The sequence below is a fragment of the Mycolicibacterium doricum genome, from assembly GCF_010728155.1.
Taxonomy (GTDB): Bacteria; Actinomycetota; Actinomycetes; order Mycobacteriales; family Mycobacteriaceae; genus Mycobacterium; species Mycobacterium doricum.
Genome location: NZ_AP022605.1, coordinates 738025 through 795695, shown reverse-complemented (window position 1 = coordinate 795695; position 57671 = coordinate 738025). Strand labels below are relative to the sequence as shown.

50 protein-coding genes, 5 pseudogenes and 1 riboswitch (2 of these 56 only partly in view) are annotated in these 57671 nt (G+C 68.1%); of the genes and pseudogenes, 26 read left to right on the top strand and 29 right to left on the bottom strand.

The genetic code is table 11. From position 1 onward, the window contains the following. Positions 1-1301 carry the 5' portion of an amino acid permease gene (locus tag G6N07_RS04000; RefSeq protein ID WP_085187127.1) on the bottom strand. 253 nt of this gene lie to the left of the window's left edge, so 1301 of the gene's 1554 nt are visible here — the first part of the coding sequence; its start codon is at positions 1299-1301; its stop codon lies beyond the left edge, outside the window. Between the two features lie 84 nt (positions 1302-1385). On the opposite strand from G6N07_RS04000, the gene G6N07_RS03995 reads away from it, so the two are divergent. Both G6N07_RS03995 and G6N07_RS03990 read left to right on the top strand, forming a co-directional pair. Beyond that, positions 1386-2423: a putative nucleotidyltransferase substrate binding domain-containing protein gene (locus G6N07_RS03995; RefSeq protein WP_085187130.1), complete on the top strand. Its 1038-nt coding sequence runs from the start codon at positions 1386-1388 to the stop codon at positions 2421-2423. 17 nt (positions 2424-2440) lie between these two features. Next, positions 2441-3250 (top strand): Fic/DOC family protein, encoded by an 810-nt coding sequence (locus G6N07_RS03990; RefSeq protein ID WP_085187133.1) that lies wholly within the window; start codon positions 2441-2443, stop codon positions 3248-3250. Here G6N07_RS03990 and yhjD read toward each other — a convergent pair. Continuing rightward, a complete protein-coding gene (gene yhjD / locus G6N07_RS03985) occupies positions 3244-4269 on the bottom strand; it encodes an inner membrane protein YhjD (protein ID WP_085187136.1) in 1026 nt (341 codons plus the stop codon). The genes G6N07_RS03990 and yhjD overlap by 7 nt on opposite strands. A 15-nt stretch (positions 4270-4284) precedes the next feature. Continuing rightward, entirely contained in the window at positions 4285-5319 is a 1035-nt protein-coding gene (gene trpS / locus G6N07_RS03980; protein ID WP_085187139.1) for a tryptophan--tRNA ligase, read from the bottom strand. Positions 5320-5514: 195 nt separating this feature from the next. On the opposite strand from trpS, the gene G6N07_RS03970 reads away from it, so the two are divergent. Further along, positions 5515-6351 carry an epoxide hydrolase EphH gene (locus tag G6N07_RS03970; protein ID WP_085187142.1) on the top strand — a complete coding sequence of 279 codons (837 nt, stop codon included), beginning with the start codon at positions 5515-5517 and terminating at the stop codon, positions 6349-6351. A gap of 6 nt (positions 6352-6357) precedes the next feature. On the opposite strand, the gene G6N07_RS03965 is transcribed toward G6N07_RS03970, so the two are convergent. Beyond that, positions 6358-8628: an NADP-dependent isocitrate dehydrogenase gene (locus G6N07_RS03965; protein WP_085187144.1), complete on the bottom strand. Its 2271-nt coding sequence runs from the start codon at positions 8626-8628 to the stop codon at positions 6358-6360. A 152-nt stretch (positions 8629-8780) separates the two neighbouring features. After that, a riboswitch (SAM riboswitch) is annotated at positions 8781-8899 on the top strand. A 43-nt stretch (positions 8900-8942) separates the two neighbouring features. On the opposite strand from G6N07_RS03965, the gene G6N07_RS03960 reads away from it, so the two are divergent. The 3 genes from G6N07_RS03960 to G6N07_RS03950 are packed head-to-tail and all read left to right on the top strand — an operon-like array spanning position 8943 to position 12156. Beyond that, positions 8943-10283, top strand: coding sequence for a bifunctional o-acetylhomoserine/o-acetylserine sulfhydrylase (locus G6N07_RS03960; RefSeq protein WP_372507578.1), 1341 nt, complete (start codon positions 8943-8945; stop codon positions 10281-10283). Between the two features lie 17 nt (positions 10284-10300). After that, positions 10301-11425 carry a homoserine O-acetyltransferase MetX gene (gene metX, locus G6N07_RS03955; protein ID WP_099050100.1) on the top strand — a complete coding sequence of 375 codons (1125 nt, stop codon included), beginning with the start codon at positions 10301-10303 and terminating at the stop codon, positions 11423-11425. After that, positions 11422-12156: a class I SAM-dependent methyltransferase gene (locus tag G6N07_RS03950; protein ID WP_235849490.1), complete on the top strand. Its 735-nt coding sequence runs from the start codon at positions 11422-11424 to the stop codon at positions 12154-12156. Before metX ends, G6N07_RS03950 begins: the two co-directional genes overlap by 4 nt. A gap of 82 nt (positions 12157-12238) precedes the next feature. Here G6N07_RS03950 and G6N07_RS21160 read toward each other — a convergent pair. Together G6N07_RS21160 and G6N07_RS03940 are read right to left on the bottom strand one after the other, a co-directional pair. After that, positions 12239-13999 (bottom strand): annotated as a pseudogene (locus G6N07_RS21160) (IS1634 family transposase). Between the two features lie 216 nt (positions 14000-14215). After that, positions 14216-15196: an ERCC4 domain-containing protein gene (locus G6N07_RS03940; RefSeq protein WP_085187505.1), complete on the bottom strand. Its 981-nt coding sequence runs from the start codon at positions 15194-15196 to the stop codon at positions 14216-14218. A 212-nt stretch (positions 15197-15408) separates the two neighbouring features. Here G6N07_RS03940 and G6N07_RS03935 point away from each other — a divergent pair, with 212 nt between their 5' ends. The 3 genes from G6N07_RS03935 to G6N07_RS03925 are packed head-to-tail and all read left to right on the top strand — an operon-like array spanning position 15409 to position 17218. After that, positions 15409-15783: an ArsR/SmtB family transcription factor gene (locus tag G6N07_RS03935; protein ID WP_085187508.1), complete on the top strand. Its 375-nt coding sequence runs from the start codon at positions 15409-15411 to the stop codon at positions 15781-15783. Further along, a complete protein-coding gene (locus G6N07_RS03930; RefSeq protein ID WP_085187511.1) occupies positions 15780-16547 on the top strand; it encodes an aquaporin in 768 nt (255 codons plus the stop codon). Before G6N07_RS03935 ends, G6N07_RS03930 begins: the two co-directional genes overlap by 4 nt. Continuing rightward, on the top strand, positions 16544-17218 hold the full coding sequence (locus G6N07_RS03925; RefSeq protein ID WP_085187514.1) for an arsenate reductase ArsC: 675 nt from the start codon (positions 16544-16546) through the stop codon (positions 17216-17218). Before G6N07_RS03930 ends, G6N07_RS03925 begins: the two co-directional genes overlap by 4 nt. Here the strand turns inward: G6N07_RS03925 and G6N07_RS03920 are convergent. Together G6N07_RS03920 and G6N07_RS03915 are read right to left on the bottom strand one after the other, a co-directional pair. Further along, on the bottom strand, positions 17215-17508 hold the full coding sequence (locus G6N07_RS03920; protein WP_085187517.1) for a DUF3017 domain-containing protein: 294 nt from the start codon (positions 17506-17508) through the stop codon (positions 17215-17217). The genes G6N07_RS03925 and G6N07_RS03920 overlap by 4 nt on opposite strands. Further along, entirely contained in the window at positions 17505-18365 is an 861-nt protein-coding gene (locus G6N07_RS03915; protein ID WP_179959946.1) for a bifunctional methylenetetrahydrofolate dehydrogenase/methenyltetrahydrofolate cyclohydrolase, read from the bottom strand. The genes G6N07_RS03920 and G6N07_RS03915 overlap by 4 nt, the downstream gene beginning before the upstream one ends. A gap of 26 nt (positions 18366-18391) precedes the next feature. Here G6N07_RS03915 and G6N07_RS20885 point away from each other — a divergent pair, with 26 nt between their 5' ends. From G6N07_RS20885 to G6N07_RS03895, 6 genes and pseudogenes are all read left to right on the top strand, one after another. Continuing rightward, positions 18392-18694, top strand: a complete 303-nt coding sequence (locus tag G6N07_RS20885) for a hypothetical protein (protein ID WP_085187524.1) — start codon at positions 18392-18394, stop codon at positions 18692-18694. 1 nt (position 18695) lies between these two features. Continuing rightward, positions 18696-19595, top strand: coding sequence for a diphosphate--fructose-6-phosphate 1-phosphotransferase (locus G6N07_RS03905; RefSeq protein ID WP_085187527.1), 900 nt, complete (start codon positions 18696-18698; stop codon positions 19593-19595). Between the two features lie 43 nt (positions 19596-19638). After that, positions 19639-20469: pseudogene (locus tag G6N07_RS21155) on the top strand (FHA domain-containing protein); the annotation flags it as partial. Then, positions 20449-21114, top strand: a pseudogene (locus G6N07_RS21150) (ABC transporter ATP-binding protein); the annotation flags it as partial. The pseudogenes G6N07_RS21155 and G6N07_RS21150, both read left to right, overlap by 21 nt. Before the next feature lie 99 nt (positions 21115-21213). After that, positions 21214-22185 (top strand): ABC transporter permease, encoded by a 972-nt coding sequence (locus tag G6N07_RS21145; RefSeq protein WP_372507529.1) that lies wholly within the window; start codon positions 21214-21216, stop codon positions 22183-22185. Positions 22186-22206: 21 nt separating this feature from the next. Further along, entirely contained in the window at positions 22207-22839 is a 633-nt protein-coding gene (locus G6N07_RS03895) for a rhomboid-like protein (RefSeq protein ID WP_085187533.1), read from the top strand. 3 nt (positions 22840-22842) lie between these two features. Here G6N07_RS03895 and G6N07_RS03890 read toward each other — a convergent pair whose 3' ends face one another. From G6N07_RS03890 to G6N07_RS03860, 7 genes are all read right to left on the bottom strand, one after another. After that, positions 22843-23661 (bottom strand): transglutaminase-like domain-containing protein, encoded by an 819-nt coding sequence (locus G6N07_RS03890; protein ID WP_085187536.1) that lies wholly within the window; start codon positions 23659-23661, stop codon positions 22843-22845. A 147-nt stretch (positions 23662-23808) separates the two neighbouring features. Continuing rightward, entirely contained in the window at positions 23809-24360 is a 552-nt protein-coding gene (locus G6N07_RS03885; RefSeq protein ID WP_085187539.1) for a pentapeptide repeat-containing protein, read from the bottom strand. Position 24361: 1 nt separating this feature from the next. Then, a complete protein-coding gene (locus G6N07_RS03880; RefSeq protein WP_085187542.1) occupies positions 24362-24943 on the bottom strand; it encodes a GTP-binding protein in 582 nt (193 codons plus the stop codon). Continuing rightward, the gene (locus tag G6N07_RS03875; RefSeq protein ID WP_085187544.1) at positions 24924-25289 is read right to left on the bottom strand and encodes a DUF742 domain-containing protein; all 366 of its coding nucleotides are present in this window, start codon (positions 25287-25289) and stop codon (positions 24924-24926) included. Before G6N07_RS03875 ends, G6N07_RS03880 begins: the two co-directional genes overlap by 20 nt. Before the next feature lie 7 nt (positions 25290-25296). Further along, positions 25297-25713: a roadblock/LC7 domain-containing protein gene (locus G6N07_RS03870; RefSeq protein ID WP_085187546.1), complete on the bottom strand. Its 417-nt coding sequence runs from the start codon at positions 25711-25713 to the stop codon at positions 25297-25299. After that, positions 25710-28184, bottom strand: a complete 2475-nt coding sequence (locus G6N07_RS03865; protein WP_085187549.1) for a sensor histidine kinase — start codon at positions 28182-28184, stop codon at positions 25710-25712. Before G6N07_RS03865 ends, G6N07_RS03870 begins: the two co-directional genes overlap by 4 nt. Positions 28185-28412: 228 nt before the next feature. After that, a complete protein-coding gene (locus tag G6N07_RS03860; RefSeq protein WP_085187552.1) occupies positions 28413-29018 on the bottom strand; it encodes a class I SAM-dependent methyltransferase in 606 nt (201 codons plus the stop codon). Between the two features lie 15 nt (positions 29019-29033). Here G6N07_RS03860 and G6N07_RS03855 point away from each other — a divergent pair, with 15 nt between their 5' ends. Further along, on the top strand, positions 29034-29588 hold the full coding sequence (locus tag G6N07_RS03855; RefSeq protein WP_085187555.1) for a tRNA (cytidine(34)-2'-O)-methyltransferase: 555 nt from the start codon (positions 29034-29036) through the stop codon (positions 29586-29588). A gap of 17 nt (positions 29589-29605) precedes the next feature. Here the strand turns inward: G6N07_RS03855 and G6N07_RS03850 are convergent, their stop codons facing one another. The 5 genes from G6N07_RS03850 to G6N07_RS03830 all read right to left on the bottom strand — a co-directional run bounded on the left by G6N07_RS03850 (position 29606) and on the right by G6N07_RS03830 (position 36489). Further along, positions 29606-30247: a nitroreductase family protein gene (locus tag G6N07_RS03850; RefSeq protein ID WP_085187558.1), complete on the bottom strand. Its 642-nt coding sequence runs from the start codon at positions 30245-30247 to the stop codon at positions 29606-29608. A 239-nt stretch (positions 30248-30486) separates the two neighbouring features. Continuing rightward, complete coding sequence (locus G6N07_RS03845) at positions 30487-31590, bottom strand: RNA-guided endonuclease InsQ/TnpB family protein (RefSeq protein WP_244949042.1); 1104 nt, start codon at positions 31588-31590, stop codon at positions 30487-30489. A gap of 4 nt (positions 31591-31594) precedes the next feature. After that, on the bottom strand, positions 31595-31993 hold the full coding sequence (tnpA, locus tag G6N07_RS03840; RefSeq protein WP_163784081.1) for an IS200/IS605 family transposase: 399 nt from the start codon (positions 31991-31993) through the stop codon (positions 31595-31597). A 164-nt stretch (positions 31994-32157) separates the two neighbouring features. Next, positions 32158-35451, bottom strand: coding sequence for an error-prone DNA polymerase (locus G6N07_RS03835; protein WP_085192447.1), 3294 nt, complete (start codon positions 35449-35451; stop codon positions 32158-32160). 153 nt (positions 35452-35604) lie between these two features. Beyond that, the gene (locus G6N07_RS03830) at positions 35605-36489 is read right to left on the bottom strand and encodes a universal stress protein (RefSeq protein ID WP_085192448.1); all 885 of its coding nucleotides are present in this window, start codon (positions 36487-36489) and stop codon (positions 35605-35607) included. A gap of 310 nt (positions 36490-36799) precedes the next feature. Between G6N07_RS03830 and G6N07_RS03825 the strand changes: the two genes are divergently transcribed. Both G6N07_RS03825 and G6N07_RS03820 read left to right on the top strand, forming a co-directional pair. After that, on the top strand, positions 36800-37231 hold the full coding sequence (locus G6N07_RS03825) for a MarR family winged helix-turn-helix transcriptional regulator (RefSeq protein WP_085192317.1): 432 nt from the start codon (positions 36800-36802) through the stop codon (positions 37229-37231). A 99-nt stretch (positions 37232-37330) separates the two neighbouring features. Further along, a complete protein-coding gene (locus G6N07_RS03820) occupies positions 37331-38305 on the top strand; it encodes a nucleoside hydrolase (protein ID WP_235849919.1) in 975 nt (324 codons plus the stop codon). 135 nt (positions 38306-38440) lie between these two features. On the opposite strand, the gene G6N07_RS03815 is transcribed toward G6N07_RS03820, so the two are convergent. Beyond that, on the bottom strand, positions 38441-40033 hold the full coding sequence (locus G6N07_RS03815; protein ID WP_085192319.1) for a DNA polymerase Y family protein: 1593 nt from the start codon (positions 40031-40033) through the stop codon (positions 38441-38443). Then, positions 40017-40715: a DnaE2-dependent mutagenesis accessory factor ImuA' gene (locus G6N07_RS03810; protein WP_085192320.1), complete on the bottom strand. Its 699-nt coding sequence runs from the start codon at positions 40713-40715 to the stop codon at positions 40017-40019. The genes G6N07_RS03815 and G6N07_RS03810 overlap by 17 nt, the downstream gene beginning before the upstream one ends. Positions 40716-41047: 332 nt before the next feature. Between G6N07_RS03810 and G6N07_RS20880 the strand changes: the two are divergent. From G6N07_RS20880 to G6N07_RS03795, 4 genes and pseudogenes are all read left to right on the top strand, one after another. Next, a pseudogene (locus tag G6N07_RS20880) lies at positions 41048-41155 on the top strand (SDR family NAD(P)-dependent oxidoreductase); the annotation flags it as partial. Between the two features lie 30 nt (positions 41156-41185). Next, positions 41186-42106: a reductase gene (locus tag G6N07_RS03805; RefSeq protein ID WP_085192449.1), complete on the top strand. Its 921-nt coding sequence runs from the start codon at positions 41186-41188 to the stop codon at positions 42104-42106. Position 42107: 1 nt separating this feature from the next. After that, positions 42108-43603: pseudogene (locus G6N07_RS03800) on the top strand (flavin-containing monooxygenase). Continuing rightward, positions 43600-44514 carry a MerR family transcriptional regulator gene (locus G6N07_RS03795; RefSeq protein ID WP_085192321.1) on the top strand — a complete coding sequence of 305 codons (915 nt, stop codon included), beginning with the start codon at positions 43600-43602 and terminating at the stop codon, positions 44512-44514. The pseudogene G6N07_RS03800 and the gene G6N07_RS03795 overlap by 4 nt, the downstream one beginning before the upstream one ends. A gap of 21 nt (positions 44515-44535) precedes the next feature. Here G6N07_RS03795 and guaA read toward each other — a convergent pair whose 3' ends face one another. Beyond that, positions 44536-46095 carry a glutamine-hydrolyzing GMP synthase gene (guaA, locus tag G6N07_RS03790; RefSeq protein ID WP_085192322.1) on the bottom strand — a complete coding sequence of 520 codons (1560 nt, stop codon included), beginning with the start codon at positions 46093-46095 and terminating at the stop codon, positions 44536-44538. Positions 46096-46148: 53 nt separating this feature from the next. Here guaA and G6N07_RS03785 point away from each other — a divergent pair, with 53 nt between their 5' ends. Further along, positions 46149-46937 (top strand): beta-phosphoglucomutase family hydrolase, encoded by a 789-nt coding sequence (locus tag G6N07_RS03785; protein ID WP_085192323.1) that lies wholly within the window; start codon positions 46149-46151, stop codon positions 46935-46937. Next, positions 46934-49297 (top strand): glycoside hydrolase family 65 protein, encoded by a 2364-nt coding sequence (locus G6N07_RS03780; RefSeq protein ID WP_085192324.1) that lies wholly within the window; start codon positions 46934-46936, stop codon positions 49295-49297. Before G6N07_RS03785 ends, G6N07_RS03780 begins: the two co-directional genes overlap by 4 nt. A 2-nt stretch (positions 49298-49299) precedes the next feature. On the opposite strand, the gene G6N07_RS03775 is transcribed toward G6N07_RS03780, so the two are convergent. From G6N07_RS03775 to guaB, 3 genes are all read right to left on the bottom strand, one after another. Continuing rightward, positions 49300-51066, bottom strand: coding sequence for a GMC oxidoreductase (locus G6N07_RS03775; protein WP_085192325.1), 1767 nt, complete (start codon positions 51064-51066; stop codon positions 49300-49302). 109 nt (positions 51067-51175) lie between these two features. Further along, positions 51176-52315, bottom strand: a complete 1140-nt coding sequence (locus G6N07_RS03770) for a GuaB3 family IMP dehydrogenase-related protein (protein WP_179959945.1) — start codon at positions 52313-52315, stop codon at positions 51176-51178. 26 nt (positions 52316-52341) lie between these two features. After that, entirely contained in the window at positions 52342-53895 is a 1554-nt protein-coding gene (guaB, locus tag G6N07_RS03765) for an IMP dehydrogenase (protein WP_085192327.1), read from the bottom strand. Between the two features lie 135 nt (positions 53896-54030). On the opposite strand from guaB, the gene G6N07_RS03760 reads away from it, so the two are divergent. Then, positions 54031-54435 carry a DUF5319 domain-containing protein gene (locus tag G6N07_RS03760; RefSeq protein ID WP_085192450.1) on the top strand — a complete coding sequence of 135 codons (405 nt, stop codon included), beginning with the start codon at positions 54031-54033 and terminating at the stop codon, positions 54433-54435. An 8-nt stretch (positions 54436-54443) separates the two neighbouring features. Here G6N07_RS03760 and G6N07_RS03755 read toward each other — a convergent pair whose 3' ends face one another. From G6N07_RS03755 to G6N07_RS03745, 3 genes are all read right to left on the bottom strand, one after another. Next, a complete protein-coding gene (locus tag G6N07_RS03755; protein WP_085192328.1) occupies positions 54444-55616 on the bottom strand; it encodes an anti-sigma-D factor RsdA in 1173 nt (390 codons plus the stop codon). Further along, entirely contained in the window at positions 55609-56187 is a 579-nt protein-coding gene (locus G6N07_RS03750) for a sigma-70 family RNA polymerase sigma factor (protein ID WP_085192329.1), read from the bottom strand. Before G6N07_RS03750 ends, G6N07_RS03755 begins: the two co-directional genes overlap by 8 nt. 87 nt (positions 56188-56274) lie before the next feature. After that, entirely contained in the window at positions 56275-57051 is a 777-nt protein-coding gene (locus G6N07_RS03745; protein WP_085192451.1) for a hypothetical protein, read from the bottom strand. A gap of 407 nt (positions 57052-57458) precedes the next feature. Here G6N07_RS03745 and G6N07_RS03740 point away from each other — a divergent pair, with 407 nt between their 5' ends. Continuing rightward, positions 57459-57671, top strand: partial view of a WhiB family transcriptional regulator gene (locus tag G6N07_RS03740; RefSeq protein ID WP_085192330.1) — the 5' portion only. 78 nt of this gene lie beyond the right edge of the window; 213 of the gene's 291 nt are visible here — the first part of the coding sequence; its start codon is at positions 57459-57461; its stop codon lies off the right edge, out of view.

The following is a 57671-nucleotide window of genomic DNA, read 5'->3' as shown; positions in this document are numbered from 1 at the left end:
TGCGAGAGGCTCGTCCCACGCAGACGGTGGATGAGTGCCGGCACGGTCACCATCAGGTAGGCCAGGTAGACGACCACCACGGAGACCGAGGCGATCGCCGCGAACACGCTTGACTGGCCGAGATTGACCAGCAGGACGAGAATGGCCAGGGTGCTGACCGCGATACCTGTGATCACCGGGGTGCCGGTCCGCTTGTTCACCGTAGCCAGCGTCTTGCCGAACGGCAGCCGGTTGTCACGGGCCATCGAGAACATCACCCGCGACGCCGAGGCCTGGATGGCCAGGGTGGCCGAGAAGATCGCCACGGCGACCAGTGCGAGCAGTGTCTTGCCGAGCCAGGTGTCCAGTTGACTTTCGATAACCCACGCCATACCGCCGCGCGCGAGGTCGTCACCGAGCTCCGGAGCCGACATCAACGCGGCGAGCATCATCAACCCGCCGCCGAAGAACGAGACCAGCAGCGCGTTGACTATCGCCTTCGGGGCCGTCCGTCGGGGGTCGCGGGTCTCCTCGGAAAGTTCTGCTGCGCTGTCGAATCCATACATCACATACGCGGCCATCAGCATCGAGGCGAGGAAGGCCGGCAGATAGTTCAGGCCGGTACCGCGGCCGCCGGTGTCCATCACGGCCTGCGCCGGGCCGCGCTCGGCGGTCAGGAACATCGCGCCGACAATGAGCACGACGCCGATGATCTCCAGTGTCACGCCGGTGACGGTGATGCGAGCCATGAACCGAACACCGGCGGCGCTGATGATCGTGCACAGCACGATCGTGATCGCGCCGAGGATGATCCCGTTGGTGGCGCCGTCGACCGAAAGCGGGTCCATGTCTTCGCCGACGAGCTGAAACCCACTCCAGATCGGGGGAAGCACCGTCTGCATCGCGATGGCGAGCGCCGCCACCGACACGATGTAGCCGATCAACATGAACCATCCCGCGAACCAGCCGACGGCGTTACCCGCCAGCCGCCGGGACCACTGGTAGATGGCGCCGGCGACGGGGAATTTGCCCGACAGTTCGGCGAACACCAGGCACACACAGAACTGGCAGACAAACACCACCGGCCAGGTGAAGAAGAAGGCCGGCCCGCCGAGCGAGAACCCGAGCGGGAAGAAGGCGAATACCGTGGTCAAGATCGACACGAAAGAGAATCCGGCCGCGAAGGACGCATACCCACCGATGCCCCGGTGCAATTCCTGTGTGTAGCCGAGGTCCTCGAGCGTCGCGGCGTCCTCTCTCGAGGAGATCACCGGGTCGAAGGGGCCGGCCGAACGGCCCCCGAGGCCGCCACTGTCTGTCATCTGGCAGAAACTAAGTTAGCCTTGTTTCTTCGGTATTTCATCAATGTCACACGGGTATGACCGGCAGAAGGTGACGATCTGCCCATGTCGTCTGTCCCCCCCTCACGGCCTGACATCGCCGCCCGCATCGCGCGGGTCGATGCCGCGGCCGACGACGAGCAGTTGCGCGCTGCGATCGACCGGGCCCAGGCGGCGATCCTCGCCGAGCGACGGGCCAGTGCAACGGCCCTCGCGACGGCATGGTCCACCGTGCTGCTCCGGGGAGTGGCGGCCGGGGTGCGGTTGGCCGCGGGCGCCGCGGACTGGACGTGGTATGCCTCCGGCAGTGCAGCACGCGGAGAGGCCGTCCCCCGATCCGACGTGGAGACGATGGTCGTCCTCGGCGACACCGTCGGTCCGGATGAGAAATCGAGTTACCTGTCCCGGGCCGCGGACGTGCACAACCTGCTCGAGCGGTGCGGGATCCAGGGCGACGCCAACGGAGTGCTGGCCAGCAGGCCCAGATTCTGCCGTCGCGCGCGCGGCTGGACCCAGGGCATCGAACAGTGGACCGCCGAACCGCAGAAGGATCGTGGTGTCGTCATGACCGGCCTGTTGGCCGATTCCACTGCGCTGCCCGGCCCGCGGGTTCTCCCCGAGGACGCACTACGAGCAAAGGTGGTGACCGCCGCGGTACAGAGCTACCCAGTACGCCAGGCGATGCTCCGAGACGCCACGGCGGTGCGGGCAAGCGTCCCGTCCCCGCTGCGGTTGTTCGCCAGGATGGCCGACACCGTCGACGTCAAACTGGCGGCGATCGATCCTGTCGTGAAAATTGCACGCTGGGCTGCTCTTGCGTCCGGCTCGGACGCGTTGTCGACGCCTGCGCGACTCGACGCCGCGGCGGCCGACGTGCTGGATCCCGACGACGCGTCGAGCCTGCGCGACTGTTTCGAGTGGTTGTTGCGGTTTCGCTGGGGAATACGCCGAGCGGCCGTCGTCGCCGCACGACCGGTCAGCGACGTCATATCGCTCTCCGACCTGGCGCCGCAGGAGAGAGCCGCCCTGCGCAGCGTCGCGCGCGAGGTGTCCCGGATACGTCGCAAGCTCGACTACCTCGCGTCGGCCTCTGCCTTCCGCTGATCTCCGCCGGTAAGCCCATGCCGAACGATCGTCAGGCACACGCGGTTGCCGCCACGCTGGCCGCGCACCGCCTCGAAGGCTGGGCGCCGTCACAGCAGCATGTCGAGGCGTTGGTCGCGCTCGCCGCCGCGGACGTCTCCTACGAGGACTACCTCGCGGCGTTCCGGAGTAGGTACCCTCCGCCACAGCCGCGCCGCCGCCGGCTCCGGCTGCGTCGGGCCACGCCGTACCTCATTCCCGGGACAACGGTTCTCGACAACAGGTTCGGTGCGACCGACCCCCAGGTCCTCGCCGACCTGGAATCTGTAGCGACGGCGGGGCGAATGGTCCGCTGGCTACTCGGCCTGCGACGACCCACCCGCGACGATGCACTGGATGTGCGCGTCATCCACCACCACCTCTTCTCCGACGTCTACGCCTGGGCCGGGATCTACCGCACCACCGAGCTACGGCGCGGGGAACACGGTTTCGCATGGCAGTCGACGATCGCCGCGAGGATGACCCACGTTCACCAGTCGGCGCGGGAAGTGGTGACGGCGTGTGCCGACCATGACCAGGCGCGGCTGGCGTATGAGTTTGCTCGGATCTACGCTGACTACAACCAAATTCACCCGTTCCGGGAAGGTAATGGGCGGGTGGGCGCCCTGCTGCTCTACACCCTGGCGAAGTCGTGCGGCCGCCGCCTCGACCTGACCGGCACCACCCGCAGCCAGTGGTACTCTGCCGCGGCCGACAGCATGCCGTTCCGCCGCGACGGCCAGGCCAGCCACCGGCCGTTCCTGTACCTGCTCGGAACCGCCCTCGACGCGGAGGGGCCAGCTCACTGACGCCGGCGCAACCACGAAATTCCGACAGCCCCAAGGGCTCCCACCGCGGCGGCGGCCACGGCGCCAGGCAGCCCGACACCGTCGCGGACCTGCACGCTGGTCGTGATCTGGGCGGGGCCCGGCGGGTCCACCGGCGCGGCGAGCATGTTGTCCCGCGAAGTGGCCGCCCACGCCGTCGAGAACAGGATCAGCCGCGCGGTGATGTACGCGAACACCATCAGGCCCAGAACGGGCCCGAACGTGGCCCCGGCGGGTCCGTTCACCACCGACTGAAGGTAGAGCGAACCGGCCTGTTTGAAAATCTCGAACGCCACCGCTGCCAGCAGGCCCGCGCGCACCGAACTGCGGAAACTGATCGACTCGCGCGGCAGCCGGGCGATGATCCAGGTGAACAGCAGCCAAGACACCAGCACCGACACCAGCAGTGAGGTGATCCGCAGCCCGAGGCTGAGCCCGGGCAGTTCGGGGACCTGCAGCCAGTCCAGCACACCGCGCATCAACTGCTTGTCGCCCAGCGCGGTGAGGCCGATCGTGACTGCCAACGCCAGGAACGTCGAGACCAGGGCCAGCAGGTCGGACAGTTTCGTGCCGATGAAGCCGGACAGCTCACCACGCTGCTGCCCCCACATTTGGCTCAGCGCCTCGCGCAGGTTGTTCATCCAGCCCAGCCCCGCCCACGTGGCGGTCGCGAGTCCGATCAATCCAACCGAGGTGCGGGACTCGATCGCGGAGTTCATCACCTCGATGACCTGCTGGCCCATGTCACCGGACACCGCGGTGCGGATCCGGCCCTGCAGTCTGGCGAGCAGGTCGGGCCGGTTGGCCAGCACGAAGCCACCGATCGAGAAACCCACCATGGTGAGCGGAAACAGCGCGAAGACCGTGAAGTAGGTGACAGCCGCCGCGAAGAAGTCGCCCTTGCTGTCCCGGTACCGCCCCTGGGCCCGCATGAGGTGGTCGAACCAGGCGTATCGGGCCCGCAGCCGGTCGATCACACCGGGTTTGGCCGGTTGCTCCACACCAGCCTCCAGTCGCTACGCCCGCGCGGGCAGGAACCCCAGCCGGTCGTATACCCGTTGGAGCGTCTTGGCAGTCACGTCCCGCGCGCGCTCGGCGCCGGCGGCGAGCACCGCCTCCAGTTCGGCCGGGTCGGCGAGTAGTTCGTCGACCCGGTTCCTGATGGGCGTGACGAACTCGACCACCGCCTCGGCGGTGTCCTTCTTCAGGTCGCCGTATCCTCGGCCCTCATAGGCCTCGACGAGCGCGTCGACGTCGGTGCCGGTGACCGCCGACTGGATCGTCAGCAGATTGGACACCCCCGCCTTGGCTTCCCGGTCGAAGCGGATTTCGCGCTCGCTGTCGGTGACCGCCGAGCGGATCTTCTTGGCCGTCTTGTTCGGATCGTCCAGGAGGGTGATCAGGCCCGCGTCGGTCCCGGTCGACTTGCTCATCTTCGCCGTCGGGTCCTGCAGGTCGTAGATCTTCGCGGTGGCCTTGGGGATCATCGGTTCAGGGACGACGAACGTGTCCGGGAACCGGGCGTTGAACCGCTGCGCGACATCGCGGGCCAGTTCGAGGTGCTGGCGCTGATCCTCACCGACGGGTACCAGATCGGTGTCGTAGAGCAGCACGTCGGCGGCCATCAGCACCGGGTAGGTGAACAGGCCGACGGTGGTGGCGTCAGCGCCCTGCTTCTGCGACTTGTCCTTGAACTGGGTCATCCGCGATGCCTGGCCGAACCCGGTGAAACAGCCTAGCGCCCAAGCGAGTTGGGTATGGGCCGGCACATGGCTCTGCACGAAGACGGTGCTGCGCGTGGGATCGATGCCCAGCGCCAGGTACTGCGCTGCCGTGACGAGCGTGCGCCGCCTCAGCGTCGAGGGGTCCTGTGGGATGGTGATCGCGTGTAGGTCGACGACGCAGAAATACGCGTCGTAGTCGTCCTGCAGGGCCGTCCAGTGGGTGACGGCCCCCAGCGCGTTGCCCAGGTGCAGCGAATCGGAGGTGGGCTGTACACCCGAGAAGACGACACGAGGCACGGCGGGCGGGGTCTCGACTGGGGAGCTCATGATGTCTCGATCTTTCCACGCTTTCCACGGCCTCCCGCGCGGCGAGTGCAGCCATGAACCATTCGTTCTCCGACTGCCGGTCGGTCCGGGCCTCACCGGTCTGCACGTACACGTCCGCGGTGCCTTCCTTCAGCCACGCCGGACCCTGGCCCACCATCTTGCGGTACCGGCGGTATCACCTTTAATGTCGGCCACATGACCGAACGCGCACCGATCCACCTCGGGTCCGGCGAACCGATCCTGCTGCTGCACCCGTTCATGATGTCGCAGAGCGTGTGGAAAAACGTCGCACCGGCAATCGCCGCCACCGGCCGATACGAGGTCTACGCGCCCACGATGCCCGGCCACAACGGTGGCCCCAAAGGGCCGTTCTTCCTCAGCACCGGTTCGCTGGCCGACGACGTCGAACGCCGGATGGACGCGCTGGGCTGGGAAACCGCCCACATCGTCGGTAACTCCCTGGGCGGCTGGGTGGCCTTCGAGTTGGAGCGGCGCGGACGGGCCCGAACGCTGACCGGCATCGCCCCGGCGGGCGGCTGGCGGCACTTCACCCCGGCCAAGTTCGAGATCGTCGGCAAGTTCCTCGCCGGCCTGCCGATCTGGCTGGTGGCGCTGGTGCTCAAGGAGCGTGTGCTGAAGCTGCCGATCACCCGGTACCTGGCCTACCCGGCGATCACCGCCAGGCCTGGGCGGCTGTCCGACGAGGACCTCGCCGACATCATCGACGACGTCTCACACTGCCCCGCCTACTACCAGCTGTTGGTCAAGTCACTGACGTTGCCGGGTCTGCTGGAGATCGCCGAGGGCCAGGTCCCGACGCACCTGGTCATCTGCGAGAAGGACCGGGTGCTGCCGCACCCGCGGTTCACCCGGCACTTCACCACCCAGTTGCCGAAGGAGACCAAGATCACCCACCTCGACGACGTCGGGCACATCCCGATGTTCGAGGCGCCGGACCGGGTCGCGCAGCTGATCGTGGAGTTCGCCGACCGTAACGCGGCGCCGCCGCCACGTGAGGCCTTGGGCGGCTAGCTCCGGTCAGCTCTGGGTCACCGGTGCGACAGTCGCGGCCTCCAGCGCCTCGTTGAGGGTCTTGCTCGGCCGCATCACCGCGGTGGTCTTCTCGCGGTCCGGGTAGTAGTACCCTCCGATGTCGACCGGGTTGCCCTGCGCCTTGTTGAGCTCGGTGACAATGGTGTCCTCATTGTCGGCCAGCGTCGTGGCCAGCGGTCCGAAATGGTCGGCGAGCTCCTTGTCGTCGGTCTGCGCGGCGAGCTCCTGCGCCCAGTACATTGCCAGGTAAAACTGGCTGCCCCGGTTGTCGAGCTCGCCGGTCTTGCGCGACGGGCCCTTGTCGTTCTCCAGCAGCTTGCCGATCGCCGAATCCAGCGTCTTGCCCAGCAGGACGGCGCGCTTGTTGCCCGTCTTGGCGCCCATGTCCTCGAAACACGCGCCGAGCGCGAGGAATTCGCCCAGCGAATCCCAGCGCAGGTGGTTCTCCTCGACGAGCTGGTGGACGTGCTTGGGCGCCGACCCGCCGGCGCCGGTCTCGTAGAGCCCACCGCCGGCCATCAGCGGCACGATCGACAGCATCTTTGCGCTGGTGCCCAGCTCCAGGATCGGGAACAGATCGGTGAGGTAGTCGCGCAGGATGTTGCCGGTCACGGCGATGGTGTCCTGTCCACGCGTCACCCGCTCGAGCGTGTACCGCATCGCCCACACCTGGGGCATGATCTGGATGTGAAGGCCCTCGGTGTCGTGGTCCTTCAGGTACTCCTTCACCTTCTTGCGCAGCTCGGCTTCGTGCGGACGCTCGGTGTCGAGCCAGAACACCGCCGTCATCCCCGATGCGCGTGCCCGGGTGACGGCCAGCTTGACCCAGTCCCGGATCGGGGCGTCCTTGACGATCGGCATGCGCCAGATGTCGCCGGCCTCGACGTTCTGGGTGAGCAGGACCTCACCGGACTCGATGTCGACGATGTTCGCGACGCCGTCCTGCGGGATCTCGAACGTCTTGTCGTGGCTGCCGTACTCCTCGGCCTTCTGCGCCATCAGCCCGACGTTGGGGACGGTGCCCATGGTCGTCGGATCGAACTGACCGTTGGTCTTGCACCAGTTAATCATCTCCTGGTAGATCCGGGAGAACGTCGACTCGGGGTTGACCGCCTTGGTGTCCTTGGTGCGCCCGTCGGCGCCGTACATCTTGCCGCCGAGACGGATCATCGCCGGCATCGAGGCGTCCACGATGACGTCGCTCGGCGAGTGGAAGTTCGTGATGCCGCGCGCCGAGTCGACCATGGCCAGTTCCGGCCGGTGCTCGTGGCAGGCATGGATGTCGTTGACAACCTCTTCGCGCTGCGAAGCCGGCAGCTTCTCGATCTTGTCGTAGAGGTCGGACATGCCGTTGTTGACGTTCACGCCGAGCTCGTCGAACAGCTGCTGGTGCTTGGCGAACGCATCCTTGTAGAAGACCTTGACCGCGTGACCGAAAACGATCGGGTGGCTGACCTTCATCATGGTCGCCTTGACGTGCAGCGAGAACATCACGCCCGTCTCATAAGCATCCTGCATCTGCGCCTCGTAGAACTCGCAGAGCGCCGTTTTGCTCATGAACATGCTGTCGATGATGTCGCCGGCATCGAGTGTGACCTCGGGCTTGAGCACGATCGTCTCGCCCGCTCGTCCGTCTTCGGGGTGGGTCTCCAGCACCATCTTGACCTTGCGGTCGCGATCGATCGTCATCGACTTCTCACCGTGATAGAAGTCGCCGTGTCTCATGGTCGCGACGTGGGTGCGAGAGGCCATCGACCACTCCCCCATGCTGTGCGGGTGCTTGCGGGCGTACTCCTTGACCGCCTTGGGCGCGCGCCGATCGGAATTACCTTCCCGGAGTACGGGGTTGACCGCGCTGCCGAGGCAGTTGGCGTAGCGCCGCCGGATTTCCCTCTCCTCGTCGGTCTTGGGGTCCCCGGGGAAGTCCGGCAGGTCGTACCCCTTGGCCTTGAGCTCCTTGATCGCGGCCAGCAGCTGCGGCACCGAGGCGCTGATGTTAGGCAGCTTGATGATGTTGGTGTCCGGGTCCTGGGTCAGCTTGGCGAGTTCGCCGAGGTTGTCGGGCACGCGCTGTTCGTCGGTCAACCGCTCGGGGAATTCGGCCAGGATGCGCGCCGCGACGGAGATGTCACTGGTTTCGATGTTGATGCCGGCCGGCTGCGCAAAGGTCCGGACGATCGGCAGGAAACCGTAGGTCGCCAGCAACGGGGCCTCGTCGGTCAGCGTGTAGATGATGGTGGGCTGCTCGGCACTCATGTGGTGTCTCCCGGCGTCAGATCGAAGCTCCGCGTTTGTCGGCTACGACGCTACCCGGCAGCCACCCAGCCGGAAACGGCTCCCTGCGGATCGGACCGCGTAGGCGGATCACTGGTGGCAGGGTCGGCGGGCGGTGAGATAAGCTTTCTGGCGGTCATGAGTGCCAGCGTCAAGCCCCGGCTTGCTGGCCGGCAACCCTCCAACCGCGGTGGGGTGCCCCGGGTGATGACCAGGTTGAGTAGCGGTGACGGCTACGCGGCAAGCGCGGGTCCGTACAGACGGGCCCCCAGACACTACAGGGAGGTCCGTTTCGCATGAGCACGTCAGAAGACCTGATGCTGCCCGATAGTCGCTCGGAGGACCCTCGCTCCGCCAATTGGTCGTTCGAGACTAAACAGGTCCACGCCGGCCAGACCCCTGACGCGGCGACCAACGCCCGCGCGCTGCCGATCTACCAGACCACCTCGTACACCTTCCGCGACACCGATCACGCCGCGGCGCTGTTCGGCCTGGCCGAGACCGGCAACATCTACACCCGGATCATGAACCCGACGACCGACGTCGTCGAGCAGCGCATCGCCGCCCTCGAAGGTGGGGTGGCGGCGCTGTTCCTGTCCTCCGGGCAGGCAGCGGAGACGTTCGCCATCCTCAACATCGCCAACGCCGGCGACCACATCGTGTCGAGCCCGCGACTGTACGGCGGCACCTACAACCTGTTCCATCACACGCTGCCCAAACTCGGCATCGACGTCACCTTCGTCGAAGAGCCGGATGAACCCGCCAGCTGGCGGGCCGCGGCGCGTCCCAACACCAAGGCCTTCTTCGCCGAGACCATCTCCAATCCCCAGATCGATGTGCTCGACATTCCGTCGGTCGCCGCGGTCGCCCATCACAGTGGGGTTCCGCTGATCGTCGACAACACCATCGCGACGCCGTACCTGATCCAGCCGCTGAACCACGGCGCCGACGTCGTCGTGCACTCGGCCACCAAGTACCTCGGCGGACACGGCAACGCGATCGCCGGTGTGATCGTCGACGGCGGTACCTTCGACTGGACCAACGGCCAGTTCCCCGGCTTCACCGAACCGGACCCGAGCTACCACGGCGTGGTGTTCGCCGACCTCGGCGCGCCCGCGTACGCGCTCAAGGCCCGGGTGCAGTTGCTACGCGATCTGGGGAGCGCGGCCGCACCGTTCAACGCGTTCCTGATCGCGCAGGGGCTCGAGACGCTGAGCCTGCGGGTGGAGCGTCACGTGGCGAACGCGCAACGCGTCGCGGAGTACCTGGTCGCTCACGACGACGTGCTGTCGGTGAACTACGCCGGGCTGCCGAGCTCGCCGTGGTACGAGCTCGGAAAGAAGTTGGCGCCCAAGGGGACCGGCGCGGTGCTGGCGTTCGAACTGGCCGGCGGCGTCGACGCGGGCAAGGCGTTCGTCAACGCGCTCACGCTGCACAGCCATGTCGCCAACATCGGCGACGTGCGCTCGCTGGTGATCCACCCGGCGTCCACCACGCATGCCCAGCTGAGCCCCGGCGAGCAGCTGGCCAGCGGGGTCACGCCCGGCCTCGTGCGGCTGGCCGTCGGCATCGAGGGCATCGACGACATCCTCGCCGACCTCGAGCAAGGGTTCGCCGCCGCCAAGGCGATCGCCTGAAGTCCGAAGAGCAGCTAGTGACGATTTCTGACGTGCCCATCACCACACTGCCGTCCGAGGGCGAGATCGGCGTCGTCGACGTCGGCCCGCTCACGCTGGAGAGCGGCGCTGTGCTCGACGACGTCTCGATCGCCGTGCAGCGCTGGGGAGAGCTCTCCCCCGACCGCGACAACGTCGTGATGGTGCTTCATGCGCTGACCGGTGACTCGCACGTCACCGGACCCGCCGGGCCCGGCCATCCCACCCCGGGATGGTGGGACGGCGTCGCCGGGCCCGGAGCGCCGATCGACACCGACCGCTGGTGCGCGGTCTCGACGAACGTCCTCGGCGGCTGCCGCGGATCCACCGGACCGTCGTCGATCGCCCCCGACGGCCGGCCGTACGGCTCGCGGTTCCCCGCGGTGACGATCCGAGACCAGGTCACCGCCGACCTGGCCGCGCTCGAGGCGCTGGGGATCACCGAGGTCGCCGCGGTGGTGGGCGGATCCATGGGCGGCGCGCGCGCGCTCGAGTGGATCGTCGGCCACCCGCACACGGTGCGGTCGGCGCTGATCCTCGCGGTCGGCGCCCGCGCCACCGCCGACCAGATCGGCACGCAGAGCACCCAGGTCGCCGCGATCGAGGCCGACCCGCACTGGCGCGGCGGCGACTACTACGACACCGGGCGCACGCCGTCGACCGGACTGGCGATCGCCCGCCGGTTCGCCCATCTCACCTACCGCGGTGAGCAGGAACTCGACGACCGGTTCGGCAACGACGCCCAGGGTGACGAGACGCCGACGACCGGCGGACGGTACGCCGTGCAGAGCTACCTGGAATACCAGGGCGCCAAGCTGGTCGAGCGGTTCGACGCCGGCACCTACGTGAGGCTCACCGATGCGCTGTCGAGCCACGACGTCGGCCGTGGCCGCGGCGGCGTGCGGGCCGCCCTGCAGAGCTGCCCGGTGCCCGCGATCGTCGGCGGTGTCACTTCCGACCGGCTCTATCCCCTGCGATTGCAACAGGAGTTGGCCGACCTGCTTCCGGGATGTGCCGGTCTGGAGGTGGTCGACTCGATCTACGGCCACGACGGGTTCCTGGTCGAGACGGAGGCTGTCGGCAAGCTGATCCGCCGCGCGTTGGAGTTGGCGGGCCCCCGGTGACGCGCCCGGGTCAGGATCATCCCTCGCTGTCCTTCGGCGCGCAGGCCGCCGCATACGAACGTGGCAGGCCGTCGTATCCGCCGGAGGCGATCGACTGGCTGTTGCCGCATGGCGCACACACCGTGCTCGATCTCGGCGCCGGGACCGGCAAGCTGACCACGCGACTGGTCGAACGCGGCCTGGACGTGGTGGCCGTCGACCCCATCCCCGAGATGCTCGAGGTGCTGACGGGGTCGCTGCCCGACACCCCGGCGCTGCTCGGTACGGCCGAGGAGATCCCGTTGGCCGACAGCAGCGTCGACACCGTGCTGGTCGCACAGGCATGGCACTGGTTCGACACCGGGCGCGCCGTCAAGGAGGTGGCCCGGGTGCTGCGACCGGGCGGGCGGCTCGGCCTGGTGTGGAACGCCCGCGACGAGCGGCTGGGCTGGGTGAAAGAGCTGGGCCGCATCATCGGACCGGAGAACGCCCATTTCAACGAGGCGACGACGCTGCCCGAGCCGTTCACCCACGTCGAGCATCACCGGGTCGAGTGGACCAGTTACCTGACGCCGCAAGCTCTACTGGACCTGGTCGCCTCGCGCAGCTACTGCATCACCTCACCGCAGGAGGTGCGGACCCGAACGCTGGAACGCGTGCGGGAACTGCTGGCCACCCACCCGGCGCTGGCCCACTCCACGGGTCTGGCGCTGCCCTATCTCACGCTGTGCATCCGCGCCGATCTGTCCTAATCCGAAGTTACGGCGTTGAGGGCGGCGTTTTCGGGTTTTGACCTGGTGGTTTGTCGTTTTGGGGTGGTTTTTTCTGTCGACGTCAGGTCAGTGTGAGTGGGACGGCGGCGCCCAGGAGGTCGAATGCGCGCCGTTGGGTGTCGGTGGGTGCGGTCAGGGTGGGCACGATGGGGCCATTGTCGCCGTAGCGCAGGTCGTTTCGGGTCAGAGTGCCCAGGTGTGTGAGCAGGGCCTGGTAGCTGCGGGCTGGTAGTGCGGTGTCGGTGGTGGTTTTGCGGGCGGCTTTGGTGGCGGCGGCGGCCGAGCGCCGGGCGGGGGCGACGGGGTCCTGGCGTGCGGGTGGATGCTCGTCGGTGAAGGTCAACAGGGCCAACGCTTTACGCATGTGCCAGGTCAGGTAGGCGGCCAGCATGCAGATCAGGACGTGGGCTTTGACGCGGTCATCGAGGCGGTGGTGGATGGGGCGCAGGTCCAGGTCGATGGCTTTGAGGCTGCGGAAGTCGCGTTCCACCTGGGCGAGGTTCTTGTAGGCCCCGATCACCGCGTCGGTGCTGAATTCAGTGGGTGTGGCGGTGGTACGCAGGACGTAGATGCCGTCGAGGGCGGCTTCGGCGTCGATGCGGTCGGTGTCGCGGCTGATGGTCAGTGTGGTGTCGGTGATGTTGAGATGAAAGTGCTTGGTCATCTTGAACTTTCCCAGGATTTTGCCGACTTTCACCCCGATCGGCCCGGCGCCGGCGACCCGGCCCGCGCTGACTGCGGCGATGATCGGTGCCAGGGCGGCCTCGGTGGCGGCGAGCAGTTCACCGCGTTTACGCGCCCGTTCGGCGGCCAGCAGCGGGTTGCGACACGCGACGAGACGTTCGCCGGGTAGTCGGGATGGGTGATCTCGGCGAAGTTCTGCTCATCGAACAGCGTCATTTGCAGCGGTCCGTCATCGGCGGCCAACGCAGCGATCTGCGGGCGCGTAGCGCGGTCAGCCAGCCGATCCCGCCGAGGTCCTTCAAGGCGACGATGCGGGCGGAGGTGATCATCCCGCGATCCCCGACCATCAGCATGTTCTGCAACCCGAAGGTGTCGCGGACCGCGGTCACCGCGTGGGTGAACGCGGTCGGGTCGGCGGTGTTGCCGGAAACACCCGGATCGCGACGGGACGCCCGTCGGGATCGGTGAGCAGCCCGTACTCGATCTGCTCGCAGCCCTTCTTCGCGTCGCGGGAGTAACCGCGGGCAGCCAGGTCGCAGTGCCGTCCGGTCACCCACGAGGAGGACAGGTCGAACATCGCGATCCGGGACGGATTGACCGCCGGGCCCAGATGGCGTGCCGCGAGCTTCTTCTCGATGGCCTCTTGGCGGGTCAGCAGCCAGTCCATCGCCGCGTACACCTCGTCGGTGGACACCGAGGCGAGGTCCAGATCGGTGGCCAGGGTGGTGTCGGCCCACCAGGAGATGGTCGCCAACTTCGACGCCGGGGCCACCGTGCGGGCCAGAATCAACGCCATCGCGACCTGACGGTGCCGGCACGTCGGGCCCAGCAGCCCGGGCAGGCCCAATGCCTTGGCGGTGACCGACGCCGCGGCCAGATGTCCGTGCGGTAGAGCGCGGGTCACGGTGCACACCGCGGCGGGATCGACCAGGCTCTTGCCGGCCAGGATCGCCCTGATCGCGGCGATCGCCTCCGGTGGCAGCACCGAGAGGTTGGCCAGCGTCTCGTTGCGCACCCGTCCGTCCTCGCGGAAGGACCGTCGCAGCAATTGTGACTCGTAGACCCGTTCGACACCATCTTTCCCGGTGTACTTACGACGTTGTGTAGCGATGTGAACTGCGCCAGTCCCCTTGGGCATGAACAGATTCTACGCCACATCCATCAGGCAGTCCACAATATTAGTGACTACACAATGAACGTGTCGAACAGTCAACTCCGCAGATCAGACCTCAAAAACCCTACTCAAACCCGCCGTAACTTCGGCCTAATGCGTGTCGAACGATCCCGGGTTTGGTGCACACCTCGCACGGTGTGCGTCCCGGTCTGGGGGTGGGCGTAGTACGCGGCCGAGAAGCTACGTTGGGTTCGACGAGTTGGTGTCGTACCACGCAGTCCAGATCTCGGGGCGGAGCCGGCCGCGGTCCGGTACCGGCAAGCCGGTGCTGCGAGCCCAGGCGCGGACTTCCGCGGTGGATGGCGTCGGCGCCGGGCGGGCCATGTCGACTCTGGTCGGTGAGACGCGTTGTATGGCGGCCTGTTCGGCAGTCGCCCAGGCGTTCGCGGCGGCGAGGAACCGGTAGGTGTATTCCTCGGCGAGCTGGCGGGTCTCGCAGAATACGATCGCCACGTTCGGCCAGCGGATCTGGAGTTCGGCGAGTCCGTCGGCGACCATCGCGGGACGGACGCGGTCGAGCTTGAACAACTGCGAGTAGCGATCCTCGATGACCACCGCCGCGCGTGGGAGCGCGGCCAGGTCCCCGACCTGGTAGCGCAGCTTGCCGCCGGTGAGGCTGGATACCAGATCGGCCAGTGACTTGCGTTCCACGCTGGCGACAAGCTGACCGTCGACGACGACCCCGTAGTCTCCGCACGGCAGCGCCCGCTTGACCGTGGTGGCCTGCTGGGTTGCGAACCGGTAGGCGTACTGCTCGTGGCTGTCGACAACGATCTGCAGCTGCTCGATGCCGTGGGCACGGGCAGTCGGCGTGCGCACGTTCGGGCGCGCCTGCTTACGGGTGCGGGGTGACTGCCAAAACACCACGTCACGGCCACGAGCCTGGGTGAACACGAGCTGGGAACGGTTGTGCCGGGACCGGTCGGCGATCACGTCGATCGCCGCGCCGCGCCGACGACACGACCGAAGCGGCACTCGTTCGACGATCACCGGATTGTGGGGCCACTCCTCCAGCGGTACCGGGTAGGCGAACAAAGCCTTTTCCCGCGGCCAGCTCCCCGACGTGCGGAACAGCAGGTCACCACCAGCGAGTGGAACCCTCAGCAGCAACCGCAGCCGGGATTCGTCGTCCGGGTTGACCGCGATCAACAACTCCGCCACAAGTCCCAGAGTCTGCCACCGTTCTTACGGTGACACACCCGTCTCGATGCGAGGTGGGCGGCGGACCGGCGGGTGGTACTCGGTGACCCCTCGATTCTCCTTCTCCGCTTGTCGGCACTCCCCTTCGCTCAGTCCCACCCGCCACGATTCTTTGATGCACGTTCACCGCCTGTTCGCTTGTCCACCGATTCGATGGCTGTCAATATCGACGTATGTCGAAGTCATCGGACCGGGTGGCCGAGTCGCGATGTTGTGAGGTCGCGCCGCTGGTTCGTGAACCGTTGAGCGCCCAGGGAGCCACCGAATTGGCCGGCATGCTCAAGGCGCTGGCCGATCCGGTGCGGCTGCGTCTGCTCAGCGTGGTGGCCAGCCATACCGGCGGCGAGGCCTGTGTTTGTGACATCTCCGTGGGCATCACGGTCGGTCAGCCAACCGTGTCGCATCACCTCAAGGTGCTGCGCAACGCCGGGCTACTGACCAGCGAGCGACGGGGTTCGTGGGTGTATTACCGTGTTAATCCCCAAGCGATGCAATCGCTTTCGACGCTGTTGGGTGCGGACAGTCCGATCGGAAGTGTCGCTAGGTGACCGTCGTCGGGCTGCCGCGGCGGCTCCTGGCCGAATTCCTGGGCACCGCCCTGCTGGTCACCGTAGTCGTCGGCTCGGGCATCGCCGCGGCCGCGCTCTCACCCGACGATGTCGGGTTGCAGCTGCTGGAGAATTCCACGGCCACGGTATTCGGGCTGGCTGTGTTGATCCTCATGTTCGGCCCGGTCTCGGGCGCCCACTTCAATCCTGTTGTGACAGCTGCTGACTGGCTGCTGGGCCGGCGCGCGGGCACCGGCATCACCGGCAGTGACGCGCTTGCCTACGCGGCCGTGCAGGTTATCGGCGGCGTGGCCGGAGCCTGGCTGGCCAACGTCATGTTCGACCGGAGGGTGTTCGAGCTGGCCACCAAGGATCGCATCAGCACAGGTCATCTTGTCGGTGAAGTCGTCGCAACCGCGGGTCTGATCGCCTTGATCTTCACCCTGGCCCGCACCGGGCGCGCGGGACTGTCCGCGGCCGCGGTCGGTGCATACATCGGTGCGGCCTACTGGTTTACCAGCTCCACCTCCTTCGCCAATCCGGCTGTGACCGTCGGGCGGATGTTCTCCGACACTTTCGCCGGCATCGCTCCGGGCTCAGCCCCGGGGTTCATCGGCGCCGAGGTCGTCGGGGCCCTGATCGGTTTGGCGTTGGTCGCCGTGCTCTACCCTGACGCCCCCGACACGGCCGGCGACGTCGTCGTCCCGCACCACAACGGCACACACGCGTTTGATTCCCATGTCGACCAAAGGAGTTCGTCGTGACCGAAAGCCCTGCCCGATACGCCAAGCGCCTGCACCCGGATCTGTCGATCGACCAACAACTCGCTCTGCGCACCGCCGCCACCCGGCTGCAGGGCGAATTCGGCGAACACTTCGGGGTGGAGACCATCGAACGGTTCCTGCACTCCTCTTACGACCAGTTCGCCGGTCGCGCGACCGTCCCCAACTTCCTGCCGCTGCTGGCCGAGCGGTTCGCCCGCCAACGCCTGATCGCCCTGGCTCGGGTGGAAGGCAAGATCACCGATACCAAGCCCACCGTGCTGTTCTTGTGCACCCACAACGCCGGACGCTCCCAGATGGCGCTCGGCTTCTTCACCCACCTGGCCGGTGACCACGCCATCGCCTGGTCCGGCGGATCAGAACCCGGCGACCAGATCAACCCCGCCGCAGTAGCTGCCATGGCCGAAGTGGGCATCGACATCACCGGCGAATTCCCCAAACCCTGGACCGACGAAATCGTCCAAGCCGCAGACGTAGTCATCACCATGGGCTGCGGGGATGCCTGCCCCATCTTCCCCGGAAAGCGCTACGAGGAATGGGCCGTCCCCGACCCCGCCGGCCAAGACATCGACACCGTTCGCCCCATCCGCGACGACATCGAGGAACGCGTCCGGCGCCTGCTCGCCGAACTGGACATTCCCATCACCCGCTAGCCTGTGCCCAGCGGGTCGATGGTCCATGCGACGTAGAACATGGCCGCGCTGACCGTCGCCGTCGTGACGAAATCGATTCCCTTGCTCCGCACCGCAAGCAGCCCGGCCGCCTCCTCGCTCAGCGCAATACGAAGCACCGCCGCCACTCCCACGCCGACGGCGAGAACCAGCGCACCGCGGCGCCAGTAGCCGGCGACCACCAGCCCGAACGCCGCCACGACGATCAGGCAGACCACCAGGATCGGCCACTGTCCCGCCAACACCTTGCGGGCGAACTCTTTGGCGCTCACCCGTGTCGGAGTGCCTCGGCGCGCTCCACCACGTTGGTCAGCAGGAACGCCCGGGTCAGCAAACCGACGCCGCCGGGATTGGGCGACACGTGCCCGGCCACCTCCCAGACATCGGGGGCGACATCGCCGAGGAGCTTGCCGTCGTGGTCGCGGCTGACGCCGACGTCGATCACCGCCGCACCCGGCCGGACCATCTCAGCAGTCACCATGTGTGGCACCCCCACCGCGGCGACGATGATGTCGGCCTCGCGGGTGAACTGCGGCAGATGCCGGGTCGCGGTGTGACACAGCGTGACGGTGGCGTTCTCCGAGCGGCGGGTCAGCAGCAGCCCGAGCGGACGCCCCACCGTCACGCCGCGGCCGATCACCACGACGTGCGCGCCGGCGACCTCGACCTCGAACCGGCGCAGCAGGTGCACGATCCCGCGCGGCGTGCAGGGCAACGGGGCCGGTTCGTTGAGCACCAGCCGGCCCAGGTTCCTCGGGTGCAGTCCGTCGGCGTCCTTGCCGGGGTCGACGCGCTCGAGCGCGGCGTTCGCGTCCAGCCGGCCCGGCGGCAGCGGGAGCTGCACGATGTAGCCGGTGCATTGGGGGTTGGCGTTGAGCTCGTCGATCGTCGCGTTCAGTTCGGCCTGGCTGATGTCGGCGGGCAGGTCACGCCGGATCGAGTTGATGCCGACCTTCGCGCAGTCGGAGTGCTTCCCGCGCACGTATGCCTGAGAGCCCGGGTCGTTGCCGACCAGCACCGTACCGAGTCCGGGAGTCAGCCCCTCTTCGGTGAGCGCCGACACCCGGTCCTTGAGGTCGACGAAGATCTCGTCCCGCGTTGCTTTTCCGTCGAGCGTTATCGCACCCACGCGAGCCATTGTGGCAGGCTGCCGGTATGGACACCGAGCCCGATGTGTTCACCCCGGCCAAGCTCGGCGCAGTGACCCTGCGCAACCGCATCATCAAGGAGCCGACGTTCGAGGCGTCGACGCCGGTCGCCAACTTCCGCATCGACAAGGCGATGCGCCGCGCCCTGTTCGCCGGACTTGACCTGATCAACCGGATCAGGGCTGGGGCGGTCCCCGGATCGGTGCGCTCGGCGGGCACGCATTGCAACAACTGCATGGCGACGATCTACGGCCATACCCGCTGCGGGGTGACCGCCGCTCCGCGTTCGCTGCCCGTGCTGGGTGGATGAAGTGGAGGAGGCCGGCGACGCCATGGCTACCTACCGCTACGTGCGGGTGGGTCTGGTCGCGCTGGTCGTCTTCCTGCTGGTCTCCGTCGGCCTCACCTGGCAACACACCTGCCCACAGAGTTCGATCAGCGCGTTCTACTACACGCGCACGCACGCCGTGTTCGTCGCTACGCTGTGCGCCGCCGGCGTCTGCCTCATCGCCTATCAGGGCAGCCGTCTCGGCGAGGACACGTTGCTCAACTTCTCCGGTTTCCTGGCGTTCGTCGTCGCGTTGATCCCGACCGACGCCGAGGGAGTGTGCCGGCCGTGGCTGCCGACCGAGACCGATCCGTTCGGCGCGGTCGCCAACAACATCACCGCGCTGTTCGCGGCCGCGGCCGCCGGGTGCGCGCTGTACCTGGCGTTGCAGCGGTGGCGGGCACCGCAGCCGGTGCCCACCGCCGAACCCGTCGTCTGCGCGTCGGCCGGCTCGCTGTGGAAGCTCGTCGCAGCGGTGCTGATGCGTGTCGAGCCATGGTTGCCGAAGGCGTTGTTCGCGATCGTCATCGCCGGTGCGCTGCTGTCGTTGTGGGACTGGTTCCTCGACCGGGCCCACATCGTCGCCGCGGTCGCCTTCTTCCTCGGCATCGTGTTGGTGTCCGTCTACCACGCCTGCTACGCCCGCGCCGCCGACCGGAACCGGCGCGCCCGCTTCTACGCGGCCATGGCCACGCTCATGCTCGCGACGGTCGCCGTGGCAACCGTACTGGTGCCGGCCGACGTGGAATTCGGCGTCTTCCTCGTCGAGGTGGCCCTGATCGTCGAGTTCGCCGTCTTCTGGGGCGTGCAGACGTGGGACGTGTGGGACCCCGGCGACCGTTATCCGGCGGCCGCGGTACCCAGCCTCGCCGACGCGAGGTGATGATCAGCCTGGATCGCCTGCCCTACCTATACAGTTGGTCCCGATGAGCCGACCGTCCCCACCTGCGCTGACCGTTCGGTACGAGGGATCCACCCGCACGTTCGCCGCTGGCAACGACGTTGTCATCGGCCGCGATCTGCGGGCCGACGTACGTATCGCCCACCCCCTGATCTCCCGCGCCCATCTGGTGCTGCGCTTCGACCAGGGCCGGTGGGTCGCCATCGACAACGGCAGCCTCAACGGCATGTTTGTCAACGGCAGGCGCGTACCCGCCGTCGACATCCGCGACGGGCAGAGCCTCAACATCGGCAACCCCGACGGTCCGCAGCTGACCTTCGAGGTCGGCCGCCACCGGGGGTCGGCAGGTCGGCCGCCGCAGACCACCGCCGTGCCGGTCGCGCGGGCCGCCACCGGCGGGTGGTCGCCGTCGGCGCCGCCTCCGGCCCCCCCGATGTCGCGGCCGCAGCCGCACTACCCGACCTGGCCGCAACCGCACACGCGCCCGCCGGCCGCCGGCGCCGCGGTGTCGCCACCGATGTCCGACCACGCCGAGCTGGAACCCGTCACCCGGATGGGCCCGACGGCGGCCCCGCGCGCCGGTGACGGCGGCAACCTCGCCACGAGCATGCTCAAGATTCTGCGGCCGGGCCGGGCGCCGGAGTCACCGCCCGGAGCCGTGAAGATCGGCCGCGCCAGCGACAACGACATCGTCATCCCTGACGTCCTGGCATCCCGCCACCACGCCTCGCTGGTCCCGGCGGCGGGCGGCACCGAGATCATCGACGCCCGCAGCATCAACGGCACCTTCGTCAACGGCGCCCGCGTCGAATCGGCACTGCTGCGCGACGGCGACGTGGTCACCATCGGCAACATCGACCTGGTGTTCGGCGGTGGCACGCTGGCCCGCCGGACGGAGACCGCCGCCGCCACCGCCACCGGCGGCCTCGACGTGCGCGGTGTCACCTGGACGATCGAGAACAACAAGACGCTGCTGGACAACATCTCGCTGACCGCGCGCCCCGGCACGCTGACCGCCGTCATCGGTCCGTCCGGCGCGGGTAAGTCGACGTTCGCGCGTCTGGTCGCCGGCTACACCCATCCCACCGCGGGATCGGTGACGTTCGAGGGCCACAACATCCACGCCGAGTACGCCTCGCTGCGCTCCCGGATCGGCATGGTGCCCCAGGACGACGTGGTGCACGGTCAGCTGACCGTCAAACAGGCGCTGATGTACGCCGCCGAATTGCGGCTACCACCGGACACCACCAAGGACGACCGCGAACAGGTGGTCATGCAGGTTCTCGAGGAACTCGAGATGACCAAGCACCTCGAGACCCGGGTGGACAAGCTGTCCGGCGGCCAGCGTAAGCGCGCTTCGGTCGCGCTGGAGCTGCTGACGGGCCCGTCGCTGCTGATCCTCGACGAGCCGACGTCGGGCCTGGACCCCGCGCTGGACCGCCAGGTCATGACCATGCTGCGGCAGCTGGCCGACGCGGGCCGCGTCGTCCTTGTGGTCACACACTCGCTGACCTATCTCGACGTCTGCGATCAGGTGCTGCTGCTGGCCCCGGGCGGCAAGACGGCGTTCTTCGGCCGGCCCAGCGAGATCGGCCCGTCGATGGGAACCACCAACTGGGCCGACATCTTCAGCTCCGTGGCCGGCGATCCCCAGGGCGCCCACCAGAGGTTTCTCGCGGTGAACGGGCCGCCGCCGGCGCAGCTCGCCACCGAGGAGGAGCCCAGCAACCTCGGCGAACCGTCGAAGACCAGCCTGCCACGGCAGTTCTCGACCATCGCCCGCCGCCAGATGCGGCTGATCATCTCCGACCGGGGCTACTTCGTCTTCCTGGCCGTGCTGCCGTTCATCATGGGTGTGCTGTCCCTGTCGGTGCCCGGCACCGTCGGATTCGGCGTACCCAACCCGATGGGCGACGCGCCGAACGAACCAGGCCAGCTCCTGGTGCTGCTGAACGTCGGGGCGATCTTCATGGGTACCGCGCTGACGGTCCGCGACCTGATCGGTGAGCGGGCCATCTTCCGGCGCGAACAGGCCGTCGGTCTGTCCACCACGGCGTATCTGCTCGCCAAGGTGTGCATCTACGCGGTTTTCGCGATCCTGCAGTCGTCGATCGTCACGGCGATCACCATTGCGGGTAAGGGCGCACCCACGCAGGGGGCGCTGACCTTCCTGAGCCCGACGGCCGAATTGTTCGTGGTGATGGCGGCGACGACGGTCACCGCCGCGATGGTCGGCCTGGCGCTGTCGGCGCTGGCGAAGTCGAGCGAGCAGATCATGCCGCTCCTGGTCGTCGCCGTGATGAGCCAGCTGGTGTTTTCCGGCGGCATGATCCCGGTCACCGACCGGCTGGTGCTCGACCAGCTGTCCTGGTTCACGCCGGCGCGCTGGGGCTTCGCCGCATCGGCGTCGACGGTGGACCTGATCAAGCTGGTCCCCGGCCCGCTGACACCCAAGGATTCGCACTGGCAGCACACCGGGTCCGCGTGGTGGTTCGACATGGGCATGCTCGCCGCGCTGAGCATCGGATATGTCGGCTTCGTTCGCTGGAAGATCCGGCTCAGGAGCGCTTGATGTGACCGGTAGATTCGCAAGGTGGCACGTGCCTTGGGAGTGGTCGGACGCTGTCTTTCCGGCGCGCCGGCGACCTTCACGTGGCTGGCCGTCCTCGCGGTCACCACGCGGGTGCAGCGGGCCGCTGGCGGTTCCCGCTCACAACTGCTGCGCAGCCAGTCGACCAATCTGAACCACCTGTCGGAGGAGCCGACGCGGGTCCTGGCAGCGAGCCTGTTCTGGCTCGACGGCAAAAGTTGGTGGCCGTATGTTCCGCCGTTCGCGGCCGTCCTCGCCCCGGCCGAACGCCGCCTCGGGACGGTCCGGTGGCTGGTGGTCGGCACCGTCGCCCACCTCACCGGCACCTATCTCGGGCAGGGATACCTGCGCTGGTCCATCCGCGCGCGACAGGCGCCGCCACGGCTGGCCGATGCCCACGACGTCGGGGTCAGCTACTTCCTGCTGGGCGTCGCGGGAACGCTTTCGGCATACCTGCCGCGGCGGCGCCGGGCCCGGGTGCGGGCGGCCGCAGTCGGCGTCCTCGCGGCCAACGCCATGGTCCGACCGACGTTCACCGAGGTCGGGCACCTCAGCGCCTTCATCACCGGCCTGGCGCTGAGCCCGCTGGCGACCGACCGCGACACCACCCGGACGACGGGCGGATGCACTGGCTGAGCGTCACCGCAACGTGACGAGATCGGAAACCGAGTCGCGCGGCAGCTCGCCGTCGACCACCGCGGTGACCGTCATCTTCTGCAAAGTGATCGACCCGTCGTGGTTGTCGAGGAACGCGGTGTCGGCGGCGTCGCGTCCGGTCGCAATGCGCACCATCGACTGTCGCGGCGCCAGACACGTCGCGTCGACCACCCTCCAGTGTCCGGCGATGTAGGCCTCCGCGACGGCGTGGAAGTCCATCGGGCTGCACCCTGGCGCGTAGACGGAGACCAGCCGGGCCGGGACGTTGACCGCCCGCAGCATCGCGATGACCAGGTGGGCGTAGTCACGGCAGACGCCCGCGCCCGCCAGCAGCGTGTCGGCGGCGCCGTCGATCGGATCGCTCGACCCGGGAACGTAGTCCAGGCGGGCTCCGACCCAGGACGACACCCGCTCCAGCAGCGCCTCCGAGTGGCTGAGCCCGCCGAACTCGGTCGCGGCGAAACCGAAGAACTTGTCAGCCTCGGCGTATCGGCTCGGCCTCAGGTAGGTGGACAGGTCGATCTCGCGGACCTCGGGTGGCGCTGCGACGCCCTTTATTGTCGCCTGGTAGGACGCGGTCACCGTTCCCTCCGTGGCCGCGAACTTGTGGATGCGGGTGCCGTGTTCGCCGATCATCTCCTCGGCCTCGACGGGGCTGCCGTCGTGGCGGAACGTGAGTGCCTCGGCGATGTCGGCACCGGGATGCGCGGCGAGCGCGATCTGGAACTCCAGCGTGGTGGGCGCGGTGACCTCGATCTCGAGTTCCGCGCCGACGGTGCGGCTCATGATGTCACGGGGCATCGGCACAGTCTCGTCTCGATCCGGTGACCACGCAGCGCGAGTGCGGTGACGCGCCGGAGGACAGCTCTCGGGTCATGGAGACCTCCTCGATGCCTCAGTACTCGCCTATCCGGGGCGGGAAGGCCGGATCCGGTGCACGGTCAGACGTCATTCACCGTGGACGTCGAGTCCGTGCGCCGCGGCGTATGCCAGCGCCTGGTCGACGTCGATACGCGCCCCGCGCACCGCGGCGGTCGTCCACAGCGTGGGGTCCACCCGGGCGCCGCGCAGATCGGCGCCCTCCAGGCGCGTGCTCTGGACCCGGACTCCCTGGAGGTCGGCGCGCCGCAACACCGCCTCGCGCAGGTCCGTACCGACCAGGTTGGCTTCGCGCAGACGGCAGTCCGACAGGTCGACCCGCCGCAGATCGCAGCCGCCGAACGCCGCGAGCGTCAGGTCCACCTCGATCAGCGTCAGCGGTCGCAGCCGACATTCGGTGAACACTGACCCCAGCATGCTGCAGTGCCGAAAGGTGCTGTGCTGCAAGGAGGATCGCCGAAATGTGCAGTTACGGAAAGCGGAGCCGACGTGCCGGGACTCCGACATGTCGACACCGCTGAAGTCACATCCGTCGAACACCACCCGCTCGGTGACCAACCGGCTCAGATCCTCTTCGCGGAAGTCCCGGTCGATGAACTCCTCGTCAGTCCACTGCGCCACGTCAGCCCGGCAGTGCCGGAAGGCAGTTGAGTGAGTATTCGGTGATCGCGATGAGGGCGGCCTTGGCCGAATCGCGATCGCGGGCGTCGACGGTGATGACCGGGATGTGTTCGGGCAGCGTCAGCGCCTTGCGCACCGCATCGAGGGGATGTACGGGCGCGCCGTCGAACTCGTTGATGGCGACCAGGAACGGCACGTTGCGTGCCTCGAAAAAGTCGACCGCCGCGAAACTGTCCTGCAGTCGGCGCACGTCGACCAGGACGATCGCGCCGATCGCGCCGCGCACGAGGTCGTCCCACATGAACCAGAACCGCCGCTGGCCCGGCGTGCCGAACAGGTACAGGACCAGATCGTCGGCCAGCGTGATGCGGCCGAAGTCCATCGCCACGGTGGTGGTGCGCTTGTCGGGGGTCCCGTCAAGGCCGTCTACGCCCGCCGAGGCGTTGGTCACCAGGGCCTCGGTGCGCAGCGGCATGATCTCCGACACCGCGCCCACGAACGTCGTCTTCCCGGCGCCGAATCCGCCGGAGACGACGATCTTCGTCGCGCTCGAGCGCTGCCTGTCAGAGTGCTCGTAAGCCACGCAGGGTCCTTCCTATGAGTTCGCGGCGTTCGTCGGAGGTCGACGATTGGTCGAGGGTGACGTGCACCCGTAGATAACCTTGCGTCACGAGGTCCCCCACAAGCACACGCGCCACGCCGAGCGGCACGGACAAACGTGCGGCGATCTCCGCCACAGACGGCCGCTGCGCACACAGCCCCAGGATGTCACCGCGCACGTCACCGGCCGGCCAGCGCGGCGGCCGAACCGACTCGAGCGTCTCGATGGGCGCTTCCAGCGGCAGGTGCACGCGGGAATCGGTGCGCCCGGCGGTCAGCGTGTACGGGCGTACCAGGCTGGGTCGGGCGGCGGATCCGGGTTCGTCCACGGCGCACTCACGACTGCTGAGGAGTTCGCCGCTGCGACTGGACGACCGTTCCCACCCGCTCGACGAGGATCGCCATCTCGTAGCCGATCTGCCCGATGTCGCAGGACCGGGCGGCCAGCGTCGCCAGATTGGAGCCGTCGCCGACCCGCATCAGCAGCAGGTATCCGTTCTCCATCTCGACGACCGACTGCAGCACATACCCGCCGTCGAACAGCTGTGCGGCGCCGGTGGACAGGCTCGCCAGTCCGGAGGCGACGGCGGCGAGTTGATCGGCCCGCTCGACCGGCATGTGCTCACTGGCGGCCATCAGCAGACCGTCGGCGGACACCAGCACCGCGTGGGAGACCCCGGACACTTCGCCGGCGAATCGGGAGACCAACCAGTCGAGCGATTCGCGCTGCAACGAACGTGGCGGGTAGGTCATTGGGGTTCTGTTCCTCTGACATCTCGGGAGTGGGCGCGGCCGGCGTGCACGCCACCGAAGTGGCGGCTCATGCTGGCCCGGATGGCCTCCGGATCGCGTCGCGGCGGGGCATCGGCTTCGGCCGCCGATGCTACCTGCTCCTCGGTGTCGTCGTTGCGGTGTGCTCCACCCGCCGGACCGGACCTGCGCCGGCCGCCGCTACCGGGAACGAGCCGCGCCCCTGGCTCGCGCACGGGCAGTCCTTCGTCGGTGCGTTCCCGCACCGCGGCCTCGTCCGCCGCCGCGGCCGCCGACCATCCGTAGTCCCACACCGACTTCCAGTCGAGGTCGGTGCTCTTGCCGAGTTCGGTCGGGTCGATCAGCCACTCCGAGAGCATCGACTGGTAGATCGCGTCGTCGGTGCCGGCGGTGGCCTTGGCCGACGGTCCGGGTGCGAGATCGGGTTCGGGTTCTGGGCGCTCGTGTGCGCCGTTGGCGGCCGCCTGCGCGCGCGAGGCGAAGAAGGCGGACGTGTTCGTGGGCGCGGGGAGGGGTCGGTGGTGACGTGAGCTGTCGACCGGGGCCTGCGACGCCGGCTCGGCGGCGGCATACGGTTCGGCCGACGGCACGGAAGTCTGGGCCGTGACAGCGGTGTGTGCGAGCAGCTGGGCGGGCACGTACACCCCTGCGGTGGTCCCGGAGTCGGGTTCCTCGACGACGGTGCTGCGGAGTCGTACCGCGAAGCCGTGCTGGGCGGCGAGCCGGCCCACCACGAACAGACCCATGTGGCGGGCGGTGTACGGGGTGACTTCACCGCCGGACTGCAGGCGCGCATTGGCCATCCGCAGGTCGGCCTCAGCCATTCCGAGACCGTTGTCGCTTACCTCGACGACGAGGCCTCCGTTGCCGTGGTGCATGGCCGACACCCGCACCTGGGAGATCGGCGGTGAATACCGCAGCGCGTTGTCGAGCAGTTCGGCGAGCAGGTGCACGAGGTCACCGGCGGCGGCGCCGACGATTCGGCTGTCGGGCACGCCGGCCGTCACCACGCGGGTGTAGTCCTCCACCTGGGAGGCGGCGGCATTGATGATCGTCGCGACCGGGACCGGCTCGGCCTGATCTCGCGCGATCGACGCGCCGGAGAGCACCAGCAGGTTGGCACCGTTGCGCCGCATCCGGGCGGCGAGGTGGTCGAGTCGGAACAGGCTCTTGAGGCGTTGCGGGTCGTCCTCGTCGCGTTCCAGCCGGTCGATCAGCGACAGCTGCTGGTCCACCAGCGAGCGGCTGCGCCGTGACAGCGTCTGGAACATGTCGCTGATCTGCAACTGCAAGCGAGACTGCTCACCTGCCAGTTGCACCGCCTGCTCGTGCAGTTCGTCGACGGCATGGGCGACCTGGCCGATCTCCTCGGTGGTGTAGACCGGGATCGAGCTGACGGGGCCGGGGTCGGTGCCGGCACGGACCCGGTCGAGCTCCTTGGGCAGATCCTCGTGGGCGACCTTGAGGGCGCTGTCGCGAAGTCGGCGCAACGGCCGCACCAGGGAACGTGCGACCAGCAGCACGAGAACGACAGCGGCGGCGAACGCCAGCAGGATCAGCACCGCGTCGCGGAACGCGGCCGACCGCTGGGCGTCCGCGGCGCTGGTCACCGCGGCGGGGATGGCGTCGGTGGTGTCGGCGATCATGGTGTCCGCGATGCCGGCGGTCACGGCCTGCGACTGCAGCAGTTCGGGGTTGCCCGGCAGTATCGCCGCCGGGTCGGACATCGTCGACATGCGTTCGAACATCTCGCCGCGCAGGGTGTTGGCCTCCTCGGAGGCCTCGCCCAGCAGTTCGGCCATCCCCGATACGGTCGACGGCTCCGCACCGGCCACGGTGATCATCGCGGCGCGCAATTCCGGTTCGGGAACGTCACCACCGCGCGTGACGAGCATGTTCTGCATCGCCATCTGACCTCGGGCACCGACCGCCCACGACAGGGCCTCGGCACACAGCTGCACGTGCTGCTCGGCGCCGCGGGCTGAACCCGTGATGGCGGTCTCGGCGGTCAACAGCAGCGGACCGTAGCCGAACACCCGTTGGCGCAGGTCGACCGAGTTCGCCGTGGCCTCGTCGATCAGATCTTGCCCTTGGTCGAGCAGGGTGTTCACCGCCAACCGCACGTCGGAAACGACGTCGGCGTCCGTGAGCTGTTGACCCAGCGCCGCCTTGGCGGCGTCGTACCCGGCGAGCACGGACTGCGTCTCGCGCCCCCCGGTCGCGGCGACGACGACGTTCTCCATGGCGGCCATGTAGTCGTTGATGTCCGGGATGAGTTGCGCCCGCTCGGCAGCCAGGCGCAGTTCACCGGCCTGCTGCAGATTCCCCGCGATGCGGGAGCCGCCGAGCACGCCGGCCAGGATCAACGGGACGAGCACGATCGCGAGCACTTTCCAACGCACCGGCCAGTTCGCCGGCGACCACCAGGACGGCCGTTTGGGCGGCCCAGTCATCGGCGCTGGACCGCCCGACGGGCCCAGGATGGGGTCAATACTGAAGCGTGATTCATGGAGGTGCCCTGCTGTTTCGACCCTGTTGCCGGGACGCGGGATCGCGCCTGGTACGCCTGGCAATTCGACGAGTATGACAGCCGCCAGCTGGGGTTTCCACAGTTCTTACTGAACAGACAGAGTTCGTGACCAGACCGATGCGCGTCCGTGTGGTGACCGAGCAAAGAGTAACTACGCGGGCCGCAGGACCGCCACAAGGAAGTCGGAGTCCTCGGTGAAGGGCCGGACATCCCAGGTGGACAGCAGCAGATCGCGGGCGAAGCCGGCATCCGCTGAATCCGTCAAAAATTCGTCGAACGGGTAGTCGCGGCCTGCGCCGAAACCGATCACCGCCCGTCCGTCACCGGCGAGGTGGGCGCGCAACCGGCGCAGAACCTGGGTCCGGGTGCTCGGGGCGAGGAAGGTCATGACGTTTCCGGCCGACACGATCAGGTCGAACGGTTCGGTGATGCCGCGGGCGGGCAGGTCGAGTTCGGCGAGGTCGCCGACGAGCCAGCGCGGTCCGGGGTGGTCCTGCTCGGCGGCCTCGATCAACGCTGGGTCGACGTCGACCCCGACCACCCGGTGACCGGCCGCGGCCAGATATCCGCCGACCCGGCCAGGGCCGCAGCCGGCGTCGAGGATGTGGGCGCCGCGCGGCGCCATCGCGTCGATGAGCCGGGCCTCGCCGACCAGATCGTCACCGGCGCGCGCCATCGCCCGGAACCGCTCGATGTACCACTGCGAGTGACCGGGATCGGCCGCGACCTTCTGCATCCAGATACTAGTTTCGGCCATGCGAGCATTATCGCCGTGTTCAAGGTGATGTTTCATTCACCCCGGATCGCGCCCAACACCGGCAACGCTATCCGCATGGTGGCGGGCAGTGGATGCGAACTGCATCTGGTGCGGCCGCTGGGTTTCGATCTGTCCGAGCCCAAGTTGCGCCGGGCCGGCCTGGACTACCACGATCTCGCGTCCGTCACCGTGCACGACGATCTCCCCGCCACATGGGATGCGGTGCTGCCCGCGTCGGTCTACGCGTTCACCGCGCACGCGACCGTGTCGTTCGCCGAGGTCGCCTACCAGCCGGGTGACGTGCTGATGTTCGGACCGGAGCCCACCGGCCTGGACGCCGAGACGCTGGCCGATCCGCACATCACCGCGCAGGTGCGGATCCCGATGCTGGCCGGCCGGCGGTCGTTGAACCTGTCGAACGCCGCGGCTGTGGCGGTCTATGAGGCGTGGCGCCAGCACGGGTTCGCCGGAGCCGCCCCGGCGGCGACATCAGACCCCGGAGCCGCCCCGGCGGCGACATCAGACCCCGGAGCCGCCCCGGCGGCGACATCGGAGACCGGATCGGTGTAGCTCACCGGGTGAGGAACTCACCAGCTGTCCCAGTGGGTGAGCTGCTCGGCGGGGAGCCGCTTGGCCTTCTTGAAGTCGGTGCCCTTGGTGTAGGCGATCGGGAACAACCCCGCCTGGCTGTACCTGTCGAACGGGATGCCGAGCAGTTCGGCGGCCTGCTTCTCGCCGTCGTTCAGCAGGTGCAGCGTCGTCCACGCCGAGCCGAGACCGCGGGAGCGCAACGCCAGCATGAAGCTCCACGCCGCCGGCAGCAGCGAACCCCAGAACGAGGCCGACATGCCGGCGGGCGCGCCGTCCGGCCGGCCCTCCAGGCAGGGGATCATCAGCACCGGTACCTCGTGGAAGTGATCGGCGAGGTAGCGCGCGGAGTCGCCGACCAGTTCCATGCGCTCGCCGCGTACATCGTCGTACTTGGGTTTCGGCTGGTCCAGATAGGCGTTCGCGTTGAGGCGATAGATGTCGGCGAGCGCCTTCTTCTTACCGGCGTCCTCGACGAACACCCACTGCCAGCCCTGGGCGTTGGAACCCGTCGGCGCCTGCAACGCGAGGTCGAGACACTCCATGATTACCTCGCGCGGCACCGGCTTCTCCAGGTCCAGCCGCTTGCGCACCGAGCGAGTGGTGGTGAGCAGTTCGTCGACAGACAGGTTGAGAGGCATACCTGGAGGCTACCGACGCCGGCTGTGTGAGAGCGCGCTCACCGTTACCTGAATTGACGTTCCTCCCCACGGCTGAAAGCCGGGGGATTCCAACCTGTTAGACGGGTTGGAGCAGTAATTCCTCGCGGTTTCCTGCTGGTTCCTGCGTCGACGTCACCGCAACACCCGCAGGCGCTGTGGTTTCTCGGCAGGCGGTGACCGCAAGCCCTGCGGCCAATACATTCTTGGCGGCGTTCACATCAGCGTGTACGGGCCCGTGCGCAGTTTGTGCACCGAAACACCGCTTGGCTCTCACGGGACTTCGGGTCAACATGCCCACACACCGGACACCGTTGCGACGTGAAGGCCGCCGGAACCTTGACACCTGTGTCCCGGCATAACGCGACACAGACATCAACGGTTGCTCGAACCGAATACCATCCTTTCCCCAGTACAGCCCGATTCAAACCTGATTTACTCGACGCGCCGTTCGGCAGGAACGCCCCGGCGTTGCCGGGATCTTCGACCCGAGCAGCACGGCGCGTCATGTTGCGGGTCTTGAGATCTTCGAGCACCACGACTGCGTTCGACTGGGCCAGGCGGTGCGCGGTCTGGACGCAGAAATCCTGGCGGCGGTGCCGCTCAGCGGCCCGCAACTTCGCCAGAGCCCGCCGGGTCTTGGTGCGGTTTGCCGACCCCTTGGCCGCGCGGGACAACTTGCGTTGCAGCGCTACCATGCGGCGGCGTTCACCGGTCGTGACGAACTCCCGGTCAGCCAGCTCACCGTCGCTGGTGGCCACCACCACACCACGATCCACCCCCACCGCGGTCCCCGGGGCGGCGTGCTCTGCCGGGGCCGCGATCCCGTCGTCGACGAGCAACGACACGAACCAGTGCGCACCGTCCCACGACAGGGTGGTCGAGCGGACGGTTTCCCCCTGCAGGCTGCGTGACGCCCGGAATTTCACCCACCCAAGCTTGGGCAGCTTCACCCGCGCATGTTTGCAGCTGAGCTTCTCCACCACCATCTTGTTGCCCTCGGGGAACCGGAACGACGGCGCCCACCGCCGACCCGCACGCCAATGCACCCGAAACGTCCCGTGCTCACGGCACGCCTTATCCAGATCCATCAGTGTCTGCTGCAGGCAGTGCCCCGAAACGTCTCTGAGCCACGAATGCTCCGTCTTGGCTTCGGCCAACTCTTTGGCCTGGGGCCCGTAGTTCATCCACGCCCCGCGCCGGCGGTATTCACCGCGCTGCTCCAACCCGGTGTTCCACACCGCCCGACACACTGCCCCGATCTGCTCGGCGAACACCGCCTGCGCGTCGGTGAACTCCACCCGAAACCGCCGCCCCGTCACCACGATCTCAACGATCCTTCTGCGACTCGACGTAGCGGTTGATCACCGACAACGGTGCCCCACCCACCGTCGCCACGAAATACGAGTTCGTCCACAATGTCGGCAACCGCGATTTCAGCCACGGGAACTCCTGCCGCAGCAGCCGCGAGGACCTGCCCTTGATGGCCTTCACCAGCTTGTGAACCCCCAACTGCGGGTCGACCTCCACCAGCAGATGCACGTGCTCAGGCATGGTCTCCATCTCGATCAACCATGCCCCCTTCTCCTCGATCACCTCGACGATGATGTCCTTGAGCCGCTGCTCCATCCGCCCGCCGATCACCTTGCGTCTGTATTTCGGGCACCAGACGACGTGATAGGCGCACCGGAACGCGATATTCGCGTTCGTCCGCAACGTAACACCCACACCCGACACCCGACACCCGACACCCGACACCCGACACCCGACAACATTAGACAGCGATCAACCATCTAATGTTTCAACACGCCGGAACCGTACCCGCGCAGTGGCCACCCAAAGCAGGAACTTGACGCGCTCACCCCCACGCCTGAAAGCAGGGGTCCGCCGCGCTACCTGAAATCGCGCGACTTGGAACCCACCCGCATATCCAACCTGCCCAGCCGGTCGGCGACGACGGTGACCGCACCGGTCGCGTTCTGCACGATGCCGCGGATGACCATCGCCGGCGCGGTCTGCGCCAGGCGGCGCTGCCGCGACCAGAGTTGCGGTGAGCACACCACGTTGACCATCCCCGTCTCGTCTTCGAGGTTGAGGAACGTCACGCCCTGCGCGGTGGCCGGACGCTGCCGGTGTGTCACCGCCCCGGCCACCAGTACCCGGGTGCCGTCGGGTACCTCGAGCAGCCGGGCCGCGGGCACGACGCCCATCGCGTCGAGATCCTCGCGCAGGAACTGCGTGGGGTAGCTGTCCGGGGACACCCCGGTGGCCCACACGTCGGCGGCGGCCAGTTCGAGCTCGCTCATGCCGGGCAGCGCCGGGATCTGCCCGGCCGACCCGACGCCGGGCAGCCGGTCCGGCCGTTCGGCGGCCGCCGCTCCGGCCGCCCACAGCCCCTCGCGGCGGGTGACGCCGAAACAACCCAGCGCCCCCGCGGTGGCCAGCGCCTCGGTCTGCGGTACCGACAACTGCACCCGGCCGGTGAGGTCCAGCAGGCTTGCGAAGGGGCCGTTGGCTTTGCGTTCCTCGACGATGCGCTCGGCGAGCTCGTCACCGGTGTGGCGGACGGCGCCGAGCCCGAGCCGCACGTCGGTCCCCGCATTCTCCAGCGTGGCGTGCGCGAGGCTGGCATTGACATCCGGGCCGCGCACGGTGACGCCGTGTCTGCGCGCGTCGGCCACCAGTGACTGCGGGGAGTAGAACCCCATCGGCTGCGCGCGCAGCAGCGCGGCACAGAATGCCGCAGGGTGGTGCAGCTTGAACCACGAAGAGTAGAACACCAACGACGCGAAGGACAGCGAATGACTTTCCGGGAAGCCGAAATTCGCGAAGGCTTCCAGCTTGTCGTAGATCCGGTCGGCCACCTCGCCGGTGATGCCGTGCCGTTGGCGCATACCGTCGTAGAACCGGCCCCGGAGCCGTCGCATTTTCTCCGTCGAACGCTTCGACCCCATGGCGCGGCGCAGTTGGTCGGCCTCGGCGGCGGTGAACCCGGCGCAGTCGACGGCGAGTTGCATCAACTGTTCCTGAAACAGCGGCACACCCAGCGTCTTGCGTAGCGCATTCTCCATGGACGGGTGGTCGTAGGTGACAACCTCTTCCCCGTTGCGCCGCTTGATGTACGGGTGGACCGAACCACCCTGGATCGGCCCCGGCCGGATCAGCGCGACCTCGACCACCAGGTCGTAGAACACCCGTGGCTTCAGGCGCGGCAGCGTGGCCATCTGCGCCCGGGACTCCACCTGGAACACGCCGACCGAATCGGCGCGCTGCAGCATCTCGTAGACCGCCCCTTCGGACAGGTCGAGTTTGGCCAGGTCGACGTCGAGGCCCTGGTGTTCGCGCACCAGGTCGATGCAGTAGTGCAGCGCAGAGAGCATGCCGAGCCCGAGCATGTCGAACTTCACCAGACCGATGGCCGCGCAGTCGTCCTTGTCCCACTGCAGCACGCTGCGGTTGGCCATGCGGGCCCATTCGACGGGGCACACGTCGGCGATCGGCCGGTCGCAGACCACCATGCCACCCGAGTGGATACCCATATGTCGCGGTAGATTCGAGATCTGCAACGCCAGATCCACCACCGGTTCGGGGATGCCCTCGATGTCCGGTGAGTCGGCCAGCCCGTTCCACTTACTGAGCTGCTTGCTCCAGGCATCCTGCTGCCCTTGGGAGAAGCCGAGGGCACGGGCCATGTCGCGGATGGCGCTGCGACCGCGGTAGGTGATGACGTTGGCGACCTGGGCGGCGTAGTCACGGCCGTACCGGTCGTAGACGTACTGGATCGCCTTCTCGCGTAGATCGGATTCGATGTCGATGTCGATGTCGGGCGGACCGTCGCGGGCCGGGGACAGGAACCGTTCGAACAGCAGCTCGTTGGCGACCGGGTCGACGTTGGTCACCCCCAGCGCATAGCACACCGCGGAGTTGGCCGCCGAGCCGCGGCCCTGGACGAGGATGCCGTTCTCCTTGCAGAACCGGGTGATGTCGTGGACGACGAGGAAATACCCGGGGAAGGTGAGCTTCTCGATGATCCGGAGTTCGTGCTCGATCTGGGCGTAGGCCTGCGGCGCCCGCTCCGGAGGGCCGTAGCGATTGCGGGCACCGAGCATCACCAGGTGCCGCAGCCAGCTGTCCTCGGTGTGGCCGGGCGGCACGTCGAACGGCGGCAGTTTCGGGGCGATCAGAGCCAGCCCGAACGCGCATTGCTCCCCCAGGTCGGCGGCGGCGGTGACGGCCTGCGGGCAGTGTGCGAACAGCCTGGCCATCTCCTCTCCCGAGCGCAGATGGGAACCACCGAGTGGAGCGAGGTAGCCGGCCGCCTCGTCGATCGAGCGGCGGGCCCGGATCGCCCCCATCGCCATCGCCAGCCGTCCACGTGACGGTTCGGCGAAATGCGCTGCTGTGGTGGCGATCACGTTCAGGCCGAAGCGCGGTGCCAGTTCGGTGAGCGCCGCGTTGCGTTCGTCGTCAAGGGGATTGCCGTGGTGGGTCAGCTCGACGCTGACCCGGTCGCTACCGAACCGGTCCACCAGATCGGCGAGGGCTTTCTCGGCCGCCTCCGGCCCGCCCTCTGAGAGCGCTTGCCGAACATGGCCTTTGCGGCAGCCGGTGAGGATGTGCCAGTGACCGCCCGCGGCCTCGGTGAGCCCGTCGTAGTCGTAGCGGGGCTTGCCCTTCTCGCCCCCGGCGAGGTGTGCCTTGGCGATCTCGCGCGACAGCCGGCGGTATCCCTCCGGACCGCGGGCCAGCACCAGCAGGTGAGGTCCGGGTGGATCGGGCACCTCGGTGCGGGCGGTGTTGCCCAGCGACAGCTCAGCGCCGAACACCGTGCGCATGCCGAGTTCCTTGGCCGCCTCGGCGAACCGGACGACTCCGTAGAGCCCGTCGTGGTCGGTCAACGCGATGGCCTGCAGGTCCAGGTGGGCGGCCTCCTCGACAAGCTCCTCCGGAGTACCGGCGCCGTCGAGGAAGCTGTACGCCGAGTGGGCGTGGAGTTCGGCGTACGGCACCACGCCGCCCGACCGAGGCACCTTCGGCGCCTGGTAGGCGCCGCGTTTGCGCGACCACGCCGGGCTGTCCCCGCCGTCGCCGGGAGGTTCGCCCAGGGACTCGCCGGCGCGGCGGGGCTTGCCGTTCAGCACCCGCTCCATCTCCGACCAGCTCGGGGGCCCGTTGAACCAGCTCACCACTCCAGTGTATCGAACGTACATTCGATTGGTGTAGTGCTCGGAAAGACGAAGGCGAGGACCAGCCCTGCTTCGACGAGCAGTTCTACAGCGCCGTGCGACACGCCAGCCCGGCGGGCTGCTGCACGAACACGGCGATCACGGCCTGCGCGGCTAGGGCAGGTCTTCGGGGGTGAATTGCTCACGCGGGATGACCACCATCGGCACGTGCAGGACGCGCAGCATCTTCGCAGCCGTCGAGCCGAGGAACAGCCGCCGCGGCGCACTCAACCGGCTGGAGCCCACCATGATGAGGTCGCCGTCGTGCCAGTCCAGCTTACCGACCGCGTCCTCGACGCCGCGTCCGTCGACGATTGTGGAGGTCACCGGGATGTTCGCCGGCAAAGCGCGTCGCGCCGCTTCCAGGGTCTGGGCGGCGTGGTCGCGCGCCTGGTGCCGCACCGCGTCGACGTCGCCGCGCAGCACGTCGAACGTCGGATCGAGCGCCACGAGGGAGATCAGCCGCAGCGGTGTGCCCGCCGCCGAGCTGAACCGCACCGCGTGCTCGAGCAGCAGATCCGTGCCTTCACGGCGGCCGATCGCGCACGACACTTCCCGGACACGCTGGACCGGTGAGTCGCGCATGCCGCGCGGTGCCACCGCCACCGGCATTGGCGCCGAGTGCAGTAGCTGGTTGACCACCGACCCGAGCGAGTAGCTCCCGGCCAGGCCACCGCCCGATCCGCCCACCACGATCGCGTCGGCGGCGAGCCGGGCCGCTTCGGTGATGAGTCCGTCGGCGGTGGAGTCGGTGTACACGATGTGGCTGTGCACCGACACGTCGGTGGGCACCGAGGCCATGGCGTCGGCCAGCCACTTCTCGGCCTGACTGCCCAGCAGATCGTCGTTCTCACCGGTGGGAACCATGGCCGGCAACGCCCGGTCGGACAGCATGATGCAGACGTCGAGTTCCGCGCCGAGCGTCCGGGCCAGGCGGATTCCCAGTGCGAGTGCGTCTGCGCCGCCGGGGGTGGCGAGATAACCGACGACCAACCTCATGACCGAACCACCGCCCATCTCGCACGTCCGGGGAACGCCGCGGATTTCAATCCTGTCAATCGGAGGCGGTTTTCACCGGCGCTTGACGAAATCAAGGTCGATACTGCGCGGTGCCGCCCTCGATGACGAGTCGGGCGCCGGACCCGTCCGGTCGATGTGGTGGCTGCTCTCGGTGGTGAATGCCAGGTCGGCATGGACACTCCCTTCTCGGTGTGAATCGGACACTTCTGGGTGTGAATCGGACACTTCTCGGTGTGAATCGGACACTGTCTTTCCGGTTGAACGGCGGAATTCTGGATAACGAATAGGCATGGCCGAACCCGCGGGCTGGCAGGCGATGCGCTCGGTGCTGTTGCTCTGCCGGTCGATGACAGCAGTCGTCGACCAGGAACTCAAGTACGGCTTCGCGCTGCGGCTGATCGATTTCCAGATCCTCAAGCAGCTGGAGTCCACCGAGACGGGCACCTGCCTGCTCGGGGCGGTGGCCAGGGAACTGTTCGTGCACGCCACCACGGTGAGCACCGCCACCGAGCGGCTCGCCGAACGCGATCTGGTCGTGCGCCGCGCCCACCCGACCGACCGCCGGGCGACGCTGGTCAGCATTACCGAAGAGGGGCGGACACTGACGGACGCGGCGACGGCGGCGCTCGCGGCCGCCCAGTTCGGGTTGGCCGGCCTGACCGCCGACCAGTTGGCGGCACTGAGCTGTGTCGAGAGCTACGCCCGCTCCGCGAGGGAGTGACGGGGGCGGGCGTATCCTCTGCCCGTGACCACCCAGGGCAGCGGGTCTTCGGCGGCGATACCGGTTTTCGCCGATGTGGACACCGGGGTCGACGATGCGATGGCGCTGGTGTACCTGCTTGCCAGCCCCGACGCCGCCCTGGTCGGAATCGCCGCCACCGCGGGCAACGTCGGTGTGGATCAGGTCTGCCGCAACACCCTCGGTCTGCTCGAGCTGTGCGGAGTGCGGGGCATTCCGGTGTCTCGTGGCGCCGACGGCCCGATCGCATCGGCGTTGCGCACCGCGGAGGACACCCACGGCCCGGAGGGGTTGGGTTATGCGCGCATGCCGTCGAGCGGTTCGACGGTCACCACGTACGACGCCGCCGAGGCGTGGGTGCGCGCTGCACGAGCTCATCCCGGGGAGTTGGTGGGGATCGCGGTCGGACCGCTGACCAATCTGGCGCTGGCGCTGCGCGCGGAGCCGGCGCTGCCGACCCTGCTCCGCCGGTTGGTGATCATGGGTGGCGCGTTCGACTACCGGGGCAACACGACCGCGGTGGCGGAGTGGAATGTCAGCGTCGACCCGGAGGCCGCTGCCGAGGTGTTCACCGCATGGAGCGGCTCAGGTTTGACGCCGCCGACCGTGCTGGGCCTCAACCTGACCGAGCACATCGCGTTGACGCCGACGCTGCTGACCAGATTGGGTGCCGCTGCGCAGTCGCCGAGCTCGCCGATGAGCGTGCTCGACGACCCGGGCACCCGTTCGGCGGCCGCCAACCCGCTGATCCGCGTACTCGAGGATGCGCTGCGGTTCTATTTCGAGTTCCACTTCTACCAGGGGGAGGGCTACCTCGCTCACCTGCACGATCCGCTGGCCGCCGCCGTCGCGCTCGACCCCGACCTGGTCGAGTGCCGGCCCACGACGGTCGCCGTCGAGCTGACCGGCACGCTGACCCGCGGAATGACGATCGCGGACTGGAGCGGGCGGTGGGGCCGCCCGTCGAATGCGCTGGTCGGCATCGGCGTCGACGCGAATGTCTTCTTCGAGAGGTTCATCGCCCGGGTGGGTCTGTTCGCCCGCCGGCTGGGATGACCTCAGTCGTCGGTGACGGTCACCGTGACGTCGACCGACCGTCACGGTGACCCTGTTTCCACAACGGCAGCAGCACCAGGTACTGCGGATAGGTGAGGAGTGGCTTGCAATCAAATTGAGCACAACTGGAAAACTTCACTCATAGGCGCCCTCCACGTACCAACGGCGCTGCCGGTAACACAGCAGCAACGCCGCCTGTCCCATACTCCCGTCGAGCAGTACCTGCACCCTGGCCGTACGCCCCTTGGCGCGATCGGGATCCCACCATCGTTCGTCGACCGGCCACGGACCCGCCCACCAGGCCAGGTCACCGCAGTATCCACCGCCGTCGAGCCGCGCCGGCGGTCCGGAGAACAGTCCGCGGTGGGTCACCCGCACCGGGTTGCCCTCGGCGTCGAGCACCTCCACCGGATCATCGCGCAGCACCGCGGGCGACGGTTCGGGCAGCCGCCCGGGCCACGGTTGGTGCGGATCGGCTTGCGGCACCGGCTCATCTCCGAAGGCGGTGAAGGTGATCCGCTCAGCCGGACCGCGTCCACCGCTGAGCACCGGGACCTGCACCGCTTCGGGTCCGAGTAGGCCCTGGACACGCACCAGCACCCGGCGGGCGGCGGCAGAGTCGGCCATCCCCCCCGGGGGCCCCCACAGCGGCAACTGCAACGCTTTGGCCGAGATGACCTCGACCGGCCGCAACCGCAACACGGTGATCGGCGCGGTGGGCCGGTCGTTGGGGTTGCGCCGGTTCAGCCAGCCGTCGAGTTGCCAGCGCACCCGGTCGGCGGTGGCATCTTCGGTCAGCGGTTCAGCGCACCGCCAGACCCGTTCCAGCTCCTTGCCGTCCTCGGTGACGGCGTGGATCGCCAGCCGGGTGCAGCCCACCCCAGCCGCCTCGAGGCTGCGGTGCAGTTCTCCGGCCAGCGACCGGCCGGCGAACGCCGCGGCGTCCACCCGGTCGATCGGTGGGTCGCAGTTGCACACCGCATCGAGCTCTGCCGGCGGTTCCCGCCCCGACGGACCGCGGGCCGGCTCTCCCCTGGCGAACCGGTGCGCGGCGACGGCGTCCGCCCCGAAACGGGAGGCCACATCCGTCCGGGACAGCGCGGCGAACTGGCCGACAGTGCGAACACCCATGCGCCACAATAGGTCTGCGAGGTCCTCGCGACCGGGGGCGGCCAGGCTCGGCTCGGTGGCGAGCTGGCGGATCGACAGCGCGGACAGGAAGCCGGCGTCCTCACCAGGCGCCACGATACGGCCTGCCCGCGCAGCGAACACCGCGGTGGGCAGCTGATCGGCGATACCGACCTGACATTCCACCCCGGCCGCGGCGACCGCGTCGACCAGTCGCTCGGCGGCAGCCTGCTCGGAGCCGAAGTACCGCGCCGCCCCGCGTACCGCCATCACGAGCAGCCCCGGCCGCAGCACCTCGGCGCGCGGCACCAGGTCGTCGACCGCCGCCGTGACGTTCTCGAAGTGGCGGGCATCGCGGGCCGGATCCGCCGCGGCGACGTGCAGGTCTGGGCACCGGGCCTGTGACTCCCGGCGTCGCAGCCCCCGCCGCACCCCCGCGGCACGCGCGGATGCCGAACACGCGATGACCCGGTTGGCCAACGTGACCGCGACCGGCGACGTCGGAGGAAGCCTCGCCGCCGCAGCGGCGGCGACCGCGGGCCAGTCCATGCACCAGACGGCCAGCACCCGGGAGACGGCCACGCTACTCACCGACCGCATAGGCAGGGCCGTGACCCCGGCCTCTCGCCCGCATTGCCAGCCGCACCCGGCTGATCCGTCCACACCCCGGCGTCGGCGCACCAGACGAGCCTGCGCCAGCCACCTCGAAACCACACACCCGGGCCTCCAGCCGGGCTGTCGCCCCGGGCCAGTCACCGTTCGTGACCAGCAGGGTGCATCCCTTCTGCCGCGCCCGGGCCGTCACCGCACGGGCCCGGCCCGCGGGCACCGCCCGCCCGCCCAGCCCGAGCACCACCAGATCCATCCCGTCCATCAGGACCGCCGCCACCTCCACCGGATCACCGCCCGGGTCCGGGATGACGGCCACCCTGTTGAGGTCCGCGCCCATTTCCACGGCAGCCAGCAGACCGGCATCCGGCTGGCCGACGATGGCCGCGTGGCCACCGGCCGCCGTCGTCGCCGCGACCATGCCCAGCGGCAGGGACCGGGCTCCTGAAAGCACCGCCACCGTCCCGCGCGGCAACGACCTCGGCAGCTGCCCAGCCAGCGATTCAGGCAGAGGTAGCAAACTTTCCGCCACCGGTGTGGAATCGACGGCCGGGGTTGGGCCCCGTCTGCTCGACCCGACCTTGCCCGCCACCGCGGCCATCTGTTTGCGCAGGTGTTCGACCTGCTCAGCTCGGGTACGATGAGCCAGACCGAGGTTGGTCGCAGCTATCACAACAGCACCTCCAACATCACCTGGAACACCCGTTTTTCGAACTGACGTTCGACATGGTGAGTAAACACCGGCCCGCCGACAAGCGTCAAGCGTCAGCGTCAAGCGATCGAGGTCCTCACGGGACTGACGGCAGCGACTGTTGACACTGACAAATGTGACACTGACAAATGTCACCATTTGTTGGTGCACTCCTGACATGGCAACGCTGCCGGCGCAGGGCTTCCTGCGCTCCCGCACCGCCGCGACCGTTGGCTCGCTGACCCTCCGGCACATCAGCGCGATACTGCCGCCCGATCAGGCCCAGCGTGTCGCCCGAATGTGTCTCGATACCCGTGACCGTCGATACCCATGACCGCGGCGACCTGTACTGCATGCCCCAACTCGACGCCCGCTTCGGCTGGTACGCCAAAAGATTCGCGCCACAGCTCTACACCCGCGCAATCGTTCTCACACAAGAAGGGGTTGACCTGATGGCCATCGACATGGACGCCATGCTGGAGAAGATCAAGGACCGGCAGTGGGCGCTGGCCGACATCGACTGGGACGCACCGGGTGCCGAGACGATCAGCGACGAGTTCCGGCCCAAGCTCAAGGCCTTCATGGCCGACCTGTGCTGGATCGAGAACGTCGGTGCCCGCGGGTTCGCGGCGCTGGCGAAGAAAGCCCCGACACCGGCGCTGGCGGAGATATACCGGTACTTCCACGCCGAGGAGCAGCGGCACGCGAATGCCGAACTGGCGCTGATGAAGCGCTGGGGAATGCTCGACGACGGCGAGACCCCCGAACCCAACGTCAACATCCGCCTGGCCATCGAGTGGCTCGACCGTTACTCCGATGACATGTCGCTGCCGGTGCTCGGCACGGTCATCCCGATGCTGGAGGTCGCCCTCGACGGCGCGCTACTGAAATTCCTCCTCGACGAGGTCCACGACCCAGTCTGCCACCAGGTGTTCGAGAGGATCAACAATGACGAATCCCGCCACATCGCGGTGGATTTCGAGGTGTTGAACATGATCGGCCACGCCAAGGCGCGGAAACTGGCGATCGACTTCGTCGGCAGCTTCGCCAGCCCGGGTCTTGTCATCGGCGCGATCATGTACGTCCCGCTGCTGAATCGGATGCGCAACAACATCGTGGACATGGGCCTGGAACCCGAGCGGCTGTACAAAGCCATGATGCGTTTCAAGGAGCTCGGTGGTCGAGCCGAACACACCTGGCGGGTGCCGACGTACCAATTGCTCAAGTTGCACGGGCGGTGGGTTGTCAACCCGCGCCATCCGTACCACTGGCTGGCCAATCCGATGGTGTGGGCCTCCGACCGGTACCCGCGATCGCTGTTGCGGCCGATCCCGTCGTGGTTCAAGGAACTCACCTACGAGCCGGCGGCCTGAGATGGGACCAATACACGACACCCTGATCGTCGGCGCCGGATTCACCGGAATCGGTGCTGCAATCAAGCTGGCCCAGGCCGGTGTCGACGACGTCGTCATCCTCGAGCGCTCCGACCGGGTCGGCGGCACGTGGCGCGACAACACCTATCCCGGTGCGGCCTGCGACATTCCGTCGCTGTGTACTCGTTCTCGTTCGTCCGCAATCCGTCGTGGTCGTGGGCCTACTCCCCGGCCGAGGAGATCTGCAGGCACATCGAGGACATGGTCGACGAGTTCGGCGTACGCCGTCGAATCCGGTTCGGAGTGGAGGTCAACGGGCTGGCCTTCGACGAGCCGACCGGTGTGTGGACCGTGACGACGACGGGACGCCGGCAGTTCCAGGCGCGCACTGTCGTGCTGGCGTCCGGGCCCCTGCCCGACCACAAGTGGCCCGACATCCGCGGCCTGGAAACCTACCGGGGACACAAGATCCACAGCGCCCGGTGGGATCATGACTACGACTTCACCGGCAAGCGAGTCGGGGTGATCGGTACCGGCGCCAGCGCGGTGCAGATTGTCCCGGAACTCGTCGAGAAGGCCGGCTTCGTCAAGGTGTTCCAACGCACACCCGGCTGGGTGTTGCCCCGACTCGACGTGGCGGTGCCCGAGACCGCGCAGATGCTGTTCGCGAAAGTGCCTGCAGCGCAGCAACTGGCGCGACAGGCGCTGTTCTGGGGCCACGAGCTCAGTGCCACCGCACTGGTCTGGGACACCGCGCTGACCGGGTTGGTCGCGCGGCTCGGTAAGGCGCACCTGCGCCGCCAGGTGCGCGACCCTTGGCTGCGCCGCCAGCTCACCCCGGAGTTCACACCCGGCTGCAAGCGGATGCTGATCTCCAGCGACTACTACCCAGCGCTGCAGCGTGACAACTGCAAGCTGATCGACTGGCCGATCGCGACCATGAGCCCGGTCGGCATCCGCACCAGCGACGGCATCGAACACCATCTGGATTGCATCGTGTTCGCCACCGGTTTCGACGTCCATCTCACCGGGCCGCCATACCCCGTGACCGGTATCGGGGGGCGCTCGTTGGCCGACTACTGGGCCGCCGGTGCGCAGGCATACAAGAGCATCAACGCCCACGGCTACCCGAATCTGTACTTCATGACGGGACCGAACTCGGGGCCGGGCCACAACTCGCTGCTCGTCTACGTCGAGGGGCAACTCGACTACGCAGTGCGCGGCATCACCACATTGCTGAGGCAGAACCTACGCTATCTCGACGTTCGGGCCGACGTGCAACGCCGCTACAACGAACACCTCCAGCGCCGGCTGGGCAGGACGACGTGGATGTCGGGTTGTCGCAGCTGGTACTTGACCGCCGACGGGTTCAACGCGTCGATGTACCCGGGTTTCGCCACCCAGTATCTTCGACAGATGCGGGATTTCCGGTTCGGCGATTACCACGCGGTTGCCCACGAGGCACCCATCGGTATCGGCGCCCGCATCCAGACATGACCCAGCCGCCCGCCGGGCGTGAGCCGGCGGGCGGGATCTCGGCAATCCTCGGCAGCCTGCGGCGCGCGCCGCGGCGTGTCCGCCGGGGATCTCGCGACGTCATCGAGAACGCCGTGACACAGCTGTTCGATGCGGCGGTGCGCCAGCCCAACGCCTGTTCATCGTCGGGTGAGTACCGCCTCGACGACCTGGCCCGGCTGGGCGGTACGACCACCCGAAACATCCGCGTCTACCGCGACCGCGGCCTACTGCACCCGCCGCTGCGGGTCGGCCGGGTCGCGTTGTTCAACGACACCCACCTCACCCGCCTGCGGCTGATCACCTCGATGCTCGACCGCGGCTACAACATAGCCCACGTCCACGAGATGCTCTCGGCCTGGGAACAGGGCAAGAACCTCGGGGACGTGCTCGGCCTGGAGAGCGCAATCGCCGGGACATGGGCCACCGAGAAACCTGAGGCGATGCCGCTGCCTGAGGCCCGGCGGCTCATCGACGACGCAGGCGCCTTCGACCGGATGTTGGCGCTCAACCTTCTCCGCGTCGACGGGGACACCGCGACCGTCATGCGTCCGAGGCTGCTCGAGGCTTTCCGGGAGGTCCGTCAGTACGGCGTGACCGCCGACAAGCTGATCGACATCCATGTCGCGGTGTCGCCGCTGGTCGACGAAATCGGCGAAATCCTCGTGCAAGCGGGTGCCGAGCACGTGCAGGACATCATCAAACCCGGTGCGTCACTGCCGGATGACACCAAGATCGCCGAGTTGATCACGATGCTGGTGCGCTTCCGCACGCAGGCCGTGGCGTCGGTCGCGGCGACGCTGGCCACGTCGATCGAGTCGACCATCGAGGGGCTGGTCAGCCAGGTCCTCGCCGAGTTCATCGACAAGGCAGGCCAATCCGACGAGGGGTGAGATGCCCGCGACGGTTCCCGTCTACTCCCACTCGATGGTGCCCGGCGGCTTGCTGGTGACGTCGAGCACCACGCGGTTCACCTCGGGCACCTCGTTGGTGATTCGGGTGGAGATCCGCTCGAGCACCTCGTAGGGCACCCGGGTCCAGTCGGCAGTCATGGCGTCCTCGCTGGACACCGGCCGCAGCACGATCGGATGACCGTAGGTGCGGCCGTCGCCCTGCACGCCCACCGACCGGACATCGGCCAACAGCACCACCGGGCACTGCCAGATCTGGTTGTCCAGGCCCGCGGCGGTGAGCTCCTCGCGGGCGATCGCATCGGCGTGCCGCAGCGTCTCCAACCGCCCGTGCGTCACCTCACCGACGATGCGGATGCCCAGCCCCGGACCGGGGAACGGTTGGCGCGCGACGATCTCCTCGGGCAGCCCGAGTTCACGTCCGACCGCGCGAACCTCGTCCTTGAACAGCAGCCGCAGCGGTTCCACGAGCTGGAATTTCAGGTCGGCGGGCAGGCCACCCACGTTGTGGTGGCTCTTGATGTTCGCCGTACCCGACCCGCCGCCGGATTCGACGACGTCGGGGTACAGCGTGCCCTGCACCAGGAACTCGACCGGCGCTCCGCTGTCACCCACGATGTCGACCACGGCGCCGTCGAAGGCGCTGATGAACTCGCGGCCGATGATCTTGCGTTTGCCCTCAGGATTGGTCACCCCGGAGAGCGCCTCGAGGAACCGGTCGGCGGCGTCGACGGTGACGAGATTGGCGCCGGTGGCGGCGACGAAGTCGCGCTGTACCTGTGCCCGCTCCCCCGATCGCAGCAGGCCGTGGTCGACGAACACACAGGTTAGACGGTCACCGATGGTGCGCTGCACCAGCGCGGCGGCCACCGCCGAGTCCACCCCGCCGGACAATCCACAGATGGCGCGGCCGTCGCCGACCTGCTCACGGACCTGTTCGACGAGCGCGTCGGCGATGTTGGCCGGGGTCCATGTGGCCCCGATGCCCGCGAAGTCGTGCAGGAAGCGGCTGAGCACCTGCTGGCCGTGGGGTGAGTGCAGCACCTCGGGGTGGTACTGCACGCCGGCCAGCCGGCGCGCCCGGTTCTCGAAGGCCGCGACCGGCGCACCGGCGCTGGTTGCCACCACCTGGAAACCGGACGGCGCCTCGGTGACCGCGTCACCGTGGCTCATCCACACCGGCTGGGTGGCGGGGAGGTCCGAATGCAGTTCTCCACCGGCCACTTCGAGCTCGGTGCGACCGTATTCGCTGGTGCCGGTGTGGGCGACGGTGCCACCCAGCGCCTGCGCCATGGCCTGGAAGCCGTAGCAGATACCGAACACGGGGACGTCGAGGTCGAACAGCGCCGGGTCGAGTTGCGGGGCGCCGTCGGCGTAGACGCTCGCCGGACCGCCGGACAGCACGATCGCCTGCGGGTCCTTGGCCTTGATCTCCTCGACGGTGGCGGTGTGCGGGATGACTTCGGAGAAGACCCGAGCTTCGCGGACCCGACGTGCGATCAGCTGCGCGTACTGCGCGCCGAAGTCGACGACCAGGACAGGCCGCGGGGATGGGGAATTCACTGCCACAGTCTAGGAGGCCCGATTTCAGCCGTCACGTTAGTGTCGGGGCGGCAATGGTTACCCGAGCGGGGAACCCGATCTTGGAAGCGAGGACCGCTGTGCTGGGTCTGCCCGAGCGGATCACCGCCTGCCTGTTCGACCTCGACGGCGTGCTGACCGACACAGCCAGCGTCCACACCAGGGCGTGGAAGGCGATGTTCGACGACTTCCTGCGCACCCGCGCAGAACGCACCGGGGAGCCGTTCGTAGCGTTCGACGCGGGCGCCGACTATCTGCGCTACGTGGACGGCAAACGCCGCGAGGACGGCGTCCGGTCGTTTCTGGCCAGCCGCGGGATCGTACTGCCTGACGGCAGACCCGATGACCCGCCCGACGCCGAAACCGTGCTCGGGTTGGGCAACCGCAAGAACCAGATGTTCCACGAAATCTTGCGGCGTGACGGCATCGAGGTGTTCGAGGGCTCGCGCCGCTACCTCGAGGACGCCAGTGCAGCAGGTCTGGGCATCGCGGTCGTCTCGTCGAGCGCCAACACCGAAGAGATCCTCGACGTCACCGGGATGGCGCGCTACGTGCAGCACCGCGTCGACGGCGTCACCATGCGCGAGGAGCACATCGCGGGTAAACCCGCGCCGGACTCCTTTCTGCGGGCGGCCCAACTACTCGACGTGACACCGGCTCGCAGTGCCGTATTCGAGGACGCGCTCGCCGGGGTGGCGGCTGGACGGGCCGGCAACTTCGGCTACGTGGTGGGAGTCGACCGCGTCGGCCAGGCGGAGGAACTCCGACTCAGCGGGGCCGACATCGTCGTCACCGACCTCGCCGAACTGCTGGAGGCACCGTGATCCCCTACGACGTCTTCCCCGTCGAGCCGTGGCAGGTCCGGGAGGCCAGGCTCGATTTCGATTTGATCGACGAATCCGAGTCGCTGTTCGCACTATCCAACGGACACATCGGCTTCCGCGGGAATCTCGACGAGGGTGAACCGCACGGCATGCCGGGTACGTATCTGAACTCGTTCTTCGAGTTCCGGCCACTTCCCTATGCGGAGGCCGGGTACGGCTACCCGGAAGCGGGCCAGACGATTGTCAACGTCACCAACGGGAAGATCATCCGGCTGCTCGTCGACGACGAGCCGTTCGACGTCCGCTATGGCGACCTTCTCGCCCATGAGCGGACGCTCGACCTGCGGGCCGGCACCCTGGACAGACGGGCACACTGGCGGTCGCCGACCGGCAAGCAGGTGCAGGTGAAGTCCACTCGCTTGGTGTCGCTGGCGCAGCGCAGCGTCGCGGCCATCGAGTACGTCGTCGAGGCGGTCGACGAATTCGTCCGCGTGACGGTGCAATCGGAGCTCGTCGCGAACGAAGACCAGCCTGAGCGGTCCGGTGACCCACGGGTGGCGGCGATACTGCGTAAACCTCTCGAGGCGGTCCATCACGAGCGAACCGACCACAGTGCGCTCCTGGTGCACCGGACCCGCGGCAGCGCCCTGATGATGGCCGCGGGCATGGACCACGAGGTCGAGGTTCCCGGCCGCGTCGAAATCAGCACGGACGCCCGCGAAGACCTCGCGGGCACCACCGTGATCTGCGGACTGCGCCCCGGCCAGCGCCTGCGCATCGTCAAGTACCTCGCCTACGGGTGGTCGAGCCTGCGCTCCCGCCCGGCACTGCGCGACCAGGCGGCCGCCGCACTGACCGGTGCGCGTTATTCCGGCTGGCAGGGGTTGCTCGACGCCCAACGCGCCTATCTCGACGAATTCTGGGACTGCGCCGACGTCGAGGTCGAAGGCGACCCGGACCTGCAGCAGGCGGTGCGGTTCGGCCTGTTCCACGTACTACAGGCCAGCGCCCGCGCGGAACGTCGCGCGATCCCCGGAAAGGGTCTGACGGGCACCGGGTACGACGGCCACGCCTTCTGGGACACCGAGGGTTTCGTGCTGCCGGTGCTGACCTACACCAAACCCTCCGCCGCCGCCGACGCGCTGCGGTGGCGGGCCTCCACCCTGCCGTTGGCGAGGGAACGTGCGACACAACTGGATCTCAAGGGCGCCGCGTTCCCGTGGCGCACCATCCGAGGCGAGGAGTGCTCGGCGTACTGGCCGGCGGGCACCGCGGGCTGGCATGTCAACGCCGACATCGCCATGGCTTTCGACCGCTACCGCACGGTCACCGGCGACAACTCCCTCGAGGACGAATGCGGACTCGCGTTGCTGATCGACACGGCCAGGCTGTGGATGAGCATCGGGCACCACGACCGTCACGGCGTGTGGCATCTCGACGGCGTCACCGGACCGGACGAGTACACCGCGGTGGTGCGCGACAACGTCTTCACCAACCTGATGGCCGCCCACAACCTGCGGGTGGCGGCCGACGCCTGTGAGAGGCGCTCGCAGATCGCCAACGACCTGGGCGTGAACACCGAGGAGATGTCGGCGTGGCGGGAAGCCGCCGCTACCGCGCACATCCCTTACGACGAGGAACTCGGCGTGCACCCGCAGTGCGAGGGCTTCACCACGCTGGCCGAGTGGAACTTCACCGAGAACACCTCATATCCGTTGCTGCTGCACGAGCCATATGTGCGGCTCTACCCCGCCCAGGTGGTCAAGCAGGCCGACCTGGTGCTCGCGATGCAGTGGCAGAGCCATGCCTTCACCGACGAACAGAAGGCCCGCAATGTCGACTACTACGAGCGGCGCACCACTCGCGACTCCTCGCTGTCGGCGTGCACGCAGGCGGTGATGTGTGCGGAGGTCGGGCATCTGAACCTCGCCCACGACTATGCGTTCGAGGCGGCGATGATCGATCTGCGCAACCTGCACCACAACACCCGCGACGGCCTGCACATGGCGTCGCTGGCCGGCGCGTGGACCGCGCTGGTCGGCGGCTTCGGCGGTCTGCGCGACGACGAGGGCATGCTGTCGTTGGACCCGCACCTGCCCGACGCCTTGTCGCGCCTGCGATTCCGGTTGCGCTGGCGCGACTTCCGGCTGACGGTCGATGCCTGCCACGACGAGGTTACCTATACGCTGCGCGACGGGCCGGACGGCCGGTTGACGATCCGGCACGCGGGCCAAGAGGTTGTCCTGTCCACCGAAGAGCCCACGGCGGTGAAGGTGCAGCAACGCACGCCGATGTTGCCGACACCGTCGCAGCCCCCGGGCCGCGAACCGCTCCGACGCCGCCTGACCAAGCCGGTCTGAGGTCAGGCGCCTTGCGCCTCGGCGGTGGTGGGATCGCGCCGGTTGACCTCTTGCCGGGTGGCGTTCCAGTCCAGAGCCGCCGGCGCACCGGCGGGCACCACCGGATGCGCGGGCCTGATCGGGTCGAGGCGGCGGTATCCGTCGCCCTGCGCCGGCCGCAGATCCTGCCCACCCTTGTTCGGCCACAGCGACGCGGCCCGTTCCGCCTGCGCACTGATGGTCAGCGACGGGTTGACACCGAGATTGGCCGAGATCGCCGCACCGTCGGTGACGTACAGCGTCGGATAGTTGTACACCCGGTGGTACGGGTCGATGACGCCGCGCTCGGGGCTGTCGCCAATGGCAGCGCCGCCGAGGAAGTGCGCCGTCAGCGGGATGTTGAACAGTTCGCCCCAGGTGCCGCCCGCGACACCGTCGATCTTCTCGGCGATCCGCCGCGTCACCTCGTTACCCACGGGGATCCATGTCGGGTTTGGCTCACCGTGGCCCTGTTTGCTCGTCAGCCGCCGGGTACCGAACCTGGTGCGTTTGGTGAACGTTGTGATCGAGTTGTCGAGGTTCTGCATGACCAGCGCAATCAACGTCCGCTCGCTCCACCGCCGCACGTTGAGCAGCCGGACGGAGCCGTGCGGGTCGTTGCGCGCGTTGGTGATCAGTTGCTTCCAGCGTGGCACATCGGTACCCTCCGGGCCGGCGCCGTCGGTCATCAGCGTCTGCAGCAGCCCCATCGCGTTGGAACCCTTGCCGTAGCGCACCGGTTCGATGTGGGTGTCCGATGTCGGGTGGATCGACGAGGTGATGGCAACCCCGTGGGTGAGGTCGAGGTCGTCGGCGGCCTCCAACCGCCCTGCACCGACGATGGACTCCGAGTTCGTGCGGGTCAGCATGCCCAGCCGGTCGGACAACTCCGGCAGCTTGCCGGTGTCGCGCATCTTGAACAGCAGCTTCTGGGTGCCGAAGGTGCCCGCCGCGAGAACGAGGTTGGTGGCGGTGAAGGTCCGCTTCTGGCGCCGCAGCTTTCGGCCGGTGCGCACGGTGGTCACCTCCCAGACGCCGTCGTCGCGCTGTTCGAAGCTGGTCACCGTGGTGAGCGGATGCACCTCGGTGCCCGCCTTCTCGGCGAGGTAGAGGTAGTTCTTCACCAGCGTGTTCTTGGCGTTGTGGCGGCATCCGGTCATGCATTCGCCGACCTCGATGCAGCCCCTGCGGGCCGGGCCGGCACCACCGAAGTACGGGTCGGGCACCGTCTTGCCCGGGGTCTTCTGCCCGTCCGGCCCGAAGAACACCCCGACCGGTGTGGGCACGAAGGTGTCGCCGACGCCCATGTCCTCGGCGACCTCCTTCACGACGCGGTCGGCGTCGGTGAACGTCGGGTTCGGGACCACGCCGAGCATCCGTTGGGCTTGCTCGTAGTGGGGCAGCAACTCCTCGTTCCAGTCGGTGATGTGTTTCCACTGCGGGTCGTTGAAGAACGGCTCGCGCGGCACGTAGAGGGTGTTGGCGTAGTTCAGCGATCCGCCGCCGACACCCGCGCCGGCCAGGATGAGGACGTCGCGGAGCAGATGGATGCGCTGGATGCCGTAGCAACCCAGTTGCGGTGCCCACAGGAAGTTCCGGAGGTCCCACGAGGTCTTCGCGAACTCTTCGTCGGCGAAGCGGCGGCCCGCTTCAAGTACGCCAACGCGGTAACCCTTCTCTGTGAGGCGCAGCGCGGTCACGCTGCCGCCGAACCCCGAACCGATGATCAGGACGTCGTAGTCAGGCTGCATCACACCAGTATGGGCCAATGGGAAACTGAGCCAGCACGACCAGACACAGAATCGCGTTCGAGACCGGCTCCCAAGGCGGTTCTGCGTCTGCCCGGGGCAAAGCACTCAGCTAGGCGCCGACCGTGAGGCCGACCTTCTGAAACTCCTTGGGATCGCAGTAACCCGCCTTGGCCATCGAACGGCGCAGTCCGCCGACCAGGTTGAGCGATCCGAACGGATCGTCCGAGGGCCCGGTGAGCACCTGTTCCAGCGACGGCCGTTCGCCGAGCGCCACCTGCAGCAGCGCACCGCGGGGCAGCGAGGGGTGCGCGGCGGCCGCGGGCCAGAACCATCCGCCTCCCAACGCCTCGGCCGCGCGCGCCAGCGGTGTGCCGAGCACCACCGCGTCGGCGCCGCAGGCGATCGCCTTCGCCAGGTCGCCGGAGGTGTGGATGTCGCCGTCGGCCAGCACGTGCACGTACCGTCCGCCGGTCTCGTCGAGGTACTCACGGCGGGCGGCGGCGGCGTCGGCGATCGCGGTGGCCATCGGCACGCTGATGCCCAGCACCTCGTCGCTGGTGGTGACGTTGGACGTCGATCCGTAGCCGACGATCACCCCGGCCGCTCCCGTGCGCATCAGGTGAAGTGCGGTCCGGTGGTCCAGCACGCCGCCCGCCACCACCGGGATGTCGAGTTCGGAGATGAACGTCTTGAGGTTGAGCGGTTCACCGGCCGCGGTCTCCGAGTAGGCGACCCGCTCGGCCGACACGATGGTGCCCTGGATGACCAGCAGGTCGATGCCCGCCTGCAGCAGCGTCGGGGTCAACGCCTCGGCGTTCTGCGGGCTCACCCGCACCGCCGTCGTCACTCCCGCGTCGCGGATGCGGGACACGGCCGCACCCAGCAGGCCGGGGTCCAATGGTGCGGCATGCAGCTGCTGCAGCAGCCGGATCGCCGCCGACGGATCGGGCTCCTTGTCGGCGGCCTCGACAACCTCCCGGATCTTCTCCTCGACGTCGGCATGCCTGCCGATCAGGCCTTCGCCGTTGAGGACGCCGAGCCCGCCGAGTCGGCCGAGTTCGATCGCGAACTCCGGCGACACCAGCGCGTCCGTCGGATGAGACACCACCGGGATCTCGAACCGGTAGGCGTCGAGCTGCCACGCCGTCGACACGTCCTTCGACGAACGGGTGCGGCGCGACGGCACGATGTTGATGTCGTGCAGTTCGTAGGTACGGCGGGCGGTGCGCCCCATACCGATTTCGACCATGTCTCGCACAGTGCTGTTCCAGTCCGTCAGCGGGCGTAGTAGTTGGGCGCTTCGGCGGTCATCGTGATGTCGTGCGGGTGACTTTCCTTCAGCCCGGCGGCGGTGATCTGCACGAATTGCGCCTGCTGCAACGCCTCGATGGTGGGCGAACCGGTGTAACCCATGGCTGCGCGAAGACCGCCGGTGAGCTGATGGATCACCTGCGCCAGCGGACCGCGGAACGGCACCCGGCCTTCGATGCCCTCGGGCACCAGCTTGTCCTCGGACAGCACGTCGTCCTGGAAGTAGCGGTCCTTCGAGTAACTGCCGCGCAGGTTGCCGACCGCCCCGCGGCCCTGCATCGCGCCGAGCGACCCCATACCGCGGTAACTCTTGAACTGCTTGCCGTTGACGAAGATCAGCTCGCCGGGGGCTTCGGCGGTGCCGGCCAGCAGCGAGCCAAGCATGGCCGTCGACGCGCCGGCGGCCAGTGCTTTGGCGATGTCACCGGAGTACTGGAGGCCACCGTCGGCGATCACCGGCACACCGGACGGCGCGCATGCCGCGACCGCCTCGAGGATCGCGGTGATCTGTGGTGCTCCAACGCCGGCCACCACGCGTGTGGTGCAAATCGACCCCGGGCCGACACCGACCTTGACCGCGTCGGCCCCTGCCTCGACGAGTGCGGCGGCTCCTGACCGGGTGGCGACGTTGCCGCCGATCACCTCGACCCGGTCGCCGAGCAGGGTCTTGATGCGATGCACCATCTCCAGCACACCGCGGTTGTGTGCGTGGGCGGTGTCGACGATCAGCACGTCCACGCCGGCGTCGGCCAGCGTCATCGCGCGAGTCCACGCGTCGTCACCGACGCCGACCGCCGCGCCGACGAGCAGCCTGCCGTCGGAGTCCTTGGTGGCCAGCGGGAACTGCTCGGTCTTGACGAAATCCTTGACGGTGATCAACCCGGTCAGCTTGCCGTGGCCGTCGACGATCGGCAGCTTCTCGACCTTGTGGCGCCGCAGCAGTCCGAGCGCGGCCTCGGCCGAGACACCTTCCTGCGCGGTGATCAGCGGCGCCTTGGTCATCACCTCGGAGACCGGCTTGGACAGGTCCACCTCGAAGCGCATGTCACGGTTGGTGATGATGCCGACCAGCGCACCGCGGTCGTCCACGACCGGCAGACCGGAGATACGGAACCGCGCACACATCGCGTCCACCTCGGCGAGCGTGTTGTCCGGCGAACAGGTCACCGGGTCGGTGACCATCCCGGCCTCGGACCGTTTGACGGTCTCGACCTGGCCGGCCTGTTCGGCCACCGGCAGGTTGCGGTGCAGCACGCCCATGCCGCCGGCCCGCGCCATCGCGATGGCCATCCGGGATTCGGTGACCGTGTCCATCGCCGAACTGACCAGTGGCACCCGCAGACGGATACGTTTCGTCAGTTGGCTCGAGGTGTCGGCCGTCGCAGGCACGACGTCGGAGGCGGCCGGCAACAGCAGGACGTCATCGAAGGTGAGCCCGAGCATGGCCACCTTCGTCGGGTCGTCGCCGCCGGTCGGCACCGGTACGGCGATGGGAACGCTGCGTTCAGCGATCGACATGGGGCGGCCTCCATAGGCACTTGGGCGGATAATCAATCGTATCGGTTGCAGCGGTGGCGGCTCGGCCCCGCACATCGCGCCGCCACACCGGTGACCGCTGGCGTGATCACAGCAGGGCTGCGTAATGTGGAACCCGTGCGAGACCACCTGCCACCTGGTTTGCCGCCCGATCCGTTCGCTGACGATCCCTGTGATCCCTCGGCGGCCCTCGACGCGCTCGAACCCGGTCAGCCGCTGGACCCGCAGGAGCGCACTGCCGTCGAGGCCGATCTGGCGGACCTCGCGGTCTACGAGGCACTTCTCGCCCACAAGGGGATCCGCGGTCTGGTCGTCTGCTGTGACGAATGTCAGCAGGATCACTACCACGACTGGGACATGCTGCGCGCCAACCTGCTGCAGCTGCTCGTCGACGGCACTGTGCGGCCACACGAGCCGGCCTACGATCCCGAACCCGACGCCTACGTCACGTGGGACTACTGCCGCGGTTACGCCGACGCCTCGCTGAACGAAGCGACGTCGGAATCAGACGGCTACCGCTGAGCGGTTCGTCACTCTCCTTCTTCAGCGCTGCCCGGCAGCAGCGGTAACACGACCGTTGTGGTGACCACCGGCGCAGCGATCTCCGGCTGCTCGACCGTCGGCTGCTCGACGGTCGGCGCCGACCGAGTCGGCAGCTCAGCCTCGACCTCGATCTCGGCCTCGGGCTCCGCCACTGGGGACGCATCCGTCGTGGTCGTCGGTGCGAGCGTCGTGGTCGGCGTCGTCGTCACCGGCCGCGAGGACGGCGGCAACTCGACGGGCCCCCGGGTGGTCGTCGTGGCTGGCGACGCCGGAGCCGGCGACTGCGACGACGCCGCCGTGGGCGCCGTCGTCGGGGTGGGTGACGGCGCGGGTGGCAATGACGTGTACCCCGGCGCGGAGGTCGACGGATCTGGCGGTGTCGTCGCCAGCGGCACCGAGGCATCCGTGGACGGCGGGGGGGTCGTGCCCGGCGAGCTGCCGTCCGACGGCGCTGGGCTGCTCGACGGCGACGTGGCGTCCGGTGACAGGAGTGCGGGCAGCGGCAGGTTCGAGGGGATCTCGGGCAGCACCACCGGCGCAGCGTTCGGCGGTACTGTCGCCTCGGGATTGCGGGTTTGAACCTTCACCGACAGCTGCTGCCACTGGTCGACGAGTTCCTGTTGGCGGCTGGTGTCCCCGACCGCGGCGACCGTGGTCGTCAACGTCTCCAACCTCTCCTGCGCCGCGGTCCACTCACCCTGCTCGATGAGCTGCTCCACCTCGGCCATCTGGGTCTGCGCAGCCAATGCGACCTGGTCGTCGCGGGTCGCACCATGCTGTTCGCCGAACAGCATGGTGCGTAGGCCGTACAGCGGGTCGTCCGGGCCCGCGCTGTAGACCACCGAGCCGAAACCACCGAGGCACAGCACCGCCGCGGCCACGGATCCGACGACGGCCAGCGAGAACCGGCGGCGGGCTGTGCTCGTGGTAGCACGGTCCAGCGCGATCGCCGCGTCACGCGGTGTCACGACAGCGGCCATCGATGGCTGACGGACCTCGTCACGCCAGCCGGCCAGCAGGTAGGCCAGCTCGGCCTCACCGGAGTCGTTCGGATACACCGGTTGTTCACCGGCGAGCGCGTCCAGCAGACGGTCGGTCTGGTTGAGCTCGGGCAGCGACGGATCGCCGCCGTTGAAGGATCGACGTGTGAAATCAGGCATGGTCGTGCCCCGTTGCGATGATCTCGGCCTTCAGCCGTGCCAGGGCGCGGTGCTGCGCCACGCGGACGGCTCCCGCGGTGCTCCCGACGGCCTCGGCGGTCTCTTCTGCGCTCATACCGACGACGACGCGCAGGATGAGGATCTCGCGTTGCTTGTCCGGCAACACACCGAGCAGCTCCTCCATCCGGGCCGACGACTCGGCGTTGATGGCGAGCTGTTCGGGGCCCGCCTCGCCGGAGAACCGTTCTGGCACCACGTCGGTGGGGTCCGATTTGTTTCGGCTCGCCGCCCGGTGGGCGTCCGCGATCTTGTGCGCTGCGATGCCATACACGAAGGCGAGGAACGGTCGTCCCTGTTCCTTGTAGCGCGGCATCGCCGTGATGGCGGCCAAGCACACCTCCTGCGCAACGTCGTCTGCGGAGAGGCCACTTCGCTCGGTCGCGCCGATCCTGGCTCGGCAGTACCGCACGACGATTGGTCGAATGGTCTCCAGCACTTCCCGGAGTGCATCTCGATCGCCCGCAACTGCCTCAGCGACGACAGCATCGAGACGGTCTCTCGAAAGTGTCATCGTGGGTGTGTTCTCCAACGTTACGAACGGCGTATCCGACGGTCTGGCTCAGCTAAACAATAACGATGCCTACGGGCGCCACCCGGACTAGCGATCCGACCACACACCGCCCCTGTGTCGCAGAGTATCTGCGCTGGTGTCGCGAGAGTCGGTCACCTGGCTCGCGGTGTACGCCGCGCTCCCGATGTCAGCGAGCAGGCTGGCCAACGCCCAGCGCAGCGGCACCAGTCCCAACGCGCCGGCCCGGTCGAGTGCGGCGTCCGCGATCGCCCGGCAACGATCGAGTTCGCCGTTGCTACACAGCGCCGCGGCGAGCACCACGTCGGATTTGACGCGATGCCGGAGCGAGGTGAACACCGCTGCCGCCGCCACGGCGCGTTCGGCGTGCTCGACGGCCGTTGCACCATCACCCTGCATCATCGCCAGTTCGGCGCTGACCCACTCGAGCCGCACCGCCAACCGAGCGTCGTGCGCGGCCTCCAGGACCGCGGCCGCCCGGTCCAGTAGCCGCTGCGACGCCGGAAACCGGCACACTCCGAGGGCATCGGCCGCGAGGCCGATCAACGCGTCGGCGGCCGCTACCTCCGTGTCGGCGACCAGCAGCGCCCGGCCGTCCCAGTTCGCGGCCAGCCGGTGGCCGCCCAGTTGGCGCAGGAACGACGCCCTGGTGCTCATCGCCAAGGATTGCGGGGCGGGGCCGGCGCAGCGGCTCAGGGCGGTCAGGTCGGTGAGCGCGACGGCGTAGCGGCCCTGCCCGCCGGCGGCCACCGCCCGCAGCCACCGGTCCTGCGCGTCGGCCGGCGGGGGCAGCGGCCACAGGTGGGGACGGCCGCCGAACGCGGCGTCGAGGAGCGGGCTGGTCATGGCCATGCGACGCTACCAACGCGGCCTCGGCGCGTGGACCGGCAAATCGAGATCGGCAGCGCGCCGAGAGGTTAACTCTTCGTGCGTACCGGGTTACGGTGACGTTAAACCGACGACCGGATCAGCCACTGGCCAATGGCCGCGAACTGGCCGAATGCCGTCGTAGGATCCAGCATCTCCTCGGTCGTTAGCACGTTTCGCGCCGACGGCAAGTCAGAACGATGAACGTGACGTAAATTTTTGAGCTATGGATATGCGATTGAGCACATGATCGGGCTATTGACGGAAATTCTTTCTCCCTTCTACGTTGTGTGCACGAGTGGTCATCGGCGACAAGTGCTCGGATCTGTTCCACGACGCACGCTCTAATCCGTTCCCGAAATGGGTTTTCAGAGAGGGGTTTTCCCATGCCTCAGCCGCAGCAGTTGCCCGGACCCAACGCCGACATCTGGGATTGGCAGATGCACGGACTTTGCCGGGGTGTCGATTCCTCGATGTTCTTCCACCCCGATGGCGAACGCGGCCGGGCCCGCGCCCAGCGGGAAATGCGCGCCAAGGAAATGTGCCGGCGGTGCCCCGTGCTCGCACAATGCCGCTCGCATGCGCTCGCAGTCGGCGAG

Bases quoted from the DNA above. Each gene is read 5' to 3' on its own strand.
- trpS (WP_085187139.1), bottom strand. From the start codon at position 5,319: ATGAGCTCCCCAGTCGAGACCCCGCCCGCCGTGCCTCGTGTCGTCTTC.
- G6N07_RS03755 (WP_085192328.1), bottom strand. From the start codon at position 55,616: ATGCCTGATTTCACACGTCGATCCTTCAACGGCGGCGATCCGTCGCTG.
- G6N07_RS20885 (WP_085187524.1), top strand. From the start codon at position 18,392: ATGGACACCGAGCCCGATGTGTTCACCCCGGCCAAGCTCGGCGCAGTG.
- G6N07_RS03775 (WP_085192325.1), bottom strand. From the start codon at position 51,066: ATGCAGCCTGACTACGACGTCCTGATCATCGGTTCGGGGTTCGGCGGC.
- G6N07_RS03830 (WP_085192448.1), bottom strand. From the start codon at position 36,489: ATGAGGTTGGTCGTCGGTTATCTCGCCACCCCCGGCGGCGCAGACGCA.
- G6N07_RS03935 (WP_085187508.1), top strand. From the start codon at position 15,409: ATGTCGAAGTCATCGGACCGGGTGGCCGAGTCGCGATGTTGTGAGGTC.
- G6N07_RS03815 (WP_085192319.1), bottom strand. From the start codon at position 40,033: ATGCGGTCGGTGAGTAGCGTGGCCGTCTCCCGGGTGCTGGCCGTCTGG.
- G6N07_RS03825 (WP_085192317.1), top strand. From the start codon at position 36,800: ATGGCCGAACCCGCGGGCTGGCAGGCGATGCGCTCGGTGCTGTTGCTC.
- G6N07_RS03745 (WP_085192451.1), bottom strand. From the start codon at position 57,051: ATGACCAGCCCGCTCCTCGACGCCGCGTTCGGCGGCCGTCCCCACCTG.
- G6N07_RS03870 (WP_085187546.1), bottom strand. From the start codon at position 25,713: ATGACCTACCCGCCACGTTCGTTGCAGCGCGAATCGCTCGACTGGTTG.
- G6N07_RS03805 (WP_085192449.1), top strand. From the start codon at position 41,186: ATGGCCATCGACATGGACGCCATGCTGGAGAAGATCAAGGACCGGCAG.
- G6N07_RS03860 (WP_085187552.1), bottom strand. From the start codon at position 29,018: ATGGCCGAAACTAGTATCTGGATGCAGAAGGTCGCGGCCGATCCCGGT.
- G6N07_RS03960 (WP_372507578.1), top strand. From the start codon at position 8,943: ATGAGCACGTCAGAAGACCTGATGCTGCCCGATAGTCGCTCGGAGGAC.
- G6N07_RS03850 (WP_085187558.1), bottom strand. From the start codon at position 30,247: ATGCCTCTCAACCTGTCTGTCGACGAACTGCTCACCACCACTCGCTCG.
- G6N07_RS21145 (WP_372507529.1), top strand. From the start codon at position 21,214: ATGGGAACCACCAACTGGGCCGACATCTTCAGCTCCGTGGCCGGCGAT.
- G6N07_RS03970 (WP_085187142.1), top strand. From the start codon at position 5,515: ATGACCGAACGCGCACCGATCCACCTCGGGTCCGGCGAACCGATCCTG.
- G6N07_RS03770 (WP_179959945.1), bottom strand. From the start codon at position 52,315: ATGGTCGAAATCGGTATGGGGCGCACCGCCCGCCGTACCTACGAACTG.
- G6N07_RS03820 (WP_235849919.1), top strand. From the start codon at position 37,331: ATGGCGCTGGTGTACCTGCTTGCCAGCCCCGACGCCGCCCTGGTCGGA.
- G6N07_RS03795 (WP_085192321.1), top strand. From the start codon at position 43,600: ATGACCCAGCCGCCCGCCGGGCGTGAGCCGGCGGGCGGGATCTCGGCA.
- G6N07_RS03965 (WP_085187144.1), bottom strand. From the start codon at position 8,628: ATGAGTGCCGAGCAGCCCACCATCATCTACACGCTGACCGACGAGGCC.
- G6N07_RS03750 (WP_085192329.1), bottom strand. From the start codon at position 56,187: ATGACACTTTCGAGAGACCGTCTCGATGCTGTCGTCGCTGAGGCAGTT.
- guaB (WP_085192327.1), bottom strand. From the start codon at position 53,895: ATGTCGATCGCTGAACGCAGCGTTCCCATCGCCGTACCGGTGCCGACC.
- G6N07_RS03990 (WP_085187133.1), top strand. From the start codon at position 2,441: ATGCCGAACGATCGTCAGGCACACGCGGTTGCCGCCACGCTGGCCGCG.
- G6N07_RS03995 (WP_085187130.1), top strand. From the start codon at position 1,386: ATGTCGTCTGTCCCCCCCTCACGGCCTGACATCGCCGCCCGCATCGCG.
- G6N07_RS03865 (WP_085187549.1), bottom strand. From the start codon at position 28,184: ATGACTGGGCCGCCCAAACGGCCGTCCTGGTGGTCGCCGGCGAACTGG.
- G6N07_RS03890 (WP_085187536.1), bottom strand. From the start codon at position 23,661: ATGCCCCGTGACATCATGAGCCGCACCGTCGGCGCGGAACTCGAGATC.
- G6N07_RS03785 (WP_085192323.1), top strand. From the start codon at position 46,149: ATGGTTACCCGAGCGGGGAACCCGATCTTGGAAGCGAGGACCGCTGTG.